Raw genomic sequence first — 57,671 nt, 5'->3', positions numbered from 1 at the left:
ATATTTGAGCTATGAACAAACAGACATCTTTTACGGTATGCGGAGAATCATTGTCGGCTCCAATGCACATTTGCGGTTTTTTCGATTCGAGAGAACAGCAATATGAAGTAATCATTCCCTATATTTTGGAGGGTTTGGAAGCCAATGATAAAGTCATAAACATTCTAGAAGGAAACCGTCATGGTGAACATTGTCGTTGTCTGGCTGATAATGGAATTTCTATCACTGAAAAACTATCAAGTGGCCAATTGGAAGTACTAGCTTCAGAAAACACTTATATCAATGGCGGTAAATTTGCTGCAGATAAAATGTATGCGACACTCGAACAAACTTTAATATCAGCTTCAAGAGCGGGTTATGATAGTGTAAGAGCGTGTGGAGATATGGTTTGGGCTCTCAAGAACCTGCCAGGAACTGATGAGCTTTTAGAGTATGAAGCTAAACTAAATCTGCTTACCCCACAGCACTCAGTTTCATTAATTTGTATGTACGATATTAGCAGTTTTAGCCAAAATACACTTACAGATATATTGCTTACACATCCTTACGTGATTAAGGACGGAAAAATCAGCAAAAATCCGCATTATGTTGAACCTTTAGAACTGCTTTCTAGTCTTTCTTCGCGATCTGGTGCGCTTAAATCTTAAGCGATTATTTTATTCTAACTTCTCGAAAAGTGTAATGACAGTGCCAAATATCTAAATGGCAGTTTAGTTCAAGAAGCTTAATAATACTACAAAAATATTCTTAAATATAACAATAATAATTATTTTTGTTATATTTATATAAATAAACTGATTTTCAGTATTGTAATAGTTTAATTGTTAAAGAAAAAACGGAATTCGGCGCTGATAAAAAAAAGTTAAAAGCATTCTTAATTTTAAAGTGGCACAATTCCTGCCTGCAAAAAAATCATTGAATAATCAGAGCGCTTAATCGGTGTTCTAAAAAATTAAAATAAATGAAAAGATTTAAATGTATGTATGTTTTTGTAGTAGTGTTATTATCAACAATTACATATGGTCAGGAAAGTTTAAAAATGTTTGTAAAAGAAAGTAAAGTGCCATGCACGGGTGTTGGCCCTATGGAATGTCTGCAGGTAAAGTATGATAATGACAAAGAATGGCAATTATTTTATGATCATATTGAAGGTTTTAATTTTGAAAAAGGAAATCGATATGAGCTACTGGTAACGAAAACAAAAAGACCAGAACCTATTCCAGCTGATGCTTCTGCATACCAGTATAAACTGAAAAGCATAATTTCTAAAACTCCTGTAAATAAGGAAAAAGGAATTTATGATACCAAAATGATTTTAACGCAGTTAAACGGAAAAAAGATAAACAGCGGAAAAGCATTTATTACAATTAATGATGAAACTGGCACAATTAGCGGTAAAAACGGATGTAATAATTTTAACGTAAAATACACAAAGCTTTCTTCAAAAAATCAAATTAAGACCAATTCTCCTATGGGAACTTTAATGGCTTGTGATAAAGAAAGCATGAAATTAGAACAAGATTTTAGCGCTGCGATAACCAACAAAAAGTTCAAAATTGTAAAGAAAAACAATACAGTACAGTTTAAAAACTCTAAGAACAAAGTGGTTATGGAATTTTCTATTCCAACTCAAAGCGAACTGTGGGCTTTTATTGGTAAAAACAATTGGAAACTAATTGCACTAGAAAATGTTGGACAAGATTACGGAAAAGCTTCTATTAAATTTAATGTAGCAGAAAAGAAAGTAAGCGGAAATACAGGCTGCAACAACTTCGCAGGAACTTATGAAACCAACGGTGATCATATTTCTTTTGATAAAGTAGCAGCTACATTGATGGCATGTATTGGTGAAGAAGGAAATAAAACAGAGCAAAAAATACTATTTTATTTAAGCAATAAAGACCTACGTTTTGACGTAGCAGACCAAACGCTTAATTTTTATCTTAACGATAGATTGGTCATGATGTTTGGCATTACAAAATAAATTTAGTTTTATAAGTCATCTTAAAATAGGTGATGATTTATAAAAATAAATACAAAACCAGTGAAGTTGATTCACTGGTTTTTTTATTTATGCAAAGTCAAAAATATTTTATAGAGCGCTTACAAGGAATACTTTGAAGAGTAATAGAAATATCTCTAATTATGGAAAACCGTATATTTTTCTGAAAAGCTTTCTTTAGGTTTGTCTGAAATAAAACGATTTATTATGATTAGAATAATTTTTACTTATACATTTTTCTTTTTTACAGCACTAACCTCGAGTGCACAGAACAATAAGCTAGTGGCAAGTTGTTGCGATGCAAAACCTAAAGAAGAGGGCAGATGTACTGGCAGTGCCTACTGCAGTGCCTGTTCGAACTGCAGTAGGTGTGCACATTGCTCGAACGGTGGAAGTTGCGGGGTATGCGCTTCATATTCGCCACCCATTAGATATACGGCAGCACCTAAAGCCACAAAGAGCAGGACTGTAAATCCGTCAGCAAAATCTGCAGCAGTTTCTTTTACTTCCGAGACGTCTGTTAAATCCAAAACAAAGAAAGAATCTGTGATAAAAAAATCAATAATTACCTATAGTCCTGAAGATATGCTGGCTGTAAATGTTGAAACCCTTAAATTGCGTGACGGACCAGGAAATGAATATGATGTAATAGAAAACCTTAAGAGATATGATCTCTTAATGGTTATTGCTATTGATGGAGAGTGGTTACAGGTGAAGGTAATTCAATCCGGTAATTTTGGATATGTGAACGCGAAATATGTATATAAGTTGTAGAGTAGCAGGGGTAGATTTTTATTGTTAGATTTGTTAAAACCAAACTAATGAACAATTTAGAAATTTTTAAATGGCTGGCTATATTTTCGCCAATTGTTAGTGGAATAATAGTGGGTGTTGTAACTCATATACTTTCAAATCGATCAAAACGTATAGAAATTCTATACCAAAACAAAACTCGAGCTTTCAATGAGATTCATAAAATACTTATTGATTACAGGTTTGAATTGGAACAGATTATCTACAAAAATCCCTTTCTAGAAAGGAGTTCTGAAGCAAAAGATTCAGTTGAAACTCTTACATTATTAAATAATGCTCTTGTGCGTAACAGTATATATCTAAATAAACAAAGTAGAGAAGCTGTAATGGATTTGGTTACTAAGATTAATTTCTACTGTATTTCTCAGACCCAAGATTTTGAAAATATAAATCCTTATATATCTATGGCGGTTGAAATTAAAAACGTGATCGATATTTTGTATAAAGACCTTAATCTTAAATAATCTACTAAAACATTAGCTATAATGTAATTAGCTTTCTCTGAACAATAATAATTTTGAATTTATAGAAAATTGTAAATTAACTATCTCTAAAAATGAATGATGAAAAGATTGTAATGAAGTTTGCATATATTAAATCTGATGAAGAAAATATTGAAGCTGTTTATCAGAATAATTTCCTGCTATATAAGTATGAACTTAGTGATATTAAATATGTAAAAATTGAAGATTTTGAGTATGACGATAATGGAATGATTCAAAGAAGCGTTCCTTTAGCGTCATATTCATCAGAAGGTTTTCATATAGAAGAAAAAGATTTTCAAAAATCTGAGATGAAAGCTTTATCAGCAATTAAATTAGATGAGATGATATATGGAGAACAAAGAAAATTCAATATATATAAAGATTATATAGAATTGAAAATGGAATTTAAAGGATGGTATAAAGTCAAAAATCGTAATGGCTTTTATACCATTAAAAGAAGCGGAATAGACAAGTTTAAGAAAGGGATTTATTCATTTTATTTTAAAAGCATTTGTAACAGAAGAAAAGAAGATGGGACAGAAAATGAATTTTATTATGATAAAAGAACAAGAGACTGGAAGAAGCAACGTGATGAATTATTAAAAGCTAACGATAGTTTTCAAGCAAGATTAGAATTATTATCAATTTACAATGTATTATTAGCAAGATTAATGGAGAAAACTGTAAGATTATTTATGATAGTTGATCAGTATGATGGAAGTGAAATAGGATATATTAATAAATTCAATATTTTAAAGTCTGAATTATTACAAGCATTGCAGGTAATAGGCAATTATTCGCAAAATATAAATCATAATATCAACACAGGGCATTATAAAATTGCATTAGAAATTCAACATTATTGTATTTTGATGTTTAATGATATTCTTAGTGTTTTAGATAATTCATTTTTTCTAAAAATAGATAGAACTCCACTAAAAAAAGACTTTGATTTAGTTCATAAGCAATTGAATGATGCAATAGATCTAAATAAATTAGATCTTTTACTGAGATTAGGTAGTATCTCAAAAGTACCTTCTAGAAGTGATTCTGTGTTTAATTTTGAACAAAATGATTCAATATTTAAAACACTTGAAGGTGAGATGATTTTTAGAAAGTTTTATGCTGTTTATAAAACTGAATCAAAAGGTCAACAGTCTAATTTTAGTTTTTTGTTTTATGCTTTAAAGAAAAATAATCTTATTAATTGCTCCACTTCTAACTATATATCTTTCTGTAAAGAATATAAAATCAAGATCAATACTGTAGATACGAGAATGAACTACGATTATTTGGATATAAAGAATTCTTTAATTGTTGATTACGAAAAATTTGCATCAGAAGCTAACGCTTACAAAAAAGAGGGGGAGGTAAAAGTTTGAAAATGTTCGAACAAATTAATACAAAATCAAATATTTTTAAACATACTGTTTTTTATCTAATTACAATCTTTGTATCAGCAATTTAAAATGGTACGACATGAAAAACAAAAAAAAATTACAGAAAGAACACAGAGACTTATTAAAATCAATTTACTATGGGGGTAAAATTATAGAAATTTTAGTAATAATAATTCTGAATATTTGGTGGTGTTAAATTTGTCAAAGTTTTTAAAAGTAAAATTATCTCTTATAAAAATGAAATAATTTTCCAAAACAAAAAAGAGACTTTAGTCTCTTTTTTTTAATCTTTTTATAAATAAATTACTTCCCAATCAATTTCTCAAGCCTAACCATCATTTCATCTTTTTCCTTCAACATACGCTCATACAAAGCAATCTTTTCATCATGAAGTTGAATCAATTTGTCAATTGGATTAATAGTACAATTGATATATCCAGAATTGTTAGCAACTGACCCTTCATGAAAAGTATTAGAAATAATATTAATAGCTTGTTCCTCATCAAAATTCTGAAAAGCTTCAACAGGAATTTTCAATACAGCAGAAATTTGTTTTAGCAGGTTTTCTTCAATTACATCTTTTTGCTCCAGCATAGAAATTTTCTTTTGGTTCCAGTCTTCGCCCAGATCATAAGCCAAAGCTTCCTGCTTTATGTTAAGCATTTCTCTAAAACGTTTTACGTTTCTTCCCTGATGTATTTTCTGTTCCATAATGAATATTGGTTTTCTGAAGATTCAAAGATAAAGCCATTTGGGCTAAAAATCATGAGTTTCAAAGATAAAAAAATATTTCAAAGAAGAATTATTTTGTAAGAATATTATATCTATATTTTGAATAGATTATCCTTTAGAAAGAAGAGAATTTCGTTTTAGAATTTTAAATCTATAAGCCATGAAAAAGAATAAAACAACTTTCGAGACAAGCTTTTGGGCAGGATATGCAGCGGGAAATCCGTTTAAGGCAATCGATGCCTTTTTTACTTTTGCACATCTCGATTATTACAAACAGTTTTTAAGCGAAGCGGTACTGTACAGCTATAAAACAAAAGTCTACAAACAGGACAATCCTTCGGATGTTTTTATTTTGTATACTATTATCAAATCTTTCCTCAAAGTGTGTTACTGTCTGAAAGAGAAAAGCAAAAAATGGATCATAAAAGAATCTCTGCGATCTGAAACGGTTTTCCATCTTTCTTCTCTAACAAAAGAAGAATACGAGAATCCTTTTACGGTATTTCAAAAAGCATTTGCTGAAAAAACGCTAGAAGAATTTGAATCATTTTTATATCAAACTCTAGAGTTTTCGTTGTCTCCTCACGCGGGAGATTCAGATCCCGATTTGATGACGCCTTATATTCATATAATCAAAATGTTTGATGCTGTAGAACTAATAAGAGAAAGGGGAGTAGAGAAAATTAAGAAACTTCATAAAATGGTTTCTGCAACAGAATAAATATCCTTTTTCTAAATTTTACAATACGATATTACAGAAACTTCTATTACATCATTTTACCTTCTTTTGCGTATTCTTTTTTAATTCCTTGAAGCAGATGATTCAGGTTGATGCTTTTGTTTTGGTCTTCTAAAGTTTTCAAACAAGCATATTGGATAATGTTGACAATGTTAGCGCCTGTAATATCATATTTTTTTGAAAGTTCTTGAAGATTTACATCTTCGGCAATTTTAATTCCTTGTGGCAGATTATTTTGCCACAATTTCAAACGTTCGCTATAAGAAGGCACTTCAAACTCAATTATAGATTGAAATCTTCGAGTAAAAGCTGTGTCGATATTGGTTTTAAAATTGGAAGCCAAAATAACCAATCCAGGATGATTTTCTATACGTTGCAATAAATACGAAACTTCCTGATTGGCGTATTTATCATGTGCGTCTCTAACATTGGTTCTTTTTCCGAAAACGGCATCGGCTTCGTCAAAAAACAAAATCCAATCTTTATCGGTTGCTTTGTCAAAAAGCGAAGAAAGATTTTTTTCGGTTTCGCCAATATATTTGGAAATCACCATAGACAAATCAATTCTATAAACATCTCTTTGAGTGTATTTTCCTAAAAGTGAAGCTGTAAGGGTTTTTCCCGTTCCTGGCGCACCGTAAAACATGACTCTAAAACCGGGTTTTATTTTGGCTTTCATATTCCATTCGTGAAGGAGAATGTCGTTGAATTTAAGCCAAGTTTCTATTTCTTTTATCTGATATAAAGTGTTGGAATTCAAAACCAAATCGTCCCAATCTAATTGCGTTTCTATTAATTGCGCAGGGAAAATACTGCTCAGCTGTGGTTTCAAGATTTTTCCGGTTATGAATTTTTCAATGTATTCATCTTCTAAAACCAAAAGACCACTTAGTTTAGGCTCGCCATTTGGAACAGATTCTACTTTGACAATTCCCTTTTTATACAAAAAAGATTGATTGTGCAGGAAATCATAAAATGCGATTCGGTTTTCGAGATCATTTCCAGCAACTAAAAACTGAGCCGTTTCGCCCGTTGGCAGAATTCCACGATGATTTTTTGTTTTTATTCCACCAAACTCAGGCAGTTCGCCGCCATTTGGCAAATATTCGGCAATAATCGAACTCAAAAAATCGGGCTTCACATGCGGAACCAGAGCTAAACCTAAAATAAGAATATCAATTTCTGAGAGATTATTTTCGATAATAAATTCATCAATAAAACCATTCGCATCTAACTGATTTAGAACAGGCTTTTCCGTTGGATTTTCGGCCTGAAAAAGAGTATCAAGCTGAAAAACGAATTGGTTTTTGAGATATGTAAATACATTTTCCATTTTCTATACTAAAGAATCGATTGAGAAAAAATCAAGTTTAGACTGTTTATAATTTCTGATTTTGTCCATCACAGCGTTTCCATTATTAGAACCGCCAGAATTAGTGTTGCCTTCGATCGTTTCTATGGTATCGGCATGAACAGCAGTTACAATTCCGGTATGAATCCAGTCGTTTGGTGTTTTTTGAAGAAGAAATATATCTCCGGGTTTTATTAAAGCCGAATTGGTTCTTGCAGTTTGATAACGAGTTAGTATTTTTTTCTGAAGTCCAGTTGTTCCAACAGTATCGCAGCTATAAGTCAGCGGCATTAACGTTTTAAAGTTTTTTGCCTGAATAGAAGCAGCCTGATCGATTATAGCCTGAACAAAACCCATACACCAAAACCATTCGGTTCCTTCATGTCCGTCCATATAGCTTCGAACCCACGGACCAGTATTGCTTTGGTTGTTTATGACAAGTTCAAAGGGTTGATTTTTAAGATGATTTTTAGCAGTATTGAGAATTAATTCTCTCAGGTTATTTCCAGATATCGGGCTTTCAAAAGCTTTTTTGAGTGGTGACGCCAATTTATCAAACAAGCCTTGATCTACATTTCCGTTTTGAGGCAAACCGTTGAATTTTTGATAATTCAATACAGCCTTTTCTGTTGCAGGACCAAAGTCGCCATCGATACCCGTTGCCGTTCCCGAACCAGGATTTTGCATAGCAAATAAATTAAGCCAAGACTGAATTTTTTCAACGTCTTTCTTGTTGTTATTTGCTCCGTTTCTTTGTTGTGGTGCTTTAATAAGCAGCTCTTTTTGGTAGAATGTTTTTTGCATGACTAATGTTTTTAGAAGTTATTATTTTGGTTATAGTGTTTATAGTCTGAAATAGAACATCAAGCTGAAACGCGAATTGTTTTTTTTTGGCAGGTGAATATATTTTGCATGTTTGTCTTTTGATTTTTATAAAGTAAACTCTGATTTCACTCTTAATCGAGCATTTTTGAAGCCTCTGTTTTAGAATAGTTTCATTAGAACATTTAGGTTTTTCTAAACAACTGATTACAATAAAAATCTATAACTTTTCTTTTTTTAAAATCATTTAGAAAGACTGCCTTTTGCCAAGCGTAAAAAAAATAATTTTCAATTCCAAGGGACAGATATTCATAGATTCCTATAGCAATAGGAGTGATTGTTCCCGTGTCACTAAAATCAATTAAAAATAAATGGTCTGAATCTATACTATCGGTTTTCGCTTTGTAACAAACTGCAAGTTCACCATCCAAGTAATCAAAAGGAATATAATTGTGTAAATTATCTTTGTCATTAGTATCGAGAATTTTATTTGGATCAAGATAATCTTGTATTGATTTTTGATGATAAATTTCATTTAGAAAAGAGATTGTAACAATATTCATTTCTCCAAAAACAAAATCTATTTCTTTATCTAAATAATTTATTGGATTATTTTCGTCTGATAATTGCCATTTGCAATTCATAGTTTCTATTCTAGCGTAGAAATCTTTAATTGTGTGCGGAAATTCCCATCCTAAATTTTCAGGAATAGAATAGTTTCCATATTTTATATTTGATTTTATTGTTCTAATTTGTGGTTTATTTAGCTTCTCTATAAATGAGATGAATTCTTTTATTATTTGTTCCTTCATGATTTTTCGATTTTAATAGTGCATAAAAATGTAATTAGCAGCTAATATTCTTAAACGAGGTCCAAATGTTGCCGCAAAAGCAACTTTCTTACCATTTGTTTTATAATAATTATCCATATGAGTTATCAAACCCTCTACTGAATCTCCAAATGATCGTGAAGGAATTTCTCTTCTTGCGTCAACAATATTTTCAAATACGGTAAAAGGTATAGTTCCTCCAGGTAAAGTAACAGCATCAGAAGCTTCTTTTAGACTTGTAGCCGTGGATTCATTAAACGATGCTATTGATATATTGGTTAGGGATGGTATATCTTGAGTAAAAGGACTTCCTGTTGGAGTTCCTCTTGTAAAATTGCCAGGACTTCCAGTTAGCTCTCCGTATTGTACATTAATTTGAAAAGGGAAATTTTTCAAATAAGGTTTATGAGGTTGTTCAGCTAAATAAGAAACAGTTGCTTCATAAAAATACTGCTTAGTTGGATTTGCTTTAACTTCGTTTTTTGCAAATGTTTCAATTTCGTCTTTCATATTGTTATTTGTTTCCTTGGTGCCGCAAACAAGGTTCCAGGATAATCCCGGGCCATGTAAATTATGATTTAATAAATGCGCTCTTACCCACTTGTTATTTCTGGCTGTAACATTATTTCCATTGGCAATTAAGATTTCATCCCAGCCTACAGGATCTTGTTGAGGAGTAGAACCTGCAGTATTTCCCGGAATTGCAGTTAAAGGCTCTGCAATAACAGATTTTGGTCTGCCGGCATCTAAAGTATGAGTTACTCTTGTTTGAATATTATTGGAACCAGCAGCACTGATTTCTGCAATAATTAAATCACCAATCATTTCAGTCATTTTCTGATCGATCATTCTCTGCAAGTCATTTGGCTGTCTGCTGCTGTCATTGTCTAGAGCACCGTTATATTGAGTAACTAAAGCAAGAATTTCAGTTCGTTTTGTCGAAATTCGGTTTAAAGCATCCAATTTTGGTTGGTTTGTCGCTGCATTAGCAGGCGTCGCCGTGTTGTCTTGTTGTATTTCTGCTCTTCTGTCAATGACTAATTGTTCAATGGTTTTAGGAGTAGAAGCTACCATTAAAACACCATTTGTACTTCCGGTTTGAAAGTATAAGTTATGACTTTCACCATCTCTTGTGCTAAAAGGTTTTCTCAATCCTAACCATCCTAAAATAGCATCTCTTACACTTGCACCCATTGCCATAACTCTGTCTAGTAGTGCCATTCCTGTGTCAACAGCTTTATTCACTAACCAAGTCAACGCCTCATCGACCATTTGGCGAACAGCAATAAGCATTTCGCCAATTCTTGCTCCAATACCAGTTAAACCAACTTGATTTGCTAAGAAACCTATCACGACAGGCATTGCTTGCCCCATGGTTCTTTCTAGATAATCTGCTGCTGTTGCGACATTTCCTCGAGCTAAATCGGCTACACCATTGACAAACGAATTGACAACTTCGAGCATTTCTCGCAAGTATTTTATAAAACTTTGTATCGCATTAAAGAACGCCATAGCACCATTTATTACAGCCATGATTCCCGTTGGGTCTAACATGCTTAAAAGTCTGGCTGTAATTCTATTGACAATACGTTCCATGACAAAGTTTTTCACAGCATCGAGAACGGTATTCCATAAATTACTAAGTTGTTCTTGTATTTTGTCCCAAATGGCTGCCATGCCGCGTTCTTGAACATCTTTGATAAATGTCCAAATGCCTTCAAGCGTATTAATCATACTGCGGATTCTAGCAACTCTAGCGGGGCCAATGCGAGGATGCGCAGCTAGTTTTTCCCAGATTCTTTCCATTGAGATATTTAGCACTTCTAATATCCAGGCAATAACTCCGCGTAAAGAGAAATCAGTAAGTACTGGAATATTGGCATCTTTCAACTCGCTCATCAGCCAGCCCGTTACACCATTGATTAGGTGGGTAACGATATTATCAAAGAACTGTACGAATCCTTGTTTAAGCGCTCGCAGTATGTTTTTCAAGAAACCAATTGGATCTTTCTTAATATCGTCAATAGCTTCTAAGGCTCTAGTAATGATATTTCCGATGAGATCAAATGGGAAATTCATGATTTCGAGAATGGCTATAATAACGATTCGGACAATTTCTGCCACAAAAGCAATTAATCGGCCTATAGGTTCTCCAAATTTCTCAATGATTCTCATGAAAGCATCTATTGGATGAATGAGGTCATCGATAGTCATAGAATCCCAAATGTCAGTAAATAATTGAATTATAGATTGTGGCGTCATGTTGAGCGTTTCTATTGCTGCTTCGATTTCGCCCGTAATTCTGGCTATTGCACCAGATTCCACCATTTGTGCATATTGTTCTTCTCCGCCATCCATAAGGCTCATAAAACCTCTTATCATATTTGGAACTGTGCGTGGTACGACTTCCTGTGTAAAAGGATCTTTTCCGATAATCACTTTAACAAGCGAATACCCTCGTACGGTAGCAGCCTGAGCAGAAAGCCATCCTAATAATGAATCTTTAACAAGCTCTAATACTTTTAGCGCCACACCCGAAGCAAAATCCCAAACTCTTTGTAGAAAATCTCCAGCCTGATTGGCAAGTGCAGAAAGATTATCTCCAATATTGGCTAGATTTGAAGGCTGAATAGCATTCCAAGCTGCTGTGATAAGTCCGCTAAGTTCGCTTAACAAAGAATCGAAAGTTCCAACTTGTGTGTCAAGCCAATCAGCAGTTTTTTGCAGCGTACCTTTTTCGCGCATTTGCTCAAGCTCGGTCTGCTTGTCAATCAGTATTAAGAAATCTTCTAATATTTCTACAGTTGTTGCAGTAACTGCTACATTGCGGAGCGGATCGTATTTGATTATTTTTTTGAGAAGTGAATACGCTTTGTTTTCTGCTAATAATGGTTCTGCAACATCAATTAACGCTTCTTTAATCCAAGTTATAATTTGATCAACGAGCGAAGAGGCAAACGAACGGACATTAGCAACAACGGTATTAAATTTTGAAGTAACTACATCTATAAAAGTTCCAAGCGTGGATTCATCCCAAGCATCTTTTACTAATTTAAGCAATGAATCCAGCGTTAAGCCCAACTCGCTCAAACGTCCGTTAACCCAATTAAATACACGATCTATGATGCCATATTCTTGCAATTTATCGAATATGGCTGTTCCAAAAGGAACAAGTCCCATAAATCCTTCAATAAGATTAATGGCATTTCTATCGACATTTACATCATTCAGAGGGTCATAACCTGCTACAACTGTAAGCAGTGTATAACCGGGAATATGTCTGACATTGTCTTTGATATAACCAGGAATCAAACTGGATAATAATGAACCCTGAATCATTTCTGGAGCAGGGGAGATGGGTTCCGGTTTTTTTCTAATTGCCGCTCCCTGCTGTACGGTATGCGTTAATTCGTGGGCAAGTAAATGTTTGCCTTCTTTCGAATTGGGATTGTATTTTCCTTCGTTAAAATAAATATTGTTTCCAGTTGCAAAAGCTTGTGCGCCTAATTGCTTATTCATTTGAACAGCATTAGAGTCATTATGTATGCGGACATTGCTGAAATCGGCTCCAATGCCAGATTCCATTTCGGTTTTTACTTTTCCGGACAAAGGAGAACCTCCGCCTTTACTGCTGTTTAGTTTGGACTCGATATTAGAGTTATCGCTAGGATTGGCATCGCCAGCAGCACTTTTTTGCAGTTGCTTTTCTTCGTCTGAGGTTTGCTTTTCTTCTTCTTTTTTCTGCTGTACATTTTCTTCTTCACCTTTATTTTGAATTAAAGGTTTGATTGATGGAGTGCTTTTTGAAACCGTTTCAGTTTTTTTGACTTCTTTTTTATTAAAAACTGTCTCTTCTTTTTTCTGGGCTTTGTCTTCTAGTTTATGCTGAATCAACGTTTTTGATCCAGAAAAAGCAGAATTGATTTCTCGTTTTTCAGTTACTCTAGAATCAAGTTTACTTTGGATTAAATCTGTTTTGAGCTGTACAACAGGTGTTATGGTTTGAGCAGCAGTTTTTTGCTGCACTTCTTTATTTTTTTCTTCTTGTTTTTGAACATTGCGGGCCAATTTCTTTTGCACTACTGGCGATGGCGAAAAGAAAGAGTCTGTTTTTGGCGTTTGTTTATTTGCCACTACATGGTCTGCGACTCTATCGGCTTCTACTTCAAATTTATCGTTAGATTTTCCTATATTCAATTTTGCCTGAACACCAAAAAAAGATTCCTTCCCCTTGTCATGATGCGACGCGGAGTGCGGAGAATTTGATTTTGATATTTGCTTTAATGCCGGCATATTTGATTACTATAATTTGATAAAAAATTACTTCAGTATTATGTTACATCTATACTAATGTTTCCTTCTAAGCTACAGTATCTGGGCTCGTTATTATCCCTAGTTAAAATAATCTCTACATAGTAAGTACCTTCTTTCAAATTAGAAATAGAAGTACTTCCTCCGAATAATGGAATTGTGGCACTATGTTTCTTACTATCTATCCAACGTTCTTTTTTATATATCTTTACTTCTACTGTAGAGGCAGTTTTTTTACATTTTGACGGGCCCTCCCAAGTTAAATTTGATTCTACAGTAACTGTTCCCTTTTTATCCACTTTAAAATTGTCAGATTCTTTTTTTTGCGTTGTCCATTGTTTTATTTTCCAAGGGATTTTAGATAATTGAAGCATATCCTTTTTTTGAACATTATTTTTGGTTTTACTGCCAGTTTGCTGAATTGTATGTGTAAGTTCATGCGCAAGCAAATGTTTGCCTTCTTTGGAGTCTGGATTGTATTTTCCTTTATTAAAATAGACATCGTTGCCATGCGTAAAAGCTTGTGCGCCCAGCTCTTCGCTCATTTGAACGGCTCTGCTGTCTGTATGGATGTTTACATTGCTAAAATCGGCTCCAAAACCCGATTCCATTTCACGCTTTGTGTTTTTATCCATAGCATTACCGCCGCCTTTAGAGCTGTTGAGATTACTTTCGACATTTTCATCTACAGAGTTCGATACCTTTAGCCTTACGTGAACAGGTTTTTCTTCTTTTTTCTGAGCCTTTTTGTCTTCGTTCTCACAATCGGCACATTTTTTCTGTACTTTTTTGTCTTCTTCCTTATCTGATTTCTTTTGTACCTTTTTGTCTTCTTCTTTATCCGATTTCTTTTGGACCTTTTTATCTTCTTCCTTTTCGCCCTTTTTCTGTACTTTTTTGTCTTCTTCTTTTTCTCCTTTTTTCTGTACTTTTTTCTGTACTTTTTTGTCCTCTTCCTTGTCAGACTTTTTTTGTACTTTCTTGTCTTCTTCTTTTTCTCCTTTTTTTTGTAGAGGCTGTTCTTGTGCCAAGTCCTTTTTTTGAACTGTCGAAATGGTTTCTGCAATAGGCTTTTGCTGTATAGCTTCTTCACTTCTGGATTGAAGCAAACCGCCAGTTTTACGTTTATTCACTACTTTATCAGCTACATTGTCGGCTTCTACTTCATATTTGTCTCCTACAGCGCCCGTGGTTAGTTTCTTTTGAACTTTTGGCCCAAAAAAAGTAGAAGGGGAGTGATTGCCTATTTTTTTTTGTTCAAATTCTCTCATGATTATTATTTTATCATTTTGAAATACTAATTTGTTTCTCTAAATAAACTGTAGATTATTCGCAATAACACCTTCTTTCTCTAATGCATTTTTTATTTGCTTATACCAATACGGAAATATTTTAGAGAGACGAAGTTCAATTTCATCAACAACATATTTGTCATATTTTTTCATTCCGAAAAAATGAGAATACCCAATGGTATCAGCATGTTTTCCATGCTCTGTTATGTTTTCTCCTTTCAAAAGCATTGTCGGATTATTGTTTTTATAATTCAATAGTGATGCAAGAGTGTATTGTTCTATTAAAATGCAGGTTTCATAACCTTCTTGTTTTAATTCATTAAAGCTTTCTTGATTTTCGAGATATATTTTCTCCAAGTCATAATAGCTTTTTATAAATTCATCGCGGAGTTTGAGATCATTAAAACCAAATATGCCACAGTTATAAGAATAACCTAAATTGGTATGCCAATAAGGAAGATCCTTTGTGTATTTATTAAAAAACTCTACCTGTTTTTTATAATGGATTTCATAAGTATCTTCTTTGCGTTCTACAATAACATCGTCAAAACTAAAATCTATTTTTTTCTTAATAAAGATGTCAGTGTCTATGTGAACAAATGGTTCTGTTTGGCGTTCCATAGCATTGATTTTCGATTTCATCCAAAGTTCAATTCTATTTTTGTTTTGCACTTTGGTAACGGCACAAGGAAGCATATTCAGGAACTTATAGCCGATTTCGTCTACATAAAGCGCAATCTCATCATACCATAAATGAGTATACAGTACGCTTAGAGCGGTCATGTAGACAGTTTCCTTTAATTTGTTTCCCATATCCCATCTGTTATTAATTATAGGAAGCACATCAAGGCTGTAAATCATCTTGTGTCGTTGTTTCATATCGTTTTATTTTAAGCGATGGCTTCTTTCTCTAAGGCATTCTTTACTTCTTTGTACCAATACGGAAAGAGTTTAGAAAGCCTGATTTCTATTTCCTGAACAATGTCAATTCTGTATTTTTTTTGACCGACAATGTGTGAATAACCAATTTTATCTGCTAGCTGGAAATTTTCGAACAAGTTTTTTTTCCATAGCAATAATGTTGGTTTAATATTATGATGATGTAATAATGACGCAAGATTATATTGTTCTAAAACAATGCAAGGCTCTATTTTTGTTATTTTTGGATTATGATTTTTTAGAAAAATTTCTTCTAAATCATAAAAGACTTTTAAAAACTGATTTCGAAGTTCAAGGTCTCTAAAACCTATTACTCCGCAATTATATGCATATCCTAAATCGGGTTTCCAATAGTCTAAATTTTTAGTATATTGATTAAAAAAATCTAAACGATATTGGTACATACCGTATAACTCGTAATCGTTTTGTTCAACAATTACTTTCTCAAAATCAAAATTTATTTTTTTCTTTATAAAGACATCATTGTCAAGATGTACAAAAGGTTTGGTTTGTTTTTCCATGACATCAATTTTTGATTTCATCCAAATGGAAGTGTCTTCATTGCTCTTAATTTTAGTAACTCTGATGGGAAGCATATAAAGAAACTTATATGCAGAATCGTCAGCATAAAGTTCAATATCTTGATACCATAGATGGCTATACAGTACGCTTAGAGCAGTAGAATAAATCGTTTCTTTAAATTTATTACCTTGATTCCATCGATTATTACTGACAGGAAATGCATCTAAGCTGTAAATTATTCTAGGCTCTTCCCTCATAAAATGTTCTTTTTAATAGTATGAATTAAGTTTTTCTCTTCCAAGAAAGTTACATTGTTGTACAAAGAAGCTTTTCGGCTGTGCTTATATAATCGTTTCCATTCGTAATTTATTCCTGCTATTTTTGAGGTTTTTAGATGGATTTCACTGTTATGAAATTTTTTCATTTCATTAAATGAGGAGTGCCATACCATTTTACCTAAAAGAGGTGATTGTGTAAGGATTAATCTCGAAAAATCATTTGGAAAATTATCTACATTTACTTCCTTGCCATGAATTTTGTATTTATAAACCAATGTTTCTCCGCTTCTGGTTTTGTAAAATTTAGAAGTGTATCTCTTTATGTCGACTTTATTCTTAATTGGATTTAAATCTTCTTCGTTTTCATACATTATATCCAAATCATTTACGCGCATTTGATAGTACTGACGAAGGTTCAAATAATCTGCGATTCCTCCGCAAAAGGCAATTTTAGACAAATCAAGATTATCAAATACAAATCCAAGCGCTTTTTGCTGTTCAATAAGAATATTTTTCCTATCGTATTCTAAAAAAGAGGTGTTATCGACATTCATAATTTTAAATTTTACCAGTTAACATATATGATTCGTTTTTTCCAAGCCAATTTTATGATGCTCAAATTCCAACTTAGTTTGTCTAACAAAACATCTTGTGTTTTTCGCTCCATTGTGATTACAGGACTTTCGTATCCATTAATGTTCAGTTTTCCCGGTCTCTGCAAGAATTCATTCTGAAGCAATTCTGCCGAAGATTTTTTCATGATATCCCAATTGCTCAACACGGCTTGTAGCATTGTGCCCGATTCTTTTTTCATTTGTTCTGAGAGAACAATGTTTCTTTCAATAGGTTCGTCTATCGGTATATTGCATAGAAACTTTTCGAAGACCATAGCATTTTCGTAATCTTGTTCTTTTCCTGTGGCTATATAATGTAGTAGGTGAGCAGCAATTTCAGGATCATTTATAATATTGTCTTTATTGAGGAGTTTGCAATTTTCAAAAAGAGATTTCAAAAAAGGATGAATCAATACCAACCCCGCATTGTTAACATACGATTCGCTAATAGCATCTTCGAATAGGTTTTCGTTTCTGACTTTCTCTTTTTCAAAAGAAGAATCCTTTTTATCAATTGCTCTTTCTTGAATATTCGAAGTTTCATATTTTGAGTTGTTTGATAGGGTTTCAATGTTTCTAGCATTTTCGTTTATAATGGAATCTTTGCCTTTAAACAAAATCAAACTCTGGTCTTGCACTTGATTTTCATTGTTTTCCTGAATTCTTTCTGTTTTTATTTCTAATTCCGTCTTATTTTGTACTTCTGTTAGATTTTCTGCTTTTTTTGCATTTTCTATTTCAGTTTGGGTTTCAACTTTTGTTACATTTTCAATTTTTGTTTCGTTTTCTAATTCTGTTGTTTTTTTTGTCCCTGTCTCTGTCTCAGTTTTTATTGTCTCTTGATCATTTGAAACAGTGTAAATTCCAATTTCTTTTCCTTTTAAAATAACTTGCTTAAGTTTTTTTTCGATAGTCGAAACAATAGCATCAAAATTTGCTAGTAATTCTAGTTCATTATGGTTTTCTATCTGATTTTCTATTTCTTTTCGAAAAAGCTCTTTGTGTTGTGAAAAGCGGTTTGTTTTATGAAATTCAAACACATTTTGAATCAATCTAGAAAGTTTTTGTTTTACAATCGCATTATTCTGAACACTTGTTTCCAAGAGACTTAAAAGAACTATTTCCCACATTAAAAATCTTTGATTTGGAATCAGTTGATTTTTGGCTTTACTAGTTTCAATGAGTTTCTGTATGGCGTTAATACTGATTATTTTGGCGTTGCTTTCTGCATTGTTTTTCTTAAGCAATATTCCTTTTTTGATCATGTTTACAATCTGGCTATCATTAAATTGTTTGATAAGTCGCGTTCTTACAATTGGCTTTTGGACTGCATTGCACCATTTAAAAGAAAAAAAATCGTTATTTAAAATTATGTTAAATTCTTTATTATCAATTTCTTTTGAGTTATTATTTAAAGTTTTCCACCAAGTGTTTGTTCCTGTTTCCAAGAAATGAAAAAAGCTTTCTATTTCCTTTTCTTGTGGCTTGATTAGTTTATAACCTTCAGTGTTTTTCTCTTCTTTTTCAAAAACTTCTTCAACTTGTTTTGTAATATTTTTTAGAATCTGCTCTTTGAAATTTTCGAAATCTAAATTTTGATTTATTTCAATGTCAAGGTTAAGTTTGTCCAATTGTATACTGTGTAAAGGATTTTTTAAATCCACTTCATTAAAATAATTTTCTAAAAGCGTGAATACTTCCTTTTGCAAAAACGCATCAATATTGTCCTTGAGATAATATCCTTTTTCTTTAGAATTGGTATTGATCTCAAGGAAAACTTTATTGATAATATGTCTATTTAATTCTTGCATCAGGTGTAAGAGCTTCTATTTGTATATTTAAATTGGTTATTATAAAATCTATTTTTGGAAAAACTTTAAGCATGCTTGACAAGAATTTTTTCAATGATCCATCAGTATCGGCATTGAATTTTATTTCGATGAAACTTTTGAATAAATTATTGAAAAGCAATGCTGTTGGAACAATCAGTTGTTCAGATTCTTTAAGCAGTTTTGGGTCTTGACATCTCAGAATCGTATAATACAGAGAAGTATTTAGCGATATGAGAGTTTGTATCGCAGCAGTTAGTTCTGGATTCTGAAGATTAATAGCACCATTGACAACTAGCGATATTAAATTGAAATGTTCCTGTGTGAACAATGCTGCTAATTTATCATTTAACTTACCGTTGATATAGCTCTCCACATCATTTTGAACTTCTATAAATCTATTTTCGGTTTCAGAAATGAAGCGTTTGGTTTCCCTATTAAATTTATTTGAAACAGAAATTTCTTTTAAATAGGCAATCGTTTCAATTGAATTTTTTATAAATAAATCAGCATTGTTAAGACAAGTATTTTCTTCGACAGGTTTTCTAATCTCAATGAATCTTGGACCATCGGTGGCTGAACCGCAGTTGCCTTCAGCAATTAATGAAACAGAAATTGAAGATTCATTATATAATGAAGTTTGTCGTGTTATTGGATCTTTTTTATCTGTTACTATTATTTCCTTATCAATTTTCCAAGTGTATGTTTTGGCATTTAAAGAATTGTTGGTTAAGGTTAGAATTCCCGTTCCATCTATATTAAAGCTAAAACTAGCAGTAGGTAAATCTAAAAGTGTAATGGTAAGATTGGATGGTTTGTTGTCTATAAAAATGGTTACGGTTTTGACATCTTTAGATACCTCGCCTGGAGCAAACATATATTTTTCGCCAAATGTTACGAGAACTCCTTCTCCGGAAATTTCGGCTCCTTTTACATCGGGCTGCAGAGTAAGCGACACAGGTTTGTCGTTTCGGCAAAAGGATATTTCGTTTACTAATTTGCCATCTACGAGTACTTTTGGATCTTCAATTTCAAAGCTAACAGGATGAGTGGCTTTAAAGTCGCAATTGCCATTGTCTGCATAAAGTGTAACATCAAATGTGAATTTTTTTTGCGATTCACTATTGTATTGGTAGATGTGTTTTATTTCTGTTTTATCATCTGTAATCCAATCGGTTTTGTCTCCAAAATCCCAAGTATATTTATTGCCTTCAATGTTTTCTCCAGTGATGGTAAAAGTAACTTCGGTTTCGCTAAATCCTGATGGTTTTAAAGGAGTAGCGACAAAATCGAATTTTGGTTTTTCAAAAATGGTTATCTTACAATTCGTATCGAAATTATTAACTGTAAAAGTGATAGGCTGACCTACTAGCTCTTTACTGACTAAATTTGGATCAAAAACAAGCGCGCCAAATTCATTTACTTTTATTCCTCCGTTTTGATCAGATCTAACATTAGCTCTTACAAAGCCACCTGTCGGAGATACCTTAAATGGTAGAGGAGGAGTTTTGCTGTCAAAACAAATTTTATCGACTGGTAAACTAAGCCCTATATTGTTTTCATCACAACATAAATACGGTATCGAAAAATCAGCAACAACTGGATTTATAATGTTTGTGCCTTCAGCAAATTTTTCAAAGTCACCGGTTAGAGAAAGTCTACGACTTTTATAATAAGGTATTTTTTCTTCCAGATATATCATTATGAAAGTGCCTCCCTGAATTACGCCTGCTTTATGCTCGTAGCCATGATTTTTGTTGAGATAATATTTGGTGAAATACTGGGTGGTTTTGTCCAATTGATCAGCATTTACTGCCAGGATCATTATGTTGAATCCAAGCCCATTATCTAATCTGATCTGCTGTATAGCTTTTAGAGCTTCTTTGTAATTGCGTCCCTGATGGCCTTCAATTCTATAAAAATCACTATCCTGATGTATTTCGAGCGGTTTTTTAGTATTTAATAAGTCATCATGGTAGCTAATATTGTTTTTTTGCAACCCTAAAATGGTTTTATCAAAATCCCAAGATTTAATAAGCGAATCGTTTACATTGTTGTAAAAAGGAATGGCTTTTTTTCCCAATTTACCCATTTGTAATGAAGGCGTAATTTTTATATAATCATATTGTGGATTGTAGTTTTCTAATAATTCTAAGCTTCTCAGAATAAGACTGTACATTCTTTGTTTGGCTGTGTTTTCGCCATAGCATAATTTTATTTCATCTGATGTCAAGTCTTTTTCTTCAGAATCTTTATCATCTGCAAGGCAGTCATTACAAGTGTTAAGGCTTTCTCCCGTAAGCAAAGGTGATTTGTAAAAAGCATGGCGAAATACAAAACAAGGTTCTGTTTTTATAAATTCTCCCAGCATTAAATGTTTGGGAAATGCATTAATATCAGGAGAACAATAACTATCCTCTATGTCTAGTAAAAGTGTTCTGATTTCGTTATAAGTATCCACAAGATCGTTAAGCAGATCATATCTATATTGAAAATCTGAAGGAAGTACTGGATCTCCTTCAAAATTAAATAGTTCAGTTATATTTTTTTGAATAGCATCTAAAACTATCGGCATGTTTAAGCCTGTCAGCAGCTTATTATAGCCGTCCTGCAAATTTTTAACCACATCGTTTTTAAAAATTCCTTCTGTAAAAGCTTGTTTTAATGCTTCAAGATGAACAAAATCTTCTTTTTTTAATACAATTCTGTTCGATTTTAGATCTGGTAATGTATGGTATAAATTAACATAATTGATCTTGCCAATCATGCTGTCGTAATTCATTATTTTTGTGGCAACGTCTTTACTGACAATTAAAACTTTATAATTGCCTACAATTTCCAATCCCTGATTGTCGCATGAAAGGCTTACGCAAAGGTCGGATTCTTTTTCATACGACTCCAGATACAAAAGAATAACAGCATCTTGAAGCTCAAAACTTGTGTTTGCTTTAAATTGTGCTAAAGCAAAATTTGGATCCTTTTCTTTTTTTTGCTGTTCTTCTGTCAAGAGTTCAAAAAGGGGCAACTGCTGGTTTGCTCCACCGTAGAAGAAAGGTTTGTAATTCGCTTTTTTATTATCATAAACTTTGCAGTGTGTGTATGTTTTAGAATCAAAATCGATTTTTTTGTTTCCCAATACATCGGCTTGATATAACTTAAAAAGATCACCATCTGTAGTTATGCCAGTTCCCTGCGTTATTGAAATTGTTTTTTGAGCCTCATTATAAGCCGGATAAAGTCCGCAAACTATACCAACGCCACTCAGGTAAATGCGCGATAGGCGATCCTGGTCGTCAAAAAAATCTACAACCTCATTAAGGTTTCCTTCTGTAAGTACCTGATTCTTTGTGAATCGTCGGTATTGTGTTGTTATTGTTGAAAGTTTTGCTGACATGGCAATAGTTTTTATAGTGATCCTAAATTCGTTTTTCCTAGTATAATTTTATCTGACAATCGCTCGTTTTCATCACTGCAGTCAAATAGTCGTCCTGTTGGGTAAACATTGTCCAGACTGGTAAGTGATTTAATAAAACTGATTAATTGTGGTTCTGGCTGCTCTTGATTTAAATCGGTTTTAGCGATTAGGTAATCTTTGTATGTTTTTTCAAACTGAACCAACTGGTTTTCTGCGGGGTCTTTCACATCTTTTTCCCTATATCCAATCCAACATACTTTTGCTAAAACATGAGCAGGCAATTCTTCCTTAATTATTTTTTCTATATAATTTCTAAAATCGGTATTGGCAAATCGCAGCGTATATCCCGGCAGCACTACGCTTACACGATAGGAGTAAGGATCTATCGGTTCGCAGTCGCCACACTCTTCGGCGCAGATCGGCATGAAAGTATCAGGATTTACAGTGGTCTGATTTACATCTGGGCGCAACATCATGTGTTCTACCAAAAACATTCCTTCTTCGGTAAAATCTTCTTTCATGAATTTTATCAAGTCCAGAATCGATTTTTCTAAATCATGCAGATCAGTATAATATTCATATCTGCGTGCAATAATGCGATCTGGATTTTTCTTTTCAGGATTTATAATGTCATAAGAATATTTCCCGGCATCTGACTGCTGAATTAGAATATTATCGATAATAGATAAATCTGTTACAGTGCCGTTTTTAAAAGCCTCTTTAATTTTATATTCCCGAGTCTGAATGATTTGTAATACAGCAAAATAAAGCTCTTTATTTGCGGCAGAGCTATCAAAGTATTCAGCGGTTGAAGAAAGTACAATTTCATTATTTGTATCCACAATACGCCATCTATAAACCGATTGATTGTCTGTGTCAATAAAATTGTACATCTGGACAAACGAATTGGAAAGATTTCTGCGACTATAATCTTTAATGCCTATAAGTCTCGAAATTCTTTTTTCTGCTCCTGAAACATTATTCGTATTCCATAAATTGGCAATAGGCTGTTTGTAATAATCAAAAGCATTGCCGCGTTCTTTGCTTACCACTTTATAATCTTTCAGAAAGTTTTCTTTGTCGCGCAATACGACTTGGTCTGTAGTGTTGCCATAAATGGTTTTATTAACAAAAACGTATTCTGAAAAATTCTCTGCAAAACGTGATAAGAGATGATCTAAGATTTTATTTCTTCGTTCAATATTATTGTCCTGCTGGTCAAAAAGCAGTTCTGTAATGCTATCATCAGTATAATTATCATATCCTTCTACAATTTCATTAGCGCCTTCAATATCTTTAACGACTTGAGTAAAAAGAGTTCTGGTCAAATTACCGCTTACTGAAAGCAATTCGCTCACTTGACCTAATTGTTTAAAATAGCTTCCTAATATCTGATCAAAAAATAAAAGATATCCTTTTAATTGTTTTGCTTTAGATTTACGCTCAACAGATGCTCTGGTTGGAAGACCAACTTCGCCAATACCATAAGTTTCAGGGAAATCGTTTTGTATTGTGGTATAAAAATCAGTATTAAGATATTCACCATTAGGTATTTCTAATTCTTTATTCTGGCTGGCGTTGGTTGTGGCTTTGTCTTTTTCTGCTTTTATAGCGTCTAAATATTTTTTTACCTGTACCTGATTGATATTCAGAGGCAATAAACCTTTGTTGTAATTGAAAACACTTTTGACACAAATAACAGGTTTTTGATAAGGTGCAAGACAGATAAGCCATTTGTTTTCCAAGTCATCTCCACCGCAATTTCCTAAAGAAATATCTTTTATTAAGATTACATCTGGCACCGACATGATTATTCTCATGATATCAGAAAGGCGGACTTCGTTTCTCAAATCGGCTTTAAGCAATTCTTTTGTATCGATAAAACCGTTGTCTAAAGAGGGACCATCAAAAATTTCCAAAGTCGAATATCCTTTCTCAATCATTTGCTTTAGCGAATAAAAATTGACAGTTGTAGATAAATAACTTTCAAGGGCATGAAGAACATTGGCATGAACCAGTTCTTCATCGGATTCAGTATTTACTTCAATATCTGCGCATATTTTTATAGGATAGTCGACTACTTTTTTGATATCGACAAGATCTTCGCAAAGGTTTCTATTTGCATGATACTGCTTTCTTATTTTTCCTTTAACAGCTTCTATATCTGAGGGTTTTGAACTTTCGTAATCTACATACAAATCATATAAGCCATTTAGCTCAAAAGTTTTTCTTAAGTTATCGGGTAGATTATTATAATCCGTAACATCATAAGAAAGCTTATTTTTTTTGCAGTCCACATACACTGCTTTCTCATGTTTGGCGAGCCAGCAGTTTCGAACTCCTTTTATATCTATAAATAATTTACGGTAATCATTTTGCGTTACAGGGCTTGATGATAATACTTCTGAAGCTTTAAAAAACTGTTTCGGAATGCCTTTATTAATGTCATTAGATGCTAGAATATTTTCTATAGGAAGATTGAGTCTCATGCCGAGATCTGATATGGCATAAGAAAGCATTTCCAACATCGTGATACCTGGATCATGCTCATTAAAATCTGTCCAGAATTTACTGCCGAAAGACTCGATATATTCGATTCCTTTTTTTCTTAAATAAAAGAAATCCAAATCGTCCTCTGATGCTGATTTTTTAGGAATGGTGATATGTTGGTTTAGTATTGACATTCTTCAGGTTTTTGTGGGGTTGTTTTTTTGCAAGTGTCTATTTCTGTACTGATAATGTGGTTTTTAACAGAAACTAAAATGTTTTTTGGACTTGAAGGCGATAACGTGGTTTGAAAATCTAATAGATAAGCATTGGCATCATTCTTATCTGTATCTTTTAATGGTTCAGGCTTTTCTTTGTTTGTTTTATCGATGTATATTGCCATTTCCAGCATAGATAAAAAGTCTACGTAATATAAATTTTCGATATATTCTATAACAACACTGCGCTGCAGTTCAACTCCGAATATGATTTGTTTTGAAGTATCAAATGCCCAAGGAGATAGAAATTTTATAAGATCTTCATTAAGCTGTTTTTTGTAGAAATTCTCATCATATTCCGGATAAAACTTTACCTTTAGTTTTATTATAACTTTTTCATAATCAGGATTAATGACCTTTGCCGATACTAACATGGAGTTTTTAGAATTAATAAAACTCTCAATGCTGTTTAATGTCGCCGTGCTAACTCTTGGCTCATAAATATCAAATACATTTTTGTCTACGATATCCGGAATTACAACCAATGTTACTTTTCCCGGAGCTAAAAACGAAGTCTCTGTACCCGAAATAAAAGTATGGTTAAGGCATTTTACTCTAAAAACACTTGGAAATTCCTGTAAAATAAGATGCTCATAATCCCAAAGAGTTATCGCTCTATTTTTGTGGCGCAAGCGTTCGCTAACACGCAGATAATAGGAGGGATCTGACTCTAATGGTTTTCCATCAAATGAATTAAAAGGCTGTTCAATGCTTTTAATCTGCGGAACTCTGGTAATTAATTTAGATATTGTTTTAGCAGGCAATGTGCTGTCTAAATGGGCTAAATTGTTGTTGTTGTCAAAAAACTGGGCGGTAACAACTTGAGTTTTAACATCGATAACTTTGCAAACGGCATCATAGTCTTTGTGCATTTTTGCTTTTACCCAAATGGTATTGGCTGGAAACAGCGTATTGTCATTGGTTGCCTGTTTTGGAATGCCAAATTTTACGATACCCGATTTTAAAAAGTTATCGATACCATTTGCCAAAATATCTTTGTCAAGATTTTTCCAGTAATTATTGCACAATATGTACCATTCTACTTTTTGTATTCCTGTAAAAGTATCAACGCTAGTGTTTTCGCTTCCTTCTAATATTTGAAACAATAATGAAATTTGCTGCGATATTTCGGCATCTTGAAGACCTATATAAAATTCGCCTCCATTGCAATAATCGGGAACCAAACAATTAGTGGTTGGAGTAGAAGGATCTAAAATTTCTTTTTTGATGGCTTGCTGTTTCAAATAAGAATGTTCTTCTTGCTGACCAAAAGGAGCTTCATGAAACAGTTTTATTCGGTTAGATTCGTATGCAGAAAGAGTAAAATCAATGTTTTCCTCAGGAAAATCAATACTTTCCTCAGCAGAATAATCCAGACTGATGCTTTCTACAACTGGCGTGTAAGGCTCATTTGGAATAGGAGTTGTAGGCTCTTTCTCTATATTCATTATAGCCAAAGTATATACTTTTGGAAATAATGAATGTAAAAATGATTGATTTAAGGTCAATCGAATAGGACCGCTTTTGCCAATCTCATAGCCTCCTTTTACATTGATATTCGATTCGAATATATCATCTTTTTTATCAAATAGATTAACAGGTATCTCTTGTTCATTCCAAACTTCTTTATCTAAAACAGATAAGGTTGCTTTAAAATAATCTTCTGTAACAATTCCATGGTCAGGGTCTATTTCAGGTGGTTCAGGTGTTTCTTCAGCAGCTTCTATTGCATCATTAATTTTCACAGGAACTTTTATTTCCGAATTATCTTTTTTAGCAATTCCATCTTCTGGCTGGTTTGCATTCATCATTTTTTTAGCGCTGTCCTTAACGAAAATGGCATCAATAAAACTCTGTTTGCTTATGGTTTCAAGGAAACTTTCTTTATAAGCTGCATAATGAGTTACAAATGATATAGGAGTGTTTTTCCACTTTATGTTAATATAGGCATCAGTCCAATTTTTAGAAAAGATTTCAGGATAGTTTATGATAAACGAACTGTTTTTTTCAGGTTGAGTTGAAAAAGGGAAAAAAGGTTTTGAGGCATTAAGCAAGCCTGTATCACTTTCTAACAATAGAGATTTTACATCCTTAACCTCAACTTTTACGGCAATAGCAGTTACTGTATTTATGACTAGAGCTCTAAAAAGAGTATGTCCTTTTTTATCTTGCGTATTGATTAAAAATCGAATTACGGGAAGTTCTGTAGAGAAAAACTCGCCCAAAACTTTCTGATCGTAGTTAACAATTGCTGGATTATCTTTTGGTATCTGAAAAACCAATTTTAATTGATTGCCACTAATGGTTGAAGATACATTTACAGCTTTAAAAGAAAGGCCGCTGCTAGGTTTAAAACCGCCAATCCATCCTTTTTTTCCGCTATATAAAATGCTAATATTGTCTAGAAGATCGTCTATATTAAACGGATTCTTAAAAGTTAAATTTTGACGAAAAGTGATCGTGACCGCAATGTTTCTTTCGCCTTCTTTAAGATTAAATAATTCTGAAGCTATAGCAAAACCTAATTTAGCATCACTTAATTTTGGGTATTTCTCTTCTTTGGAAGTGTACCCAAAAGGAAACCAATAAGGAGATTCTTCTTTTAAAGGTTCACCTTTTCCGTCCAAAGAATTAGCAATTTCGCTGTATTTTATTTCGCCGCGCTCAACGTCATTGTACACACTTTTTAAATACGCTATATTGGCTTTATTGGCAATAAACTCTTCTGTAGTTTTGTAGATTAATTTTTTGCCATCTGGATCTTTTCCTGCATCAAGTTCTGTGTTTACTGCGATTTTTTCTTCAGCGATTTTTTTTGCAAGTTCAAAAATGATATTGACTTTATCTGCTTTTGCAGGCAGCTTTTCAATTTGAAGTATGTCTTTGTAGAAAAAATCTAAATGCTTTTTGGTGATGCCATTAAGTTTGTTTTGAGATAATTCTAATAATTTCAAGAAACACACAAACAAGGTTAAGTGAGGAGTAAGGTCTTGATTTATTTGGGCAGTCGATAATGTTTTGGTGATCTTTTCTTTTAAAACGGCATATTGACTTTCTGTTCTTTTCGCAATGTTGCCATTTGGAAGATCATCTTCGGTAAAGCCAAAATAGTTGAAAAACTCCTGCCAGTTGCCTTCTGGTTTTATATCGTTATTTGTATCAAAAAAGTTGACTTCTTTGGCAAAATTATAAGCAAATAACAGCCAGTCTTCGATAGTAAAGTCATGAAGTTTAAGGTTGCTAGGCTCTAATGCGTCACTAAAGCGTTCTTCCTGATTAACTCCATTTCTTTTAAAAATAACATTGTCTATTTGGCTGCCGTTGGTGCTCATAGCTTATAAACTTTTAAACATTAGTGCCTTCTTCTTTGTAAAAAGGATAAACAAGATTGCTTCTTGAGTTTGTACTTCTTATTCTATAGTCAATTATAACTAGTAATTCTCCTTCTAGATCATCACTTTGTGCGATATCAATTTTTTCAACATCAATTCGCGGTTCGTAATATAAAATCGCCGTTTTGATGAGTTCTGAAACATAGGTTTTAAGTGTTCTATCTAATGTTTCAAAAAGCAGTTCATCCATATTACATCCGTATCTAGGAAGCATAATGCGTTCGCCGATTTTGGTAGAGAGCAATATTTCCAGACTGCTTTTTATGTCTGCCTCGTCAGATGTCATTACGACCGCTTTATTGTTCTTTTTGAACTCTGGAGGAAAACTCCATCCGGTACCTAAAAAAGCTTCTTTATTTTCCATAATTAGCCTATTAAAACGGTTGGACATCCTAATATGATTGTTCCGCCATGTGCAGTTGAATCTCCCATTCTTGCGGCTGGTTTTCCTCCAATCAGCACTGTACTTGAACCAGCTATAATACTATCAGGAGGACCTGTGCAAACAATCATGTCTCCTAAACAGGCTGCTGGTTGACCGCCTATCAACACTGTAGGTGAACCTGGCGGTAATATCGGTCCGCCAACATGAGGTACAGTTCCTGTTACCATTGGGCAAACATGCATATCGTTAATTCTTGCGGCTGGTGCTCCCATAATTATTTTTTAGTCAACCTTTTGTTTAAGTATTTGATGATAAAGTATATAGGATTAGTTAGTTAATCTGTACAATACTTCCTTTCACAATCGCGACAGCAGCCGATGACATTTCTGCACCAGCACTTCCTTCGGCTTTAAATTGAGCAGTTGCTTTTAGATTTACATTTGTACCTTCAATTTTTACATCGCCTGTAGCTTTTATTGAAATATCGCCTGCGCTTTCCATTTTTATTCCTGCGCTGTCAATGGTAATTACGTTTGAATTTTCGTCTTCAACAACTATAGAGCCTTTGTCTTCGTCGAGCGTTATTTTTTTTCCTGCCGGAGTTTCAATAGCTATCGATTTTTTATCATCATCAAAGAGCACTTTCATTTCGCTTCTTGTAAAAATCCCTTTTTGATGGTTATCGTCGGATGCTTTTAATGGAGCGGGTTTTGCGCTGCTGTGGAGCATTCCTAAAACAATAGCATCATTTGGATCTTCGTTAATGAAACCAATAATAACTTCGTCTTCAATTTCAGGTCGAAAAAATGTTCCTCTATTATCACCTGCGTCTAAGGCTGCAACTCTGCACCAAATTCCCTGTTCTTCGTTATTGATGATTGGGATTTTGACCAAAATTCTGTCTTCACCATCTGGATCGTCCTGAAGCTGGGTTACAATACCAATATGCAGTCCTTTTATGGATGGAATTATTCCAGAAGCTGATGGCGTATTGACATCATACGTTTCAGAAAACCATTCAGGATTTAATCCAAATTGCACATTTACAGTCCAGTTACCATTCGCTATTTCATGGAAAACTCCAGTTACGTATGCTTTGCCATTAAAGCGGTCTCCAACGCCTTCAAGCGTGATAATGGTGTTGGGTTTTACTGCGGGAATACCTTGAAATTTTACTCTTCCGCGAACTTTTGAGAGCTGCTGAAATAATAATTTAGCATCGGCCCAATCTTGCAATTCGGTATCGGTAACATGACCGCCGTGACGCAATTCTAAATTTTCCAGTTTTACGATATCAGATAAATCAGAAGCAGATAAATTTCCGTTTAGATTTACGCTAGGATCTTTGGCTTCAATTTCTAATAACTCCTGATTGGATGCATTCCAGCTGTAAGAAGAAACTTTGGCAAACTGATTTCGCGCATCAATTTCGGCATCAAAATCTAGCATAGTAGCGCCAAAAGCAACCGTTTCAACTGATTCTGAACCTAAATCGGGTTTTTTAACCGAGATTTTGCCATTTTCAACAAAACATAGTTTTCCATTAGCCTGTGCACGAGAAACAATAAAATCCCAATCGGATGTATTATACTGCACTAACTCTTTGTGGCTATAATTTGTACTTTCCACATCTTTTTGCAAGCCATAAGTGCCAATAATATCTTCAAAAGCATCGCTGTCTTTTACATCATAAAAATATTTGCTCTTTCTGCCGATAGTCAGTTTTACTGCTTCGTCTTTGCATTCTACAATCAAAAGGGACGATTTGTCTTTTATTTTTATAGAATGTTTTACCACAATTCCTTTATAAATAGTTTCTTCGTCACTGTGATAACCCGCTTTGATTTCTATTTTTTTGCCTGGAATGAGCAAATCTTCATTGCTTAATTTAAAATCTCTTGAAGCAGCATCTCCATCGGTCAAAATAATCTGCGCCATAGGTATTCTGTTCACCTCATTATGAACTACAATGCTCATTACTTGGTAAACGCCAGACAGCTCAGTTCCCTCAATGAGCAGTTTGTGCGTTACTAAATCGGCACTTTTACTGGTTTGTATGACGTCTGTATTGTTCATCTATTGTTGTTTTTGTAGAGGAGGGAAAAATATTTTTTGACCAATTTTTAATTTCCTGAAATTGATGAGCTTGTTGGCTCTTGCCACTTCGAGATAATATTTTGAATCGCCGTAGATTTTAAAAGACATTAACGGAAGCGTATCTCCCGCTTTTACTGTTCTAGTGTGTGTTAAATCAGGAGATTGATTGTTTTGTTGTTTTGCTCTTAACTCATCTTCAACAACTCCCTTGAATTTTCCTTTTGCAATGGCTCTAATGGGCGTTCCATCTGGTCTGAAAAGTTTATATTCAATGGTCATTTCGGTGAGAGATCCTTTAAAAAGCAGACTTCCCCAAGCAATTTTTAAATAATTTGGCTTATGTTCTGTGCCATTATATTCTAAAATTACTTTTCTAAAATGTTCAATGTCGTCAATAACACCGTTTTCGGTGCTTTCTTTGCCAGCAATAACACCAGTTCGATCAAAAACAAAATCCAGTTCTAATTCCTCTGGAGCAATTGCCGTAAATCTTGGTGCAGGGCTGCTCGTTCCAGCGGCTTGAGTTGTATCTTGCTCTATCTTGTAATGAAAAGTATATTTCTCGGGATTCATTAAAGTAACGAACTCTTCAATATCCGAAATGGGACTGTTAAATTGAGGATCGCTATAGGCAATAATCTTCAGTTTTTTTAATTCACCAGTTGTCATATCAGCGTTCTTTTTTTCGTTCAATAATTTTCATTACCTGCTCGACACATTCAGCCACATTATCTTTTTCTGTAGAAGAAGAGGATGATGAAGCTGGTTTTGCACCCGAACTTGGACTTTCGTTCACATTTATTTTAATGTGAAGCTCTTTGATTTCAATTGGCATCGCTATATTATTTTTTGTGAAGGGTGAAATGATTATAAGCAAGCTCAAAGCTTTCAACAACAATTTTGCTTTCTAAAGCACTGAAATCTTCAACAGCCCATTTTACTGGATAAGCGTGTACAACTTTCCAGTGCATTAACGGTTTGTGATCTTGATTCAAGAGTTTTACCGTTAAATCAACGGGATTAAATTCGAAATTTTCAATTGCTTTTCTACACCATTCAATTACATCAGAATCAATAAGAATCCCTCTTTTTAAAACCAAATTTGGATATTTGGTTTTTACAGGAAGCTTGTGTTTGAATCTGTTTTCTCCACCCTCAACAAATTCTTCTGTTTCTAGATCTACAGAAAGGCCTGATACCGACTGAAATTGATGGTCTTTTTCTTTTGTGCCCAGTTGATCAAATTCAACTAGAAAATGAAAGCCTACGGGTGGATAATAATTAGCCATGATTAGTCATTTTGAATAGATAAACCTTCATGAACCAGTTCTATAGACTCGATGGCTACTTCGTTTCCATCAGCTTTTAAATCGGTAGATTGCACTTTTGTCGGCCACGCATTTTTTACTTTCCAAGTAATCACTGGTTCGTGCTCTTCGTTAAGTAATTTGATGGTAATATCTCTTCTTTCGATGGTGTTTAGTTTTACCGTATTCCACCAAGCATAGTATTCATTGTCGCTTTTAAAAGTGCCTCTTTTCATCGTAATGTTAGAGAACTTTTGCATGCCAGGCATCTTGATTTTACTGTACTCTGGACTAGCGCCCTGACGGTACTCAATAACTTCAGTTTCGACATCTAATCCGGAAACTTCTGTAAAGCCTATTTTTGTTCCACCCCAGTCAACTGAGAAATGAAACTTTGATAACGGATAACTCATGATTTATATTTTTTAATGATGTTTTAATTAAGATTCCTGCATTTTGTGAGAGAAACGAAGAATGATGAACTCAGCTGGACGAACTACTGCCATACCGATTTCGATGATCATTTTGCCGTCTAAAATATCCATAGCAGACATGGTTTGTCCCAGACCGATTCTTACGTAAAATGCTTGTTCAGGTTTTGCCCCAGCTAGAGCTCCAGCTCTCCATTGAAGAATTAAAAAATTCTCAATCATAGCTCTCACTCTTATCCAAGTATTGGCATCGTTAGGTTCAAAAACAAACTGTTCGGTTGCTTTTTTAATAGATTCTTCGGCCATATTAAAGAAACGGCGAACAGGTACATAACGCCATTCACTATCGTTACCGGCTAAGGTTCTTGACCCCCAAACCAAGGTGCCTTTACCGGTAAATGTTCTGATAGCGTTGATAGATTTACCTGCGACAGTATCAACATTCAATCCGTCTTGTATATTATTCGTGATTTTTACCGTAGGAGCAATGACATAGTTCAAACTGACATTGGCTGGCGCCTTCCATACGCCACGGTCACCATCTACTCGCGCATAAATTCCTGCTACGGCAGAACTTGGAGGCAGCGTTATTGAAAGATTAGAAATTTCGGCAAGTATTTTATTGTAAGTGACATTATCAAGCTCTGTAATATCTGCCAAAAAGCGGCCATTCATGGCACCGTTATTTTTATCGTTTGGTTTTGCATCTGTTACAGTAGTAGCAATGGCGTCAATGTTAGATATAATGGATGCGAATAAATCAACATCAAAAACAATCGTATCAGGCAAGTCAAGAATAGAAGCTGGTGCTGAGAAATGCAAAATTTTTGGGATTTCAGAAAGTACAGTAGTAACGCCTGGAGCTCCTTTAATATTAGCAGTTATTTTTACTTTGGTATTTGCTGCTTTTGCTTTAGTTAATAAGTCGGCCAAATTGGTTTTAACGCTTTCAATTTTATCAGCTAATTCAAAAGGATCGGTAAAACTTTTTAAAGCTGCGGTAATAGCATCTCTAGTCGCTTGGTCTTCTTCATCAGAAGCTATTGCTGCCAGCGCTGCTTTTTTAATTTTTTCTTTTTCTCCTACAAGGTTGGCGAGATCTTTAGTCAAAGTTTCCAACAAGAGTACAAATTGATTGTTTTTTGCCACCGTAAAAGTTCCTGCGGCTGCTTCGGCTGCGTCTGCTTCTGCTTGAGTCCCTCCTCCAGTGATTACCGTTTCTGCTGCTGCAGTTGCTGCTGCATTATTAAAACCATCTGCTGATTCAATAAATTTCAGAACTTCGGCTATACTTCCTGTTAGATTATCATTTGTTCCTGGAACTGTTTTTAATTTGTTGATTAGCGGTGCAATTGCAGTTTTGGAACCTGCTAAATTGCTCAATACAGTTGACATGGCATCTGGCGCAGGTGAGGTAAAATGCTTAATCATAATTTCACTTGCATTGTATCTGTAATCTAAAATAGTTTCTAAATGCGGATAGTAAGCAGCTCCATATTTTAAGGTATCCTTCTCCGAACTAATAGATCCCCTCAAATCATCAACGTTTGTATCTGTTGGGCTAGAAGCATCGTAGTGAAGCGTATCAATAATTGTAAATCGGTCCTGTAGTTTTCGGCATTGGTCCAAGGCATCATTATACAAACCATAAAAATCAGTTGCGTTAATACCAGTTACTTGGGTAGCATCTGGAAAAAGAATAAGCGTAGGCTCATCTACTTTTTCTAATTCAAGTAAACCTTTTTTTAACAGAGAACTATCATTTATAGACGTTACTTTTGTATCGGCATCGTCTAAATCTTCGCCATAACGACCAACTGATATAATGTAACAAGGCCCGCCGCCATTTGCAAAAAACAATTGCATTGAGTAATACATCAAAAAAGGTTGTCTACTAGATGGTTGATTTACAATAAGAGATCTTGTTGTAGCACCATTGTCAACTACATCATTAATGGTAACACTAATAGTAGTTTCTGGTTTTGCAAAGCCAAAAAAACGCTCGTATTCTAAAAGAGATGTTATTCTTGTCGGTTTTAGTTTCAAATCTCCATTAATCTTATTCGTGGCTTTTTCAGTATAGCCAATAAAACACGGAATCGCTGTCTCTACCTGGGCAACAGAAGGAGGGAACTTTACGATTTCCTCAACATATACTCCAGGCGTTTTGTAAGTTGTTGCCATAATTGAATTGTTTTTTAATTATTAAATAAATATTTCCGAATAGTAATCACTATCGATTTTTGTTATTGATTTTACAGATGGATTTGGATATTGGCTTTCTGCAGGTTGCGAAGGATCCAAATCGTTAACAGGATCAATTTCTACAAAACCAGATCGCGTTAATGGTTTTGCCGTCTTGGTTTTAATCTCGGTTTTTGCTTTACGGTTGATGTATCTCCAAAACGTTTTTCGGTTGTCAAAATGAATTTTAAAGTTTGGGCTTATCATTTTATCCGAATCGTTTGTAATATTTTCTGAGCTGTTGTCACCTTTAGCGGTAAGCGAAATAATCCCGAAGATATTTTGCTGTTCTGATGGCTGTAGTGTTGAAAGTAGATCGGCAGTTGTTTTTTCAGATACCAGATATGAGTTTGAAATAAGTTTGTTGTCACTTATTTTTGGAAGGTATTTAAATGAAACTGGCTCGGTTAATGGTTTTACATTACTGAAGAGATATGCTTGAGTAAGAGCAAAATCAAGATTAGTATAATTTTCAAACTGATAATCATTAATATTAATTAAAAACTTTAGGTTCAAATCAGTAGGGACTTTAATAAAAGGGACTGATTCATCTTTCACTTTCACATATACTCCGAAACCTGTATTGTTTTTTTTAAAAACCATTTTGTGATTTTTCAGTAGAATGTTGGTTTCTAAAGACGGTGTTATTGTTATAAATGCATCTGCACTAAACTGTTGCAACATTTTCTCTTTTTTATCATCTGTCATACTAGTAAAAGTTTCTTCTCCGTTATTCAAAAAATAATTATGAAGAAGCGTTACTTGAAACAACAAACCATATGTAGAAGAATAACTCATGACTGTTCTTTCTTTTTAGTAATTCCTGTAAATTCGCCAATAACCTGTCCTTCTGCTTGTGCAATATTGCGTTCAATTTGGATCATGCTGACTTTGTATAAAGCCGACGGAAGCTGTTTTCCTCCCAACGTTCCCCAGATATAATTTAGTTCTTCAAAAGTGGGAGTGTAGAGTTCAACCGTAAATCTAAAGTTATCTACATTGCTCATGGCACTACTGTTTCTATTAAAGATGGTATTGGCTTGAGTAAAAAGTTTTTTCCCTTGAAAAAACTCAATGATTTTTGAAATGTCCTTGAGCGAATTGATATATTTATCTCTGTTGGCGCTAAAAAGTATAAAGAGATTTAAATTGATGACACTGTTTTTGTATATGGTTTTCGTATTTTCAATAGTATGATTTGGGAAGTTTTTTAAAGTGGCTTCTTCGTCTAAATTAATTATAGTAAGTGCCACCGCATTTTTTAATGCATCTGTGATATCATCGTTTTGAGATTCTAAAAAAGCAATATTTTCTGGTACAACAGATTTGTCCAACCCAATTTCCTCGAGATAGTTGTTTACTTGTTCTGTAATTATTTGTATTACTTCAAAAATCATCTTTTTATAAAAATTATTATTAAAACGAAATGAAATTTTATTGGAAGAAATAAGATTTAGGGCGAAGAATGTATTAGAAATGAGGCTTCTAGCGGGGCTTTTAAGATTTGACTAAATTAGAAAAATGAGAAGCTACCAAAAAAGGGGAATTTTCCCCTTTTTTACTAAGTTAATATACTGGTTTTTAGATTGTTGTATTTGTGTTTTTGTTTTTTAGGACTAGGTTCATTCTAAACGTAAAAGCGAAATGCTAAAGGAGTTTAATTGAATGTAAATGCGATACAAACAATCTTTAAATTTTTTTTTATACATTTCATGGTTCTGAGACTGACTTTCTTTAGATAAAACAGTTTTAAAAAAAACATCTTCATTATGCACAAAACCGAAAGAAATCATTCTGTATCAGTAATTGGTATACAGGAATTTAGAGATGACCAATTTGCAGGCAGTGAAGAGATTTTGTTTAATGAACTTCATGGAGAAAGAATTATAGAAAAACCTCATTCGCATGATTTTTTTACGATAAGTCTGTTTGAAAAGGCAAAAGGAATTCATTCTATTGATTCTATAGATTATCCAATTAATGATTATCAGGTTCATGTATTATTTCCTGAGCAAATGCACAAATGGGACATCAAGGCTGGAACAGTAGGCTATCAGCTTATGATTGAACGAACCTTTTTTGAAAGATTTGCTCCATATTTTAGATTTTCTTTTACCAATTATCAGAATCATCCTGTTATACAATTATCCAAAACTGCTTTTGAACTGTTGCATTATGAATTTGATGCGATCAAAAATGAGCTGAAACGATCAGATTTTCTAACCTATCTGATTAATGCTCGCGCTGCAGTTATAGCATCTATTATTAGTAGAGAAGCAGAATATGCTTTTACTGAATTTAAAGTGTATCAGTCCAATTCTCGATTAGCTGCTTTTAATATGCTGATAGATGAATTCTTCAAGCAGGAGAAATCTGTTACCTTTTATGCGAATAAATTAAATATTTCTGCCAATTATCTTAATGTCCTTTGTAAAAAGCATCTTAAAATTTCTGCTACACAGCTTATACAACAGCGTGTTGGTACAGAAGCTAAAAGGCTGTTAGAAAGTACCGATTTGTCTATAAAAGAAATTGCTTTCGAATTAGGTTTTGTAGATCATGCTTATTTTTCTAATTTTTTTAAAAGTCAGACTGGAATATCACCTACTGAATTCCGAAAAAAGAGATAAATTCTTCAAGCCGTCAGAGGAATCATGCAAGTTTTCTGCTTTTCAAATCTGTACATTTGAAATTGCTATCTTAATTTTTTGCTTAAATAAAGAAAGCTCTTAATTAAACAAACATGAATATGGAGAAGCGAGGTATTTCACGTAAAGATTTTCTAAAGAATTCCGGATTAGGTTTGGCGGGTATTGCATTTATGCCGTCAGTATTGCAAGGGCAAAATAACCAGTTGCAAAATGAACAGACAATTGCATTAGGGAGTTCCTATGCTTTGAAAAATGTTCGCTTGGAAACTGGTTTTGAATTTGAAGGAGAAGAAGTAGTGGCAACCAAAACGGGTCTTTTTTCTGTAGAAATTGAGAATGGAAAAATAAAAAGAATTGGCCCAAACGGATCTGGTAGGGAAGAAATAGATGCTAAAGGAATGCTTATGTTGCCCTCTTTCAGAGATATGCACATTCATTTGGACAAAACCCTGTATGCTGATAAATGGCGTGCTGTACGTCGTTCAGGCGGGATAAAAGGAATGATTGCTTTGGAGCAGAAAACTTTGCCCGATATGCTAAAAAACTCTACGTATAAGGCAGAAAAACTCATCGAACTATTGCAGTCGCACGGAACAGGATTTGCTCGCAGCCACGTTAATATTGAACCTACATCTAAACTGGATTCACTTAAAAATCTGGAGAAGGCATTAGCAAACAAAAAGAATGGTTTTGGAGCAGAGCTGGTAGCTTTCCCGCAACACGGTTTGTATTACACAGATTCACTTCCTTATATGCAGGAAGCTGCAAAAATGGAGATTGATTTTATAGGAGGTTTAGATCCTACAAATGTAGATGGTTCAATTCAAAAAACGATGGACACTACCATTCAGCTCGCTCTAGACAATAATAAAGGAATTGACATTCATTTGCATGAATCAGGAAAATCGGGTTTTGATACTATCCAGTATCTGATAGACAAAGTGAATGAAAATCCAGTTTTAAAAGGAAAAACTTTCGTCAGCCATGCCTTTGCTCTTGCTGCTTTAGACAAAGTCAAACAGGAAGAGATAGCCGAAAAATTGGCGGCTTCACAAGTAGGTATTATTTCTACAATACCTTTTGGAGGAATGATTATGCCAATTCCGACATTATTAAAACACGGAGTAAATGTTATGACAGGAAATGACAGTATTGTAGACTATTGGAGTACTATGGGAACTGGAAGCGTATTGCAAAAAGCCAATCTTGCAGCACAATTATACGGACAGGTTTCAGAATTCGGATTGTCTAGAATGCTTAAGCTGGCAACAGCAGGACCTATTCCGTTAGATGATAAAGGCATACAGCAATGGCCAAAAGCAGGTGATGATGCCGATCTGGTGCTTGTAGGTGCTAGCTGTTCTGCAGAAGCAGTTTCGCGTATATCGCCTATAAAATCTCTTATTTACAAAGGAAATATTGTTTTCTAATTGATCTGTTTATGAAAAATATTATAATTCTTTTAATAACACTAATGCTCGCTGATTCCTATCAGCCAGTTTGGGCTTTTAAAAAAAATGAAATTATGCAAAAAGATATTGTACAATTAGTGCATCAGAATGATATTTCTGGTGTTGTGAAAGCTTTAGAAAATGGAGCAAATGTAAATACTGTAGACAATGCTAAGCGTTCTCTATTACTGATTGCTACAACGGGTAAGCAAACAGAAATGGCAAAAATCTTAGTAAAACATAAGGCAGATGTGAATCAGCAGGCAGAGAATAAAGACAGTCCTTTTTTGTATGCAGGTGCAAGCGGTCAGACAGAACTGGTAAAGTTATTTTTGAGTAATGGCGCGCGCTTTGATATTTTTAACCGCTACAACGGATCGGCACTTATACCTGCATGTGAACGTGGCCATATAGAAACAGTCAAACTACTTGCCAATACTAAGAACTTTCCGATTGATCATGTTAACCGTTTAGGCTGGACCGCTTTAATGGAAGCCATTGTGTTGGGGGACGGAAGTTTAAAATACCAGCAGATTGTCCAAATTTTAAAAGATGCAGGATCAAGAATGGATATACCTGATCATGAGGGGACAACCCCTTTACAGCATGCCAAAGCAAAAGGATTTAAAGAAATCGTGTCTATCATAAAACCATAAGAATACGATGTAAGCCAAGATTTATATTTTCTAGTTTTTTTTGGGGACTTAAACTTGTATGCATAATTTAAAAAGAGTAGAAATGCGTATTGTGTATTATTTTACAATAAAGTTTTCTAATGATTTCTTTTCATCAGTTTCTTTGGCTAATTAAGTATTAATTCAATCCGTATAACTTTTTCTCCTAAGCAATAGGGGGGGCGGCAACTAACCGATTTGTAGCAATCACCTCGCAGTTCATAATCGATCATTCCAGAAACAAGTATTCCTATTAATTTATGAGATTTTAAATTAAAAACAGGGGATCCAGAATTGCCTTGAAAACTATCAAGAGAGGTATAAAAAAACTGGTAATTTGAATCATCAGAAATATCAGCATTTATTGCTAATTTTTGTGGAAGTCCCATAGGATAGCCGAGCATATAAATTTCATTGCCTTTTTGTAAAAGTGACGATTTCTCATATGACAATATTGGTCTTTTAATCGGACGATCTGTTTTAAAAACCGCGACGTCTAGATTAGAATCATTTTTGATGATTTCAGATAAGAAGTAAATATCTTCAGCAGGAATACTACTTTCAGCAGTACCTAAAGTGTTTATCACCCTATAGCCAAAAACTACCGCATAATCTTTCAATGGACCCTGAAAAACATGACCGGCCGTCATCATTTCATTTACTCCGATAATAAAAGCAGTTCCCGTTCCTACGACAACCTGTTTTGAAAAAGGTTCGCCCTGACATAAATTGTATAATTTTCCTAAGGTGTTAGTTGTATTTAACTGATATGTACTTTCTGAAATTTTAATCAAATTTCTTTTTTCTATAATCATAGCCACTGATTCGCTTACTCGATGAATGTTAATATGCTCCTCATTATTTGCAGATAGTTGAGCTATTTCTATTCGGCTGTCAAATTGAGTGGGGCCACGTAATCTTTTGGAATTGTAAATTTCTTCTTCTGGTGATGAAGGAAGTACAGTTAACAGAGCTTCTATTTTTTTGCTTTCTAGAAGATAATTCTCTTGTTGCTCTTTTTCCTGACGATCCTGATTACTATGAAATTTTAAGTTGGCACTTTCCAAAATTTTATAGTTTGACTTTTTTTGTAGTGTATCCTGCCCATAGGCATAATAAATGGATTGGATTATAAGAAACAAAATACCACATATTTTTCGCATAGTATTCTATTTTTTTGATTTTGCAAAAAGAGTGAATAAAGGAATATCTATTACAGCGCCAATACCAAAATAAAACACCTGTTTTTCATTTGTAATTTGAGGTGGATTGCTTCCTCCTGAAGCGGTTGTATCAGAGCTAATAGCTTTTAAGCGTGGACCAAACTGTCCGCCAAAATTAAGAGCAAAAGGACTTTTGTTGAATCCTAAAGTGAAATAAAGTCCAGGGCTAAAGATATCCATAAAATCAAAATCTGGCAGTACTTCAGTATCATTATTACTGTTAAAGCGAAGCCTCACCGGAGCAGCGATATCAATTATAGGCACATAGATTCCCCAAGTTACTTTTTCACCTGCTGGCCACGGTTGAGCATAGAATCCGACAGGAGCGGTAATTCCAGCTGTATAAGTCACATCCGAACCATTGAATTCGCTCAAAGTAATACCACCAAACAATCCTGGATAAGAGTTAATAGAATAGTAAGAATAGGTGTGTTCTTTAAGTGATGAACTTCCAGGAGGCAGAGCAAAAGTGTTTAAAGCTTTTTCTACATCCTCAGAGTTTTCGGCATTTGCAATATCGTTTACAAAATGAATCATTTTTATAGTATTCTCATCTTTAAATTCAAACACATCTGGAAAGACTTCAGGCATGTAATACTTAAAATTCTGAATCATCATTTCCTTAGCTTCTTCCAGTTCTTTCTTATTGTCGATATCATTAAAAACATACTCTCTTATTGATTTTGTTATGATGTTCTCAATATTGCTCTTGAAAGAACTTTTAAGAGCAGCGTCAGTAATGTTATGCTTTGTCAGCAAAGTATCTATATCTTTTAATATTTTGTTGGTATCTATTCCTGCATATTCTTTGTAAAAATTTATGCTGTCATTAGTAATAGATTTTCTAAATTCCTTTTTTTTGGCAATAATACTATCTTGATTTTTATTATTTATTACATCATACATACCCTTATAAGCTGTATGTTGCTTTTCAAGTTTTAAATTATCTTTTAATGAGATTTCTAGCCATAATGCAGTTTCCTTTTGATTTTTGTATTTTTCGACATCAGTATATATTCTATCGTAGGAAAATATTTTTTTGAGGTTATACATTTGCTGAATATCTCCTGTACGGTTTACAGCAGACATTATAGAATTATAGATTTCTGACTGTGAATTATCTTTTCCAAAAGCTAATGGTATTTCAATGGCTTTTATAAGAGCCGTAGTATAACTTTTTGTATGAAGGTCAAGAAATATATCATTTACAGTGTGAGCAGTTATGAAATATGGCTTTGTTGTATTGACTGTCGTTTTAATAAACGGAGAATCAAATAGTTTTAGATCCTTGTCAATAACTAATGTATCTATAGTACGGACTACACCTTCAGCAAAATCAATCATATCATTTGTCAGAGCATGAACTTGTTCTGCTGTAACTTTCTCTTTTGCACTGTTGGCTTTTTTAATATCATTAAAACTAGTATTTAGACGCTCAGCATTGGTCGCAATTTGAACCATATTGGCAGTTATTAGCTTATATTTTTTTTCTGAAGCATTAGCAGTTTTTGGTTTTATTATATTCTCCATAAGATTTTCCAAACCTTTTTCCAAAGTTTTTTTCTCTGAATCTAAATAATAAGAAACGTTATAAAACTTTTTGTTCTGCTGGTTTAAAAAACCAAGATAAAGCAAGTAGAAATTTACCTCACTGCTGTAAGCAGAAACAAATGCAGTAGAAGCGAATCGTGGTTTATTATTTTCAACTACTACCAGACTATGCGCGATCATGGACGCAAATTTGATACTATTGACAATGTTGTATTTTAGAATGTCTGATTTTTTTGGGAATTCAAGAGAAAATTTATATTCATTTAAGGCTTGCTGTAATTCTAGTTGTTTGCCTTTTGGAAATGTTGAATTATTTTCTAAGTCCTTAAGATCTTTATTCAGATATAAGTTTAAGAGTTCGTTCTCCATTTGGGAAAATGTTGCATTCGCTTCTTCTGTTGTCTTTTCAGCTTTGGCCATATCTGCTTTATATTTCTGTAAACTATCTTGTGCAATAGTAATACTATTAATATAAGCTGGTTTATCGTTTAAGTATAAAAGAGGGATTTTTCTATATTCTATTTTTATAGAATCGAATTTCTGTTCATTAATTTTAAAATTGGTTTTAGCTTTCAGTAATTTATTAGCAGTTTCTTCGCCTGGGTTATTTACATAATTTTCTGTCGAGGAAGATAAAGCTGATTTAGCTGAATTATACTTTTCATTAATTTTACGGTATTCTTCATTAATATGCTTATAGGCAGGAAGTTTTTCAAAATTATCTAATGCGTTTTTTGCATTAATGTATTTTTCTTCTTTTCTAGTGAAATCTTCTTTTGCCTCAGCTTTATTTTTCTCTAATTTTTTATAACCCTCGGGCTTTAGCAATAACTCTATAAATTTTGTTTTTTTATCATTTATTATGGATTCCTGATTCTCAAGATCTATATTACCCAAACGTTGAATATTACGGCTGTTCTCAAGAATGTCAAAATAGTCAATTGGGTTTTCAAGTTTTTGGATCTGCGGAATCAGTTCTAACGCTTCAAAGGCAAAATCGAGGTCGGGATGCATTTTTAAATAGCTTTTAAATCGAGGAGTATTCTTAAGATTAATGGCATTACTCATTAAGTTGTTGAGATCCTGTTCAATATATTGCTTTAGGTCATTTACAAAATTTAGTGTGCGGGTACTGTCAAATGATTTTAAATATGAAGTGGTTACAGGCAAGAGTACCATAAGTTCATTTAAATAACTTTCTGGTTTTGGATTGTTTAAATATTCCTGTACTTTTTGAACTGCATATGTAGTGAGTTCATCTTTAATACGCTTTGCTAGAAATTTGCTTAATCCATCTATGGCTTCTTTAAAAGCAAGATCTCCTCCAAAAAATGGTAACGCTTTTTGTATCGAAGAAGTATAATTAACCTTTGAATAGACATCTTGTCGAAATGACTTTACCTGATCATATTTAAAGATAAATAATTCAAGCATAAATGACAGATAGGGATTCGATTCCTTAAAATAGCTGTGCAGTAACAATAACTGATTGGAATTATTTTTAAGTTTTTGTTCTTCATAAGCTTTTTTTTCAGTTTCAACATCCTCATTCAGTTTTTTAAGTATTTTATAGGGACTGGAAACGGTATCAGTATTATTACTTGAAACGTCTACTGATGCTAGTGTTTTAGATATGTTATTGTATTTTGATGCAGCTTCTATATATTTCTTCGATGCGTCAAAAAGCGGTTTTGTATTATCCAGATATGTTATGCTTGGAGCATTAATACTGGAATTGTCCTTTAGAGTAATGTTTCTACTGTCAATTTTATCTTGATTGTAATCATTGCCAGCATATACTTTAAATGTAGCCAGTACTTCCTCCATGTCTTTCAGGATTGTTTCGTTGCGTGAGGCAATATCCACAGAACTGTAGTCTTTCTTTAGAAGATCCACTAATCGGGCTGCATGTCCTGCAACGGGAGCAGTTTTCTGAGAATAACAATAGATCTGCATTGCAAATAACAATAATAGTGTAGAGATTATTTTCATAGTTATGGGGCAAGTTTTTAATGGCTTTTTTAGTACAAAATAAATTAAAGATAATCAGCGGAATATTTATATGTATGCGTATAAATACCTGTTTTTTTTTGGTATGATTATTTTCATTATCAAGGCAATAAAAATATTATTCCAACTATGAATGTTGTTTGAAAAAGAAAAGAACCATTAAAATATTGGAGTATTTTCCAATTTGAAAGTAGATAAAAGGGAAGTTATGGTAGTATAGGCATTAGCCGCCAGTACTACCAAAAGATTACAATGTAAACAGTTTCAAAAAATTACGATAAGTCTAAGAAACGTGCAAGTATTTTAAATATCGATAATCTCTTTTTCTGTATATAATAGTAGATGAATTAAGTTGAAAAGTTAAAGTGATACAGTTCACGTTATTTTTGAATCCCGATAGTTAACTGATTTGTAAAATCTAAAAAGGTGGTCATAAATAATTAATTCATACATTCTTTGGTTAGAAGTATATTGTCTATTAATCATCATATGAATATGACTTGATAGGAAATTCTGGAAAGAAATTTGGATTTTACTTTTAATTTGTATTGATCGTTTAATGGTTTTAGCAGATTTTTTGTTTACAATATTGTGTATTCCAGTATTACAATTACTTGGTATCTGTGATAAAATTTTTTGTATTTGAGGATGCATTACTCGATAACTTTTAGACAAATCCTTAATTAGTACTGTATCTGTTTCAAACTCAATTTTAAAAGAACTTTGCAAATCATCCAGTAAGGATAGCTTCTCTTTATTTGATAATTGAAAAGAATCTAAAAATGAATTAATTGCTAAAAAACTAAACAGTATGGGCGTTTCTTGTTCTGTAAAAGATGATTTTATTTTAATGTATTGCAGAATCATTTTACTGTCTTTCCAAAATAGATATTCAGAATCTGAAATTGTATTTTTTCCATATCGTTCTATTTCTCTTTTATATGTATCTGTCTGTATTTTCCAGATTAAGTTTTGTTTCAATAACTCATTAAAAACAGAATATAGAGATTTAATTACGATACTTAGATTATCGGTGTTTTTTACTAAAAAACGAATGCGCAAATGTTCATCGGTGTCTTTGTAACGAATAAAAAACCATTTTTTAATTATCTTTTTACGCTCTAATTTTAGAATTATGGGTTTTAATTTTTCTAATAAAATATAGTCAGAAGTTTTAACTCCAGTATAAATTTTATAGTATAGCCATTTACTGCCAAGGCAAAAATCTCTTTGCATTTCTTTACGCTTTTTCTTTATAATAAGAAAGTATAATTTGGTTGGTAAAACCTTCTCCCAAATTGTTTTTTACAACATAATCATCAGTGAATAGAAATTCTTCAAGAAAAAACTCTTCTTTTGATTTAATTGCATTCAAAAATAATTGTATTGAAACCAAAGATTCAAAATCAAGTAGGAGAGTGTTGTCACCATGAATCCAATTGACAAATCGGGGAAGATTTCTTTCCAGTTTCCACTTCAAAAAATCTGTTTTTAAAATACTTTCATCTGTTTTGTAAAAAGCCTTTATTTCGTCTTTTTTAACTTTCCATTTCGCCTTAGAAAGTATAATTTCATTATAGATTACTCTAGGAAAATAGATGTAATGTGATTCTAAAATTCCCCAGTCAAATGTAGAAACAGGTTTGGTGTCCTGCATTTCCAAATCACATAAAAAATGATAAACAGGAAGAGAATTACTTGTGAAATTATGTGCATTTGACATGCATGGAAGTACTTCCTTATTTTGTTTTTTCGATCTCAAAACTATTCTGTTAGATCTAACAGACACAAATAGATCATCAAGATCGAAGTTGTTTTCACCTGAAACACCAGATTTGCATAGATAACTTATTTCGTTCTGTCTGAGATTTGGCCTTTTAAGTATATTGCCTGTTCTTGATTCAGGAATGTGAACAATTTCTGCCAGAATTTTATCATTATGATATTCGTTCTCTTTTTCAATAATTTGTTTAGTTAAATTATGTATATCAGCATTAGAATAGCAAAATCTTCCAAGGAGTTTTGCGGCACTCACATTTCCTGTCGATATTAAAACAATTTGATTATCATTCAGAATTTCGATGATTGCCGAAAATGTTGCAGGAATATCTTTGAGACTATAATCTAAGTTTGGGAAATCATTTTCATTGAGCCGTATTACTTTTTCTTTACCTATATAGCAATCATGAAGTTTTTTCTGCAGAATAAAATTAAAATCAGTCCAAATTTGCTTTTTTTCTTTTGCAGGTTTAGTTCTAAATGAAAAATTCTCCAATATATCATGAGTATCATTCATGTCATGATTTTGTAGATAGCCAATACCAATTTCAGTATCCAATACTATACCTAAAGGTAATTCTTTGGTTTCATATCTTTTGATAAAAGATTTTTTAAAATTTTCAAGATTTTTAAATTCTTTCCTAGTTTGAATACCATTTAAGAATTGAATAGCTTTTAGAACTTTGTGAGAGATTTTTTGATTTAAATTATTTGTTTGAGTTGATAGATTTAAATCTGCTTGAAAAAGATACTTTTCGTCATATTCAGTTCCAATTTGATCAATTGTTGATTTTATTTCTTTATATTTCTCTCTAGATGGTGATAAACTAGTATCTAGATTCGAAAGTTTTACTTTTAAACTTTTAAACATCTCGGTTTCGTTATTATAAAAAGGGATATTGTTAAAGAGTCTAATTATTCTTTCCCACTCATTACTAATTGTTAATGAAGCATCTATTTCAGGTACTAAAAAATGGAAATCAATTAATTGAAAAATATATTTTTTAGCTTGCTCTTTCTCAGATTCGTCATGAGCCAAAAGAGTTACCATTTCGTTTATAGTAATTCCACATTTTGACGTATGTAAAATTTGATTTAAAAGATCAGATTTTCGCAATGCAGAAATTGCATGCTCACGTTTTGCGTTGACATATTTATATTCAATAAATCTATAAAAATCACCTACTTCATAAATGGAAGAATTAGGAAAATATTTTATATGAAAAGCAGTTTCTCTTCTCTTAGATATATCTTGTAGAAGAGCAATCCAGTACTGCATATCAAATTGAGTAAATCGCTTATGTTTATTAATAGCGTCTAAGATGATATCAGTTTGAGAATCCCACTTCCCTATACAGCATCCTGCAAATAAACCGAAAGGTGTACAGCGGGAAGACATTCTCGCTACATATTTTAAAAAAGTAAGTTCTAAAGCCTGCTTTTTGTAATTAGATAATAAAGTTGTTTCTAAAGCCCATTTGTCAAGTTCATTTCGTAGTTCAGGTGAAGCTAGATTTATAGCTTCTTTTACAACTGGGTCTTTATAAAGTTTTTTTGCTTTTTCAGATGAATAGTTTTTAACTAACTCCAAATAAGTTGATAATGGAAATAGCGGAGTTCTAAGAACATAGTCGGAGAAAGCTGTAATTTTGTAATTATACATTATTTCTTTTTACTTATTTCTTCCGCGAACTTCATTGCGTTGTAAACATTTAAGACTTTACCAGATTTTGATAATTCAGAAAATGGAACAATTTTATCTTTTGTTCCAGGAACGATCACATCAATAGTATATGATGATCCAGAATTCATGATAATTTGCTTTACCTCTAATGCTGTAAGTCTAGGATAGTACGACCATATTAATGCGGCAGTTCCTGAAACCATTGGTACTGACATAGAAGTTCCTGAGTCAAATTTATAACTATTATCAGAAGCTGTTGAGTAGATTTCATCACCTGGTGCAAACAGATCTACATTTTTTTTTCCATAATTTGAAAAACTCGAAACAAATGTGCTGTCTACATGACGTGTTACAGAACCTACTTTAATAAAATTAGAACAAAACTCACTATCACTGGATGTTTCAATGTCAGAAGGGTAGTAGGTAATTTTATCAAGATCCACAGCTTCGTTGCCAGCGCTGTTAACCAATAGTACATTATGTTGGTCTGCATATTTAAGAGCCTCTTTAACCCATTCTTCATGAAGGGAGAATTCTTTGCTAAATGACATATTTATCACTTTAGCGCCATTATCTACCGCGTAACGTATTGCCATAGCAATATCTTTGTCATGTTCATCTCCAGAAGGCGATATATTAAGAGGCATGATTTTTACATTTTGAAGCATTCCCTTAATGCCTATACCGTTTTCTCTATTTGCACCGACCACACCAGCCATTTTGGTACAGTGATCTTGAATTTTTCTATGCCCTTCTTTATTATTGCTGACATTGGCATTGCCATAACCTTTTTCTAAAATTCGAGGATTATCTCCAATTGCTAATCGTTCATTATATTGGATATTAAGGTTTTTATTTACGATAGAATCTAACTGGATTTGTTTGTCTTTGAGAGCTGGCAGTGTTTTTTGATTCTGTTCCATACAGGCCATCATAGCATCAATCAATGCTCCTAGATCTTTATCATTGTCATCGCGTCTTTGGCCGAATTTCTTATCATTAATCTTATATTTTCTATAAAGGCTATCTAATTGCTTATAGGTATAATCTTCTTTAGGAAAAAAATATTTTAGAGTGTCTTTTATATAAGGATAAAGTTTAATTTCGTAGTTCAGAGATTTGAGCCATCTTTTATAATACGCGTCTTTTTCCTGGAATTTCTTTAAAGCTCTTTTATATTCGGAATATCTGTGGATGTCTTTTTTTTCGATTTCTAATTCAGTCTTACCTTTAAATAAAGAATCCCAGTCTTTTATTATTCTAACATATTCATACTTATTCCATACTACATATCCACCACTTTTGGTTCCAGTAAAGCTCCAGCCATTAATATCGTCTACATAACCATTATGGTCGTCATCAATATGATTATCTGGGATTTCGTTTGAGTTTGTCCATAACTGCCCCTGGAGGTCTTCATGTTTTAGATCAATCTGCGTATCAATAATCGCAACGATGATAGGCTTGCCTTTTTTTTGCTTTTTATTTTCCTTATACCATCTGTCTAATGAAATTCCAGGAATGCCATCTTGAGAATAATCTTTTTGATACCATGTCTGCAGTTCCACAGGTGTAAGCTCTTTTTGGGATATGGCATTAATATCAAATTGGTTTGAACCTTTAACAGATTTGCAGGCGATAAAAATGCAGCAGAATATAATTACAAGGCAGAATGACTTCATATGGATTTTGTATTTGGAGCTTTACTTATTTGCTTTTTTTTGAATCATCCAGCAGCACAATCGCGAGATGATCCGCCCTTTGTATTATTTGTGTCTACTGGATCATCATCTACAGAACCTCCCCTGATAACCATTAAATTTTTAAGTTTGGCTACTTCAAATTTTTCTAAATCAAATTTTTTAGTTTCTTTTTCTTTGTGTTTTGTTTTCATTTTTTTAATTATTTTTTAATAGGATTGCAAATATAAAAGGGCATCTAACTAAAATGGATAAAAAAAGAAATTTAACATAACGGAATTCAGGAATTTCGAGTTTTTTGCTACAAAATAGGTTGTATGTGAGTTCTTTAAGATTGTGTTTCAGCGTCGAGCTCTTTGATGAAATAAGAAGGTTTGATGCCTGTTTTTTTATTAAAAACGGTAGAAAATGATTCAGCATTATTAAAGCCAAATTCCAAAGCTAGGGCATGAATGGTGTATTTCCTTAATTTGCTATTTTTTTTCAATTGAGAAATTGCATAATCTATTCTTAAATCATTTATGTATTGAATAAATGTTTTTCCTTTGTAGAGATTTACTATTTTAGATACATATTTACTATTGGTCTCAAAAGTATTGGATAGCATCTGAATGGTTAGGTTTGATTCAAGATATTTTTTCTCTTTTTCAAATCGATTTAGTTTTTCCAATATTTGATGTACCAACTCTGCAGCTATACCAATTTCTATAGTTTTGTCTATTTCAGTTACTGTTTCTTTTGACGTTTCACTAAGAATTTTATTTTCATTTTTTTCTGTTGATTCACTTATTATTGCCTCGAATCGAAGGCGATATTTCTTTTGGAGTTTGTATTGATAAATTCCTAAGACAGCAATAATTAGAGCCGTTAAGAGTGTTATACAAAGTCCCCATATAAATATTGTCTGTTGATTGCCCATAGATTTTATTAGACTTTCCTTTTCAGATATTAAATGTGGAGTGTCGTAATCCTTAATTACGATTTTATTTAATTCCTTGTAGTTTTTTTGCAAAGTACTGTCAATAAGCATATAAGTGGTAATATACTTTAATTGGTTTTCTTTATCGCCCAAGGCTTTATAATAAGAAATTAGATAAGGATATCCATCAGTAAACTCATTAGTTATTTCATTAGTTTTTCTATACATAGAATCTACTTTAATAAAACTCTTTACTGCTTCTGATTTTTGAGCCAGACCTTCATAGGCCTTTCCTTGATAATAATAAGCGGCTAAAACATTTCCTGTATTATTATAATCAATCATTTTTGGTATCGCCAGTTTAATACTGTCTAATGCTGCTTTATAGTTCCTTTTTAAAATGCAGTTTGCTCCTTCATTTAAAACAAAAAGATATTTATACTCCTCATTTTTTGTTGTTTGAGATTCTTTATAACCTAATTTATTATAAAATGAAGTAGAATCTGTGTTTTTTAATGATTTATAACAGTCAGCAAGTCCAAAAAGTATGCTTTGATAGTTTTTTGAATATTTAGAGCTTTTTACATCTTTATTGTTATAATATTTTAAGCATTCTTTGAAAATAGTCAAAGCTTCATTATAGTCTCCTAAATCCTCAGACTTAGTTATTCCTATATATTCTCGTACAACGTAATAATAGTCTATGTTAGTCTCAAATGCTACTTTTTCGGCAAGATTATAGTTTTTCATAGCCTCCTTAAACTTATATTTTTTTTTAAGAAAATCTGCTTTTTCGCAGTATGCCGCAGCAGGAAAAAAAGGATCTTTAGTATGCTGAGAATATTTTATTACACTATCTAAATACATAATAGCTTTATTGACATTTGTTTTATAGTATATAAGTGCCAAATGATAATTTGCTTTTGCTTTTCTAATGGATATGTTCTCTTTGTTAGCTTTTTCCAAATAGGCATTGGCATATTTTAGTTGCAATTCGGGATCTTTTGAATTATCAAAGTAAAGATTATGCAACTCCTCATAAGAAAGCTTCAACAATTTCTTTTCTGCAGGTTGTGCAAATGAAAATGATTGTAAGAACAGTAAGAACAGTAAAAAAAGATTTTTGCGGGGACTCATATATTTAGATTTGCGCTAAAATTAATTGATTGGGTTAAATTAACGGAACTTTAGCAGTTAAAATTGTATAATTTACATTCCCTTTTTATTTGTTTGGATATCATTGCCTTATGTGTGAGTTTAAAAGAGATTCCTGAATTGCGGGTCGAAATTCCTGAATCACGATAGACAACATTTGTGAGCTCTAAGGTGTTCGTCTAAATTTGACCTCAGGAAAACGAAAAGATTTTGCATTTAGACGTCGCTGTAGAAAATTTGATTTTTCCTAATTAAAATTGGCCAATTTCTCGGGATTGATTTTAGCTTTCAGTAACCCATTCAAAAACTAAGTAGCAGGAATTTTTAAAATTCATTAGAATTATTAACCATTAAATGTAAAATCATGAAAAAATTACAAGACTTCGAGTGTGAGAAAGTAGAAATTAAGACTGTTTATGGCGGATATGTTGAACCAGGTCCAACTATCATTTATCAAGGAACTGAAGTTTGTGAAGTTAGAACAGATAACTAAACTCACTTAAAACTTAAAGTCCAGTATTTATCAAATACTGGACTTTTTTAAACTCTTTATATTATGATTCTGATATTAAGTACTCCGACGGACTATGACACAAATGGGGTTATTGACTGGTTAGTATATAATAAAATGCCATTTTTTAGATTAAATGATGAAGATTTGATGCAAGGTAGAGCACGCTTTTATCATAATCCCGAAGATCTGTCACAAACTTATTTTGAACATTTTAATCAAAAAATATTTCTTAATGATATTACTGTTGTATGGTATAGGAAATTTGGTTTTTTAATTGATTACGAAAAAAAAATAGGTGTAAATAATGATCTTCTGGATTATATATACACAGAGTTTAAAAATATCTACAATCTGATTATGAAATTATTGGAAGGAAAAAAAACATTATGTGAAAAGCCTTCTGTTTTTTCAAAAATTGACATTTTAAATAAGGCCTCTCAAATAGGACTTAAGGTTCCTAAAAGTTTAATAACTACTGAGAAATCACGTTTAATAGAGTTTTACAGTCAGAATAATAGTTTCATTATTACAAAATCTATTGGTGAGGCTAAGCATTTAAAGTATAAGAATAGTGAGTTTACCCTTGCTACACACATGATAAAAAATGTTGAAATGCTGCCTTGTAATTTTTCTCCATCTCTATTTCAGCAATATATAGATAAAGAAATTGAAATCAGGGTTTTTTATTTGGATAAGAAATGTTATTCAATGGCGATTTTTTCTCAAAATAATGAAAATACTAAATTGGATTTTAGAAATTATGACAATAAACATCCAAATCGCTTTGTGCCTTATAAGTTACCTGAAATTATAGAGGATAAAATAGTTTGTTTTATGGAGTCGATTGGTTTAAATACAGGTTCCTTAGACATAATTAAAGCTAAAGCTGATGGACAATATTATTTCTTGGAAGTTAATCCTTTTGGGCAGTTTGGTATGACAAGTAAACCTTGTAATTATAACCTACACAAAAAAGTGGCAGAATTTTTAATTAAAATGAGGTATGATTAAAATAAGAAATATAATACAGACCGAAGAAGAAGTGCCTTTAGCTATTATAATAGAATGTGTTGAAGGGGTGTATTGCGAATCAGAAGAAAAAGGGACAGTTTTAAGAAACTATCAAGTCGAATCGGAATTTTATCAAACCTCTAAAATGAGCTGTAAAATATCGCCAAAACCATTGTATAAAAATGAGAAATAAGCAGTTTAATTTATTTCAATGCTGTAAACCAGTTAAGGGAATAAAAAAAGGAATTATTGTTGATCTCCAAAGAAAAATTATTCACAAAGTTCCCAATCAAATACTGGATATACTAGAAGAATACTCACAGAAGAACATTTATGATTTGTTTGCTGATTTCAACGCCAGTAAGGACATACTGAAGTCCTACATAAGATATTTTATTGATAATGAACTGGTAATCTTATCGGATAACATAAGTGAGTATCCTGCTTTGAGTGAGGATTTTTTAAGCCCTACAGTCCTTGAGAGTCTCAGCATTGAAATTGAAAATTGGACCCATTATTTAGATGATTTTTTTAAAATTAAAGTAAATCAGCTGGGCTTAGATGCCATAAAAATTATTATTAAAAACACTGATATTGAGTGTTTGGCTAATGTAATAGGTAGTTTAGAAACTTCCAAAGTAAAAGCAGTTGTCCTTTATATTGAGTACAGTAGTGATAATATGCTTAAGATAGAGCCTCTTATATTGGATAATCCAAGAATTTTAAACGTGGTGTTTTATAATGTTACACAGCAAATTAACCAAGATGTTTTGAATGAAAAATTTAGTTTTGACAAAGCAGCTACAGTTCAAGAAATATTATATAGAAATACCATTCAAGATCAGAACAGTTTTGTCCTTGATGTTAATTTGTATCATGAGGCGTTAAAACATAATTTAATGTTTAATAGAACTTTATATATTGATTCTTCAGGAAACATTAAATTGCATGGAGAAGATTTGAAAATTTATGGTAATATTCAAAAACAGGAAATTACGGAAATAATAGAACACGTTGATTTTAAGTTATTTTGGAGCATTGGTAAAGATCAGACCCAAGTCTGCAAAAATTGTGAATTTCGTTATATCTGTCCAGATAACAGAATTCCTTATAAAGAGAGCCCACAAGAATTTGAATATAAATTTAAAACAAAATGTAACTATGACCCTTATCAAGGTAAATGGAATTACTAATTGGACTAAATTTCTTTTTTTTATTAATTGTGTGCTACTTTTCTCCGGATGTAGAAGCATAAAACAAGAAGTAATTAATCATAACTATTTTCAAGGAGTAAAAAATAAAGGAGATATATTCTATAACGATTCTATTGATATTTCCATTGATTTTTCTAAAAACACTATTTATGAAGATCTGACTAAGATCAGAATAAGTAAACTTAAAAGTGAATTGACTGGCATTAGAGATGTATGCCTTGATAATTTAATAGTTGCCTCCAAAACGAATGAAGTTAAGTCTTACTATTTTTTTGAAAAAGTACAATTTCCTTCAGACACTTTATTGCATGAAAGAATAATACGAGAAGATAAAGAGAAGGGAATTTCTATAGGCGAAAAGCAGAAGGGAACAAAAAAAATAATCTGTGTTACAAAATCTTTTATTAGCAGAGACAGCGTATCTATAATGAATAGCGAAAACCTAAAAAAAGTTTATCTGGATTCCAGCAATTTAAAGAATATCACGACTTTACATATCTTTAATTATTATGTAAATGGAAATAGAAATTTTCTTCAAGGAAGAGATAAGTTAAAAAAGGCCCCAATTAAAGACCCTAAAAAAAATATGTGGAAAGATGTCTTTATCATGACTTTTAATTCATTTATGTCGAACAATAGCGAATATAAAGAATTGATTCGTGATCATGAGAGCAAAAAAGATCATTTTGAGAAAACGTTACAAAATGGACTATCATTAGAAGGGGTTAAAAAGGACGATTCTGTTTTTGCATACATTTCTGAATTGGCAAAAAACAATCAGGTCATAATGCTTAATGAAGATCATTTTTATCCAAAACATAGATTATTTGCAATGCAGCTTTTAGATGTCTTGAAGCAAAATGGATTTACTTATATCTCAATAGAAGCCTTTACAGAAACTCCTAATGAAATTGTAGTTCCGAATTCTAAAAATGGCCTTTATACAAAGGAACCTTATTTTGGACATTTTATAAGAAAGGCTAATAAGATGGGATTCAATATTGTAGGCCATGAAAGCTATGACAATAATATAGATAGAGAAATTGGTCAGGCGCGCAATATATTGAAGATATTAGAAAAGGATCCAAAAGCAAAAATATTTGTCTATGCAGGTCATGGTCATATTGAAGAAGGTGGGAAAAGACGCCTTATGGCAAGCTATTTTAAAGAATTTTCTAAAATAAATCCTATTACAATTAACCAAGAAAAAATAGTAGATAAAACAAAGGAGAGTCTTGTTTTAATTCCAAGATCTGTATTTGAGAAGGATACTCTAATGCATTCTAGTGCAGATTATTTTCTAATAAATAATCAGGAAGCTAAATTGACTAATGTTTATCCAGATAAAACTTTTAAAACTGTTTTTTTGAGAAACAGCGAGTTTCTTAATTATAAGAAAGAAGAACTGCTATTAGAGGTTTATAGTGGAGAGGAGTATGAAAAAACTAAAAGTGCGTCTTTATTAGTGCCAATAGCTGCATTACTGATAAAACCAAAAGGAAGTAGAGTTGAATTTAGTTTGCCAGTAGGAAAATATTATATTGAAGTAAAATCTATTGATAATCATGTATTTAAGTTTGATGGTTTTAAGGTTAAATAATGCCTAGCTAAGAAAATCGGTTTCAGAATCTTTTCCCAAATATAAATAGTTTTTACTATGACACTCTTTTTTTATTAATTATGATATTAATTTTAAGCAGACCCAACGATTATGATACTCATTTAGTAATAGAATGGCTCCATCATTATAAAACACCTTTTTTTAGACTAAATGATGAGGAGTTAATGAGTGGTGAAACTAGCATAAAATACTACAATGGTGATGTAATATTAAAAAATCAGATAGAAATTAATCTTAATCAAATAAAGGTCGTCTGGTTCAGAAAATTTGGTTTTTTGTCTGATCTGGAAGATCAGTTAGGGAAAAACAGTGATTTAATGAATTACATTTCAAAGGAATTCAAAAGTCTTAGCACTTATCTGATTGATAAGTTGGCTGATAAAACATGGTTATTTGATAAAAAGCTAAATGTTTCCAAAATTGAAATGTTGGATAAGGCAAAAATGGCTAATATCAAATTCCCTGATACGCTAATTTGCAGTAAGAAAAGTGATTTAAAAGATTTTTTTATAAAAAATAATAAGTCATTAATCACAAAATCTATTGGAGATGGAAACTACATTAAACATGAAGACGACTGTTTTAAGTTTCAAACGCATAAAATAGAAAGTATTGATCATTTTGAGGATCAATTCAGCCCTTCTTTTTTTCAAGCATACATTGAAAAAGAAATAGAAATCAGAACTTTTTATTTAGGAGGTTGTTGCTATTCAATGGCTATTTTTTCTCAACAAAATGAAAAGACGAAGTTAGATTTCAGAAATTATGATCTTGAAAAGCCAAATCGTTATGTACCCTATAAATTGCCTGATGCACTTGAATCAAATATAAAAAAGTTTATGGATTCAATTAATTTGAATACAGGATCATTAGATATCTTAAAATCATCAGCAGATTCAGAATATTATTTTTTAGAAGTGAATCCCTGCGGGCAATTTGGAATGACGAGTGATCCCTGCAATTATAATTTACATGAAAAAGTCGCTCAATTCTTAAAAACCGCTATTTATGAAAATTAAAAATTTAATAAAAATTGATAAAAAAATTAATTTGCCTATTATCGCAGATTGCGCTGAGGGCTTTAAGTATAGTAAACTAGCTGTGAAAACTAACTATGTAAGTTCCTCTTTTTTTCAAACAAACAAATTGGTATGTTTTTCTGTTAATAAACCATTATACCTGGCATCCTATTCTAAAAATGATAAATAAGAAATTTCAATTATTTCAATGTTGTATTCCAGTAAAAGGAATCAAGAGAGGTTCTGTAATCGATTTGCAGAGAAGATTAGTTTTTACTTTGCCAAATCAGATTATTGACTATGTTAGTGAGTATAGTGGTAAAAGCATTTATAATCTTTTTTATGATTTTAAAGCGAATAAAACGATTTTAAAAAAATACATTCGCTTTTTTTATGACAGTGAATTATTTATACTATCAGAGAATCTAGATGGTTTCAGTCCATTAGAAACTGTTTACAAAAGACCTCTTTTAGTTGATATAATTAGTATGGAAATAGAA

47 protein-coding genes (1 of these 47 only partly in view) are annotated in these 57,671 nt (G+C 32.7%); 17 read left to right on the top strand and 30 right to left on the bottom strand.

The features are described from left to right. The first annotated feature begins 11 nt into the window (after positions 1-11). The 5 genes from ABXT06_RS05340 to ABXT06_RS05320 all read left to right on the top strand — a co-directional run bounded on the left by ABXT06_RS05340 (position 12) and on the right by ABXT06_RS05320 (position 4,682). Positions 12-647, top strand: a complete 636-nt coding sequence (locus ABXT06_RS05340; RefSeq protein ID WP_354589812.1) for an MEDS domain-containing protein — start codon at positions 12-14, stop codon at positions 645-647. Between the two features lie 314 nt (positions 648-961). Beyond that, complete coding sequence (locus ABXT06_RS05335) at positions 962-1,984, top strand: META domain-containing protein (protein WP_354589811.1); 1,023 nt, start codon at positions 962-964, stop codon at positions 1,982-1,984. 225 nt (positions 1,985-2,209) lie between these two features. Continuing rightward, complete coding sequence (locus ABXT06_RS05330) at positions 2,210-2,776, top strand: SH3 domain-containing protein (protein ID WP_354589810.1); 567 nt, start codon at positions 2,210-2,212, stop codon at positions 2,774-2,776. A gap of 47 nt (positions 2,777-2,823) precedes the next feature. After that, positions 2,824-3,279 (top strand): hypothetical protein, encoded by a 456-nt coding sequence (locus ABXT06_RS05325; protein WP_354589809.1) that lies wholly within the window; start codon positions 2,824-2,826, stop codon positions 3,277-3,279. Between the two features lie 92 nt (positions 3,280-3,371). Then, positions 3,372-4,682 carry a hypothetical protein gene (locus ABXT06_RS05320; RefSeq protein WP_354589808.1) on the top strand — a complete coding sequence of 437 codons (1,311 nt, stop codon included), beginning with the start codon at positions 3,372-3,374 and terminating at the stop codon, positions 4,680-4,682. A 321-nt stretch (positions 4,683-5,003) separates the two neighbouring features. On the opposite strand, the gene ABXT06_RS05315 is transcribed toward ABXT06_RS05320, so the two are convergent. Further along, the gene (locus tag ABXT06_RS05315) at positions 5,004-5,411 is read right to left on the bottom strand and encodes a helix-turn-helix domain-containing protein (protein ID WP_354589807.1); all 408 of its coding nucleotides are present in this window, start codon (positions 5,409-5,411) and stop codon (positions 5,004-5,006) included. A 181-nt stretch (positions 5,412-5,592) separates the two neighbouring features. Here ABXT06_RS05315 and ABXT06_RS05310 point away from each other — a divergent pair, with 181 nt between their 5' ends. Then, positions 5,593-6,153 (top strand): hypothetical protein, encoded by a 561-nt coding sequence (locus ABXT06_RS05310; protein WP_354589806.1) that lies wholly within the window; start codon positions 5,593-5,595, stop codon positions 6,151-6,153. Between the two features lie 46 nt (positions 6,154-6,199). Here the strand turns inward: ABXT06_RS05310 and ABXT06_RS05305 are convergent, their stop codons facing one another. The 22 genes from ABXT06_RS05305 to ABXT06_RS05200 all read right to left on the bottom strand — a co-directional run bounded on the left by ABXT06_RS05305 (position 6,200) and on the right by ABXT06_RS05200 (position 36,392). Beyond that, complete coding sequence (locus ABXT06_RS05305) at positions 6,200-7,504, bottom strand: ATP-binding protein (RefSeq protein ID WP_354589805.1); 1,305 nt, start codon at positions 7,502-7,504, stop codon at positions 6,200-6,202. A 3-nt stretch (positions 7,505-7,507) separates the two neighbouring features. Then, a complete protein-coding gene (locus ABXT06_RS05300) occupies positions 7,508-8,326 on the bottom strand; it encodes a peptidoglycan-binding protein (RefSeq protein ID WP_354589804.1) in 819 nt (272 codons plus the stop codon). 203 nt (positions 8,327-8,529) lie between these two features. Then, positions 8,530-9,156: a hypothetical protein gene (locus tag ABXT06_RS05295; RefSeq protein ID WP_354589803.1), complete on the bottom strand. Its 627-nt coding sequence runs from the start codon at positions 9,154-9,156 to the stop codon at positions 8,530-8,532. Positions 9,157-9,168: 12 nt separating this feature from the next. Beyond that, positions 9,169-13,467, bottom strand: coding sequence for an eCIS core domain-containing protein (locus tag ABXT06_RS05290; protein ID WP_354589802.1), 4,299 nt, complete (start codon positions 13,465-13,467; stop codon positions 9,169-9,171). Positions 13,468-13,505: 38 nt separating this feature from the next. Continuing rightward, entirely contained in the window at positions 13,506-14,756 is a 1,251-nt protein-coding gene (locus ABXT06_RS05285) for an eCIS core domain-containing protein (protein WP_354589801.1), read from the bottom strand. Between the two features lie 39 nt (positions 14,757-14,795). Next, complete coding sequence (locus ABXT06_RS05280; RefSeq protein ID WP_354589800.1) at positions 14,796-15,656, bottom strand: DUF6734 family protein; 861 nt, start codon at positions 15,654-15,656, stop codon at positions 14,796-14,798. 11 nt (positions 15,657-15,667) lie between these two features. Beyond that, positions 15,668-16,495, bottom strand: coding sequence for a DUF6734 family protein (locus tag ABXT06_RS05275; protein WP_354589799.1), 828 nt, complete (start codon positions 16,493-16,495; stop codon positions 15,668-15,670). After that, the gene (locus ABXT06_RS05270; RefSeq protein ID WP_354589798.1) at positions 16,492-17,070 is read right to left on the bottom strand and encodes a hypothetical protein; all 579 of its coding nucleotides are present in this window, start codon (positions 17,068-17,070) and stop codon (positions 16,492-16,494) included. Before ABXT06_RS05270 ends, ABXT06_RS05275 begins: the two co-directional genes overlap by 4 nt. Positions 17,071-17,081: 11 nt before the next feature. Further along, complete coding sequence (locus ABXT06_RS05265; RefSeq protein ID WP_354589797.1) at positions 17,082-18,941, bottom strand: contractile injection system tape measure protein; 1,860 nt, start codon at positions 18,939-18,941, stop codon at positions 17,082-17,084. Beyond that, a complete protein-coding gene (locus ABXT06_RS05260) occupies positions 18,925-22,353 on the bottom strand; it encodes a PKD domain-containing protein (protein ID WP_354589796.1) in 3,429 nt (1,142 codons plus the stop codon). Before ABXT06_RS05260 ends, ABXT06_RS05265 begins: the two co-directional genes overlap by 17 nt. An 11-nt stretch (positions 22,354-22,364) precedes the next feature. Then, on the bottom strand, positions 22,365-25,058 hold the full coding sequence (locus ABXT06_RS05255) for a baseplate wedge protein (protein ID WP_354589795.1): 2,694 nt from the start codon (positions 25,056-25,058) through the stop codon (positions 22,365-22,367). Beyond that, positions 25,046-28,471: a baseplate J/gp47 family protein gene (locus ABXT06_RS05250; protein WP_354589794.1), complete on the bottom strand. Its 3,426-nt coding sequence runs from the start codon at positions 28,469-28,471 to the stop codon at positions 25,046-25,048. Before ABXT06_RS05250 ends, ABXT06_RS05255 begins: the two co-directional genes overlap by 13 nt. A 13-nt stretch (positions 28,472-28,484) precedes the next feature. After that, the gene (locus ABXT06_RS05245) at positions 28,485-28,895 is read right to left on the bottom strand and encodes a GPW/gp25 family protein (protein ID WP_354589793.1); all 411 of its coding nucleotides are present in this window, start codon (positions 28,893-28,895) and stop codon (positions 28,485-28,487) included. A 2-nt stretch (positions 28,896-28,897) separates the two neighbouring features. Further along, on the bottom strand, positions 28,898-29,188 hold the full coding sequence (locus tag ABXT06_RS05240; RefSeq protein WP_354589792.1) for a PAAR domain-containing protein: 291 nt from the start codon (positions 29,186-29,188) through the stop codon (positions 28,898-28,900). 58 nt (positions 29,189-29,246) lie between these two features. Then, entirely contained in the window at positions 29,247-30,992 is a 1,746-nt protein-coding gene (gene vgrG / locus ABXT06_RS05235) for a type VI secretion system tip protein VgrG (protein WP_354589791.1), read from the bottom strand. After that, complete coding sequence (locus ABXT06_RS05230; protein WP_354589790.1) at positions 30,993-31,682, bottom strand: CIS tube protein; 690 nt, start codon at positions 31,680-31,682, stop codon at positions 30,993-30,995. It lies immediately after the preceding gene. A gap of 1 nt (position 31,683) precedes the next feature. Then, positions 31,684-31,848, bottom strand: a complete 165-nt coding sequence (locus ABXT06_RS05225; protein WP_203418292.1) for a DUF5908 family protein — start codon at positions 31,846-31,848, stop codon at positions 31,684-31,686. Between the two features lie 7 nt (positions 31,849-31,855). After that, positions 31,856-32,302, bottom strand: a complete 447-nt coding sequence (locus ABXT06_RS05220; protein ID WP_354589789.1) for a phage tail protein — start codon at positions 32,300-32,302, stop codon at positions 31,856-31,858. Between the two features lie 2 nt (positions 32,303-32,304). Then, positions 32,305-32,733: a phage tail protein gene (locus tag ABXT06_RS05215; protein WP_008463601.1), complete on the bottom strand. Its 429-nt coding sequence runs from the start codon at positions 32,731-32,733 to the stop codon at positions 32,305-32,307. Positions 32,734-32,760: 27 nt separating this feature from the next. After that, a complete protein-coding gene (locus tag ABXT06_RS05210; protein ID WP_354589788.1) occupies positions 32,761-34,935 on the bottom strand; it encodes a phage tail sheath C-terminal domain-containing protein in 2,175 nt (724 codons plus the stop codon). Positions 34,936-34,956: 21 nt separating this feature from the next. Further along, positions 34,957-35,793 carry a hypothetical protein gene (locus ABXT06_RS05205; RefSeq protein WP_354589787.1) on the bottom strand — a complete coding sequence of 279 codons (837 nt, stop codon included), beginning with the start codon at positions 35,791-35,793 and terminating at the stop codon, positions 34,957-34,959. Further along, complete coding sequence (locus tag ABXT06_RS05200; protein ID WP_354589786.1) at positions 35,790-36,392, bottom strand: Pvc16 family protein; 603 nt, start codon at positions 36,390-36,392, stop codon at positions 35,790-35,792. The genes ABXT06_RS05205 and ABXT06_RS05200 overlap by 4 nt, the downstream gene beginning before the upstream one ends. Before the next feature lie 372 nt (positions 36,393-36,764). On the opposite strand from ABXT06_RS05200, the gene ABXT06_RS05195 reads away from it, so the two are divergent. The 3 genes from ABXT06_RS05195 (at position 36,765) to ABXT06_RS05185 (ending at position 39,753) form a co-directional block, all read left to right on the top strand. After that, positions 36,765-37,625 carry a helix-turn-helix domain-containing protein gene (locus tag ABXT06_RS05195; RefSeq protein ID WP_354589785.1) on the top strand — a complete coding sequence of 287 codons (861 nt, stop codon included), beginning with the start codon at positions 36,765-36,767 and terminating at the stop codon, positions 37,623-37,625. Between the two features lie 119 nt (positions 37,626-37,744). After that, the gene (locus ABXT06_RS05190) at positions 37,745-39,076 is read left to right on the top strand and encodes an amidohydrolase (RefSeq protein ID WP_354589784.1); all 1,332 of its coding nucleotides are present in this window, start codon (positions 37,745-37,747) and stop codon (positions 39,074-39,076) included. Positions 39,077-39,120: 44 nt separating this feature from the next. Then, the gene (locus tag ABXT06_RS05185) at positions 39,121-39,753 is read left to right on the top strand and encodes an ankyrin repeat domain-containing protein (RefSeq protein ID WP_354589783.1); all 633 of its coding nucleotides are present in this window, start codon (positions 39,121-39,123) and stop codon (positions 39,751-39,753) included. A 146-nt stretch (positions 39,754-39,899) separates the two neighbouring features. Here the strand turns inward: ABXT06_RS05185 and ABXT06_RS05180 are convergent, their stop codons facing one another. The 7 genes from ABXT06_RS05180 to ABXT06_RS05150 form a co-directional block, all read right to left on the bottom strand. Next, positions 39,900-40,934: a trypsin-like serine peptidase gene (locus tag ABXT06_RS05180; RefSeq protein WP_354589782.1), complete on the bottom strand. Its 1,035-nt coding sequence runs from the start codon at positions 40,932-40,934 to the stop codon at positions 39,900-39,902. A 6-nt stretch (positions 40,935-40,940) separates the two neighbouring features. Next, positions 40,941-44,537 (bottom strand): hypothetical protein, encoded by a 3,597-nt coding sequence (locus tag ABXT06_RS05175; protein ID WP_354589781.1) that lies wholly within the window; start codon positions 44,535-44,537, stop codon positions 40,941-40,943. Positions 44,538-44,930: 393 nt separating this feature from the next. Further along, entirely contained in the window at positions 44,931-45,791 is an 861-nt protein-coding gene (locus ABXT06_RS05170; protein ID WP_354589780.1) for a thiopeptide-type bacteriocin biosynthesis protein, read from the bottom strand. Between the two features lie 4 nt (positions 45,792-45,795). Further along, positions 45,796-47,997, bottom strand: coding sequence for a lantibiotic dehydratase family protein (locus ABXT06_RS05165; RefSeq protein ID WP_354589779.1), 2,202 nt, complete (start codon positions 47,995-47,997; stop codon positions 45,796-45,798). After that, positions 47,997-49,700, bottom strand: coding sequence for a S8 family peptidase (locus tag ABXT06_RS05160; RefSeq protein ID WP_354589778.1), 1,704 nt, complete (start codon positions 49,698-49,700; stop codon positions 47,997-47,999). Before ABXT06_RS05160 ends, ABXT06_RS05165 begins: the two co-directional genes overlap by 1 nt. Before the next feature lie 44 nt (positions 49,701-49,744). Next, positions 49,745-49,912, bottom strand: coding sequence for a hypothetical protein (locus ABXT06_RS05155; protein ID WP_354589777.1), 168 nt, complete (start codon positions 49,910-49,912; stop codon positions 49,745-49,747). Positions 49,913-50,046: 134 nt separating this feature from the next. Continuing rightward, entirely contained in the window at positions 50,047-51,774 is a 1,728-nt protein-coding gene (locus ABXT06_RS05150; protein WP_354589776.1) for a helix-turn-helix domain-containing protein, read from the bottom strand. A 382-nt stretch (positions 51,775-52,156) separates the two neighbouring features. On the opposite strand from ABXT06_RS05150, the gene ABXT06_RS05145 reads away from it, so the two are divergent. The 8 genes from ABXT06_RS05145 to gwsS (ABXT06_RS05110) form a co-directional block, all read left to right on the top strand. Continuing rightward, positions 52,157-52,285, top strand: a complete 129-nt coding sequence (locus ABXT06_RS05145) for a hypothetical protein (protein ID WP_354589775.1) — start codon at positions 52,157-52,159, stop codon at positions 52,283-52,285. 63 nt (positions 52,286-52,348) lie between these two features. Then, positions 52,349-53,317 (top strand): grasp-with-spasm system ATP-grasp peptide maturase, encoded by a 969-nt coding sequence (gene gwsG, locus ABXT06_RS05140; protein ID WP_354589774.1) that lies wholly within the window; start codon positions 52,349-52,351, stop codon positions 53,315-53,317. Next, on the top strand, positions 53,310-53,510 hold the full coding sequence (locus ABXT06_RS05135) for a hypothetical protein (protein ID WP_354589773.1): 201 nt from the start codon (positions 53,310-53,312) through the stop codon (positions 53,508-53,510). The genes gwsG (ABXT06_RS05140) and ABXT06_RS05135 overlap by 8 nt, the downstream gene beginning before the upstream one ends. Further along, positions 53,500-54,510 (top strand): grasp-with-spasm system SPASM domain peptide maturase, encoded by a 1,011-nt coding sequence (gwsS, locus tag ABXT06_RS05130; RefSeq protein ID WP_354589772.1) that lies wholly within the window; start codon positions 53,500-53,502, stop codon positions 54,508-54,510. Before ABXT06_RS05135 ends, gwsS (ABXT06_RS05130) begins: the two co-directional genes overlap by 11 nt. Beyond that, on the top strand, positions 54,479-56,131 hold the full coding sequence (locus ABXT06_RS05125; RefSeq protein ID WP_354589771.1) for a hypothetical protein: 1,653 nt from the start codon (positions 54,479-54,481) through the stop codon (positions 56,129-56,131). Before gwsS (ABXT06_RS05130) ends, ABXT06_RS05125 begins: the two co-directional genes overlap by 32 nt. Positions 56,132-56,211: 80 nt before the next feature. Next, positions 56,212-57,171, top strand: coding sequence for a grasp-with-spasm system ATP-grasp peptide maturase (gwsG, locus tag ABXT06_RS05120; RefSeq protein WP_354589770.1), 960 nt, complete (start codon positions 56,212-56,214; stop codon positions 57,169-57,171). Continuing rightward, positions 57,161-57,361 carry a hypothetical protein gene (locus ABXT06_RS05115; protein ID WP_354589769.1) on the top strand — a complete coding sequence of 67 codons (201 nt, stop codon included), beginning with the start codon at positions 57,161-57,163 and terminating at the stop codon, positions 57,359-57,361. Before gwsG (ABXT06_RS05120) ends, ABXT06_RS05115 begins: the two co-directional genes overlap by 11 nt. After that, positions 57,351-57,671, top strand: partial view of a grasp-with-spasm system SPASM domain peptide maturase gene (gene gwsS / locus ABXT06_RS05110; protein ID WP_354589768.1) — the beginning only. It continues 729 nt past the right edge of the window; 321 of the gene's 1,050 nt are visible here — the first part of the coding sequence; it begins with the start codon at positions 57,351-57,353; the stop codon falls past the right edge of the window. The genes ABXT06_RS05115 and gwsS (ABXT06_RS05110) overlap by 11 nt, the downstream gene beginning before the upstream one ends.

Source organism: Flavobacterium sp. UW10123 (genome assembly GCF_040538975.1).
In the GTDB taxonomy this organism is placed as follows: domain Bacteria; phylum Bacteroidota; class Bacteroidia; order Flavobacteriales; family Flavobacteriaceae; genus Flavobacterium.
This window is presented reverse-complemented; position numbering and strand designations above follow the sequence as displayed.

Bases quoted from the DNA above. Each gene is read 5' to 3' on its own strand.
- ABXT06_RS05340 (WP_354589812.1), top strand. From the start codon at position 12: ATGAACAAACAGACATCTTTTACGGTATGCGGAGAATCATTGTCGGCT.
- ABXT06_RS05335 (WP_354589811.1), top strand. From the start codon at position 962: ATGAAAAGATTTAAATGTATGTATGTTTTTGTAGTAGTGTTATTATCA.
- ABXT06_RS05330 (WP_354589810.1), top strand. From the start codon at position 2,210: ATGATTAGAATAATTTTTACTTATACATTTTTCTTTTTTACAGCACTA.
- ABXT06_RS05325 (WP_354589809.1), top strand. From the start codon at position 2,824: ATGAACAATTTAGAAATTTTTAAATGGCTGGCTATATTTTCGCCAATT.
- ABXT06_RS05320 (WP_354589808.1), top strand. From the start codon at position 3,372: ATGAATGATGAAAAGATTGTAATGAAGTTTGCATATATTAAATCTGAT.
- ABXT06_RS05315 (WP_354589807.1), bottom strand. From the start codon at position 5,411: ATGGAACAGAAAATACATCAGGGAAGAAACGTAAAACGTTTTAGAGAA.
- ABXT06_RS05310 (WP_354589806.1), top strand. From the start codon at position 5,593: ATGAAAAAGAATAAAACAACTTTCGAGACAAGCTTTTGGGCAGGATAT.
- ABXT06_RS05305 (WP_354589805.1), bottom strand. From the start codon at position 7,504: ATGGAAAATGTATTTACATATCTCAAAAACCAATTCGTTTTTCAGCTT.
- ABXT06_RS05300 (WP_354589804.1), bottom strand. From the start codon at position 8,326: ATGCAAAAAACATTCTACCAAAAAGAGCTGCTTATTAAAGCACCACAA.
- ABXT06_RS05295 (WP_354589803.1), bottom strand. From the start codon at position 9,156: ATGAAGGAACAAATAATAAAAGAATTCATCTCATTTATAGAGAAGCTA.
- ABXT06_RS05290 (WP_354589802.1), bottom strand. From the start codon at position 13,467: ATGCCGGCATTAAAGCAAATATCAAAATCAAATTCTCCGCACTCCGCG.
- ABXT06_RS05285 (WP_354589801.1), bottom strand. From the start codon at position 14,756: ATGAGAGAATTTGAACAAAAAAAAATAGGCAATCACTCCCCTTCTACT.
- ABXT06_RS05280 (WP_354589800.1), bottom strand. From the start codon at position 15,656: ATGAAACAACGACACAAGATGATTTACAGCCTTGATGTGCTTCCTATA.
- ABXT06_RS05275 (WP_354589799.1), bottom strand. From the start codon at position 16,495: ATGAGGGAAGAGCCTAGAATAATTTACAGCTTAGATGCATTTCCTGTC.
- ABXT06_RS05270 (WP_354589798.1), bottom strand. From the start codon at position 17,070: ATGAATGTCGATAACACCTCTTTTTTAGAATACGATAGGAAAAATATT.
- ABXT06_RS05265 (WP_354589797.1), bottom strand. From the start codon at position 18,941: ATGCAAGAATTAAATAGACATATTATCAATAAAGTTTTCCTTGAGATC.
- ABXT06_RS05260 (WP_354589796.1), bottom strand. From the start codon at position 22,353: ATGTCAGCAAAACTTTCAACAATAACAACACAATACCGACGATTCACA.
- ABXT06_RS05255 (WP_354589795.1), bottom strand. From the start codon at position 25,058: ATGTCAATACTAAACCAACATATCACCATTCCTAAAAAATCAGCATCA.
- ABXT06_RS05250 (WP_354589794.1), bottom strand. From the start codon at position 28,471: ATGAGCACCAACGGCAGCCAAATAGACAATGTTATTTTTAAAAGAAAT.
- ABXT06_RS05245 (WP_354589793.1), bottom strand. From the start codon at position 28,895: ATGGAAAATAAAGAAGCTTTTTTAGGTACCGGATGGAGTTTTCCTCCA.
- ABXT06_RS05240 (WP_354589792.1), bottom strand. From the start codon at position 29,188: ATGGGAGCACCAGCCGCAAGAATTAACGATATGCATGTTTGCCCAATG.
- vgrG (WP_354589791.1), bottom strand. From the start codon at position 30,992: ATGAACAATACAGACGTCATACAAACCAGTAAAAGTGCCGATTTAGTA.
- ABXT06_RS05230 (WP_354589790.1), bottom strand. From the start codon at position 31,682: ATGACAACTGGTGAATTAAAAAAACTGAAGATTATTGCCTATAGCGAT.
- ABXT06_RS05225 (WP_203418292.1), bottom strand. From the start codon at position 31,848: ATGCCAATTGAAATCAAAGAGCTTCACATTAAAATAAATGTGAACGAA.
- ABXT06_RS05220 (WP_354589789.1), bottom strand. From the start codon at position 32,302: ATGGCTAATTATTATCCACCCGTAGGCTTTCATTTTCTAGTTGAATTT.
- ABXT06_RS05215 (WP_008463601.1), bottom strand. From the start codon at position 32,733: ATGAGTTATCCGTTATCAAAGTTTCATTTCTCAGTTGACTGGGGTGGA.
- ABXT06_RS05210 (WP_354589788.1), bottom strand. From the start codon at position 34,935: ATGGCAACAACTTACAAAACGCCTGGAGTATATGTTGAGGAAATCGTA.
- ABXT06_RS05205 (WP_354589787.1), bottom strand. From the start codon at position 35,793: ATGAGTTATTCTTCTACATATGGTTTGTTGTTTCAAGTAACGCTTCTT.
- ABXT06_RS05200 (WP_354589786.1), bottom strand. From the start codon at position 36,392: ATGATTTTTGAAGTAATACAAATAATTACAGAACAAGTAAACAACTAT.
- ABXT06_RS05195 (WP_354589785.1), top strand. From the start codon at position 36,765: ATGCACAAAACCGAAAGAAATCATTCTGTATCAGTAATTGGTATACAG.
- ABXT06_RS05190 (WP_354589784.1), top strand. From the start codon at position 37,745: ATGGAGAAGCGAGGTATTTCACGTAAAGATTTTCTAAAGAATTCCGGA.
- ABXT06_RS05185 (WP_354589783.1), top strand. From the start codon at position 39,121: ATGCTCGCTGATTCCTATCAGCCAGTTTGGGCTTTTAAAAAAAATGAA.
- ABXT06_RS05180 (WP_354589782.1), bottom strand. From the start codon at position 40,934: ATGCGAAAAATATGTGGTATTTTGTTTCTTATAATCCAATCCATTTAT.
- ABXT06_RS05175 (WP_354589781.1), bottom strand. From the start codon at position 44,537: ATGAAAATAATCTCTACACTATTATTGTTATTTGCAATGCAGATCTAT.
- ABXT06_RS05170 (WP_354589780.1), bottom strand. From the start codon at position 45,791: ATGCAAAGAGATTTTTGCCTTGGCAGTAAATGGCTATACTATAAAATT.
- ABXT06_RS05165 (WP_354589779.1), bottom strand. From the start codon at position 47,997: ATGTATAATTACAAAATTACAGCTTTCTCCGACTATGTTCTTAGAACT.
- ABXT06_RS05160 (WP_354589778.1), bottom strand. From the start codon at position 49,700: ATGAAGTCATTCTGCCTTGTAATTATATTCTGCTGCATTTTTATCGCC.
- ABXT06_RS05155 (WP_354589777.1), bottom strand. From the start codon at position 49,912: ATGAAAACAAAACACAAAGAAAAAGAAACTAAAAAATTTGATTTAGAA.
- ABXT06_RS05150 (WP_354589776.1), bottom strand. From the start codon at position 51,774: ATGAGTCCCCGCAAAAATCTTTTTTTACTGTTCTTACTGTTCTTACAA.
- ABXT06_RS05145 (WP_354589775.1), top strand. From the start codon at position 52,157: ATGAAAAAATTACAAGACTTCGAGTGTGAGAAAGTAGAAATTAAGACT.
- gwsG (WP_354589774.1), top strand. From the start codon at position 52,349: ATGATTCTGATATTAAGTACTCCGACGGACTATGACACAAATGGGGTT.
- ABXT06_RS05135 (WP_354589773.1), top strand. From the start codon at position 53,310: ATGATTAAAATAAGAAATATAATACAGACCGAAGAAGAAGTGCCTTTA.
- gwsS (WP_354589772.1), top strand. From the start codon at position 53,500: ATGAGAAATAAGCAGTTTAATTTATTTCAATGCTGTAAACCAGTTAAG.
- ABXT06_RS05125 (WP_354589771.1), top strand. From the start codon at position 54,479: ATGACCCTTATCAAGGTAAATGGAATTACTAATTGGACTAAATTTCTT.
- gwsG (WP_354589770.1), top strand. From the start codon at position 56,212: ATGATATTAATTTTAAGCAGACCCAACGATTATGATACTCATTTAGTA.
- ABXT06_RS05115 (WP_354589769.1), top strand. From the start codon at position 57,161: ATGAAAATTAAAAATTTAATAAAAATTGATAAAAAAATTAATTTGCCT.